We start from the raw sequence: 42323 nt of genomic DNA, 5'->3' as shown, positions 1-42323 counted from the left end.
GCGGGGGGGAGTGGACACCAGTCTTGCACCATCGGGTTGATCCCCGCCGGGCTGGTCCCGGTTGCCGATCGCCCCCACGGCATACCCACCACGAAAGCGACGCGCACTCGCGCGGCGCCGGTGGGTCCATACGACCTCGTGATCCGGGAGACCGGTCCACGAATGCTGCAGTACCACTGTCACCGTGCAGTCATCATCAAGGAGCAAGTAGTGCCAACCATTCAGCAGTTGGTTCGGAAGGGCCGCAGCCCCAAGGTCGTCAAGACCAAGGCGCCCGCCCTGAAGAGCAACCCCCAGCAGGCCGGCGTGTGCACCCGCGTGTACACCACCACCCCGAAGAAGCCGAACTCGGCGATGCGCAAGGTCGCCCGCGTGAAGCTGCGCAACGGCACCGAGGTCACCGCGTACATCCCCGGTGAGGGCCACAACCTCCAGGAGCACTCGCTGGTCCTGGTCCGTGGTGGTCGTGTGAAGGACCTCCCGGGTGTCCGTTACAAGATCGTCCGTGGCGCCCTCGACACGCAGGCCGTCAAGAACCGCAAGCAGGCTCGCAGCCGCTACGGCGCGAAGATGGAGAAGAAGTAATGCCTCGCAAGGGTCCAGCTCCGAAGCGTCCCGTCGTCGCCGATCCCGTCTACGGCGCCCCCATCGTCAGCCAGCTCGTCAACAAGATCCTGCTGGACGGCAAGAAGGGCCTCGCTGAGCGCATCGTCTACGACGCACTCGAAGGCGTCACCGCCAAGAACCAGGGCGACGCCGTCGTCACGCTCAAGAAGGCGCTCGACAACGTCCGCCCGACCCTCGAGGTGCGTTCGCGCCGCGTCGGTGGTTCCACCTACCAGGTGCCGGTCGAGGTCAAGCCTCACCGCGCCAACACCCTCGCCCTGCGCTGGCTCGTGAGCTACGCGAAGGGCCGCCGCGAGAAGACGATGACCGAGCGTCTCCAGAACGAGATCCTCGACGCATCGAACGGTCTCGGTGCAGCCGTCAAGCGTCGTGAAGACACGCACAAGATGGCCGAGTCGAACAAGGCGTTCGCGCACTACCGCTGGTAGTCGCCGCCCGATGCGAGGGCGGGCGATCCGCCCGCCCTCGCACACCTGAGTGAATCAGCTCACCCCTACCTATCCCCGGAGGACCCCGTGGCACAAGACGTGCTCACCGACCTGAACAAGGTCCGCAACATCGGCATCATGGCCCACATCGATGCCGGCAAGACCACCACCACCGAGCGCATCCTGTTCTACACGGGCGTCAACCACAAGATCGGCGAGACCCACGACGGTGCGTCGACGATGGACTGGATGGCGCAGGAGCAGGAGCGCGGCATCACCATCACGTCCGCCGCGACGACCTGCTTCTGGAACAAGAACCAGATCAACATCATCGACACCCCCGGCCACGTCGACTTCACGGTCGAGGTCGAGCGTTCGCTCCGCGTCCTCGACGGCGCGGTCGCGGTGTTCGACGGCAAGGAGGGCGTCGAGCCCCAGTCCGAGACCGTCTGGCGTCAGGCCGACAAGTACGACGTCCCGCGCATCTGCTTCGTCAACAAGATGGACAAGCTCGGCGCCGACTTCTACTTCACCGTCGACACGATCATCAGCCGCCTCGGCGCGAAGCCGCTGGTCATCCAGCTGCCGATCGGTGCCGAGTCCAACTTCGAGGGCGTCGTCGACCTCGTCGAGATGCGTGCGCTCACCTGGCGCGGAGACGCCAAGGGTGACGTCGAGATGGGCGCCAAGTACGCCATCGAGGAGATCCCGGAAGACCTCAAGGAGAAGGCGGCCGAGTACCGCACCGCGCTCCTCGAGGCCGTCGCCGAGACCGACGACGCGCTCATGGAGAAGTACTTCGGTGGCGAAGAGCTGACCGTCGCGGAGATCAAGGCCGCGATCCGTCACCTCACCATCACGAGCACCATGTACCCGGTCCTCTGTGGCTCCGCGTTCAAGAACCGCGGCGTCCAGCCGATGCTCGACGCCGTCATCGACTACCTCCCCTCCCCGCTCGACGTCCCGGCCATCGAGGCCCACGACGCGCGCGACGAGGAGAAGGTCGTGGAGCGTCACCCCGACTCGACCGAGCCCTTCACCGCGCTCGCGTTCAAGGTCGCGGTGCACCCGTTCTTCGGTCGCCTGACCTATGTCCGCGTCTACTCGGGTCGTCTCGACTCGGGTGCGCAGATCATCAACTCGACCAAGGGCAAGAAGGAGCGCATCGGGAAGATCTTCCAGATGCACGCCAACAAGGAGAACCCGGTCGACTTCGTCACCGCCGGTCACATCTACGCGGTCATCGGCCTGAAGGACACCACCACCGGTGACACCCTGTCCGACCCGCAGCACCAGGTCGTCCTCGAGTCGATGAGCTTCCCGGAGCCCGTCATCGAGGTCGCGATCGAGCCGAAGACCAAGGCCGACCAGGAGAAGCTGGGCACCGCGATCCAGAAGCTGGCCGAAGAGGACCCGACGTTCCGCACCGAGCAGAACACCGAGACCGGCCAGACGGTCATCAAGGGCATGGGCGAGCTCCACCTCGACATCCTCGTCGACCGCATGAAGCGCGAGTTCAACGTCGAGGCCAACGTCGGCAAGCCGCAGGTCGCGTACCGCGAGACCATCAAGCGCAAGGTCGAGAAGTACGGCTACACGCACAAGAAGCAGACCGGTGGTTCGGGTCAGTTCGCGAAGATCCAGTTCGATCTGGAGCCGATGGACGTCACTCCGGAGACGACCTACGAGTTCGTGAACGCCGTGACCGGTGGTCGCATCCCGCGCGAGTACATCCCGTCGATCGACGCCGGTTTCCAGGATGCCCTGCAGGTCGGTGGCCTCGCCGGCTACCCGGTCGTGGGTGTCAAGGCGATCATCACCGATGGTGCGGCGCACGACGTCGACTCCTCGGAGATGGCGTTCAAGATCGCCGGCTCGATGGGTCTCAAGGAGGCCTACTCGCGTGCCAACCCCGTCCTCCTCGAGCCGCTCATGGCGGTCGAGGTGCGTACTCCTGAGGAGTACATGGGCGACGTCATCGGAGACCTCAACTCGCGCCGTGGACAGATCCAGTCCATGGACGACGCCACCGGCGTCAAGGTCATCCGTGCCAACGTGCCGCTCTCCGAGATGTTCGGCTACATCGGCGACCTCCGGTCGAAGACCTCTGGTCGTGCCGTGTACTCGATGACGTTCGAGAGCTACGCGGAGGTCCCGAAGGCTGTCGCCGACGAGATCATCCAGAAGAACAAGGGCGAGTAGTCACTCACTCTCTCTTCACCGCGGTCCGGCCGGGTGTGCGAACACCCGGGCGGATCGCGTAACATGAATACACATCCCTGCAGTGCGTCGGGCATCGAATGGTGCCCGGCGTCCCGCACAACGTCCTGAGGAGGACTCACAGTGGCAAAGGCCAAGTTCGAGCGGACCAAGCCGCACGTCAACATCGGTACGATCGGTCACGTCGACCACGGCAAGACCACGCTCACCGCGGCGATCTCGAAGGTCCTGGCGGACAAGTTCCCGTCCGCGACCAACGTGCAGCGCGACTTCGCGTCGATCGACTCCGCGCCGGAAGAGCGTCAGCGTGGTATCACGATCAACATCTCGCACGTCGAGTACGAGACCCCGAAGCGCCACTACGCGCACGTCGACGCCCCCGGTCACGCTGACTACATCAAGAACATGATCACCGGTGCTGCGCAGATGGACGGCGCGATCCTGGTCGTCGCCGCCACTGACGGCCCGATGGCTCAGACGCGTGAGCACGTGCTGCTCGCCAAGCAGGTCGGCGTCCCCTACCTGCTCGTCGCGCTGAACAAGTCCGACATGGTCGACGACGAGGAGATCCTGGAGCTCGTCGAGCTCGAGGTCTCCGAGCTGCTCGCCTCGCAGGGCTTCGCTGAGGACGCACCGGTCGTCCGCGTCTCGGGCCTCAAGGCGCTCGAGGGCGACGAGAAGTGGGTGCAGAGCATCCTCGACCTCATGGACGCCGTGGACGCCAACGTCCCCGACCCCGTGCGCGACAAGGACAAGCCCTTCCTCATGCCGATCGAGGACGTCTTCACGATCACCGGTCGTGGAACCGTCGTCACGGGCCGCGCCGAGCGTGGCACGCTCGCGATCAACTCCGAGGTCGAGATCGTCGGCATCCGCCCGACGCAGAAGACGATCGTCACGGGTATCGAGATGTTCCACAAGCAGCTCGACGAGGCATGGGCCGGCGAGAACTGTGGTCTCCTGCTCCGTGGCACGAAGCGTGAAGACGTCGAGCGCGGCCAGGTCGTCGTGAAGCCGGGTTCGGTCACGCCGCACACGAACTTCGAGGGCACCGCGTACATCCTGTCCAAGGATGAGGGTGGGCGTCACAACCCGTTCTACGCGAACTACCGTCCGCAGTTCTACTTCCGCACCACCGACGTCACCGGCGTCATCACGCTGCCCGAGGGCACCGAGATGGTCATGCCCGGCGACACCACCGACATGACCGTTGAGCTGATCCAGCCCATCGCCATGGAGGTCGGCCTCGGCTACGCCATCCGTGAGGGTGGCCGCACCGTCGGCGCCGGCACCGTCACCAAGGTGCTCGCGTAAGCATCCGCTGACGCGAACCCCTGATCGACCGCAGGGTCGACACGGTTCCACACGAAGGGCCCGGAGCATTTCGCTCCGGGCCCTTCGTCGTGCGTGCCGTCGGACGGTCGGGACCCCGGTACCTCATATGTAAGATATCATGCGACCCATTCTGCATCGAGCCGCCGAGGTGACCGTGTCCCGTTCGTCCATCCGTCCGCGTCGCCTGTCGCGCCCACGTGTCCTGATCCCGAGCATCGTCGCCCTGTCCGTTCTGCTCGGCATCGCTGGAGCCACCGTGTCGGCGGCGGTGGAGGCCATGTCCGTCCGGGAGGAGCTCACGTCGGTCCTGCCTGAGCTCGAGGCGATCCGTGCGGGCGTCGTCGGTGACGGCGCCGACGCGATCGATCCTGCCGTCGTGCAGCGCGCCGGCGACGCGGTCGAGCGGGCCCTGACGTCGACTCGGCGGCCTGACTGGTGGCTCGCCGAACGCGTGCCCGTCTCCGGGGTGAACTTCGTCGCGGTGCGCACGGCCGTCGAGGCGGCCCACGTGGTCGTCGACGAGGTCGTCGAGCCGGTCCTCGACCTGTCCGTCGACGGACTCGCGGTCGACGGGCGACTGGACACGGAGCGGGTGGGGCGGTTGGCGCGCACCTCGGCGCGCGCGCTCGAGCGACTCGAGGAGCAGGTCGCGCGCCTCGACCGCCTCGACCGGTCGGTGCTCCTGCCTCAGGTGGCGTCGGCGTTGGTCGGACTCGACGGACCGCTGCGCGAGGCCTCATCGCTCGCCTCGCGGCTCGCACCGGTGCTGCGAGCGCTGCCCGGGTTCCTGGGGGAGGAGGGGCCGCGAGACGTGGTCGTCCTGTTCCAGAACTCGGCGGAGAGCCGAGCCCTCGGCGGCATCGCGGGAGCTTCGGCGCTCGTGCACGTCGAGGAGGGCGCGCTGAGCGTGACCAGGACCCTCGGCGGCGCGGACTTCGTGTCGCACGCCGATCCGGTGGTGCCCCTCCCGGCCGATGCCGACGCGCTCTACCGGACCGAGGGCTACGCTGCCGCAGGCACCTCCATCCATGAGGTGACGGCGCGGCCGGACTTCCCGTACGGTGCGCAGGTGGCTTCGCGGCTGTGGCAGGAGAGTCAGGGCGTCACGCCCGACCTGGTGCTCGCCGTGGACCCGGTCGCGCTTTCCCATCTGCTGCGAGCGACCGGCCCCGTCGTGCTGGACGACGGTACGGAGCTGTCGAGCGAGACGGTCGTCGACGAGCTCCTGAACGGCGTGTACCGAGACCACCCGGGTCTCAGCGACGAGGCGAACCGGGCGCAGGACGCGACCTTCACCGCCGTCGTGCAGGCGCTCACCTCGCAGCTGCAGGCGGGCTCCATGGTGGTGCCCCGTGCGATCGACGGCTGGGTGCAGGCGGTCGACGAGCGGCGTCTGCTCGCCTGGAGTCCCGACCGCGTCGAGGAGCGGGCGTTGGTGCTCGCCGGGGTCGGCGGCGCCCTGCCCGAGCGTTCGTCTCGTTCGGTGCCGTTCGGGCTGTACCTCTCGGACGCGGTCGGGTCCAAACTCGAGTACTACCTCCGACAGCGGGTCCGTGTCCGTGCGGCGTCGTGCGACGTCGACGGGACCCGCACGGTGATGGTCACGTCCGAGCTCTCCAACACGATCGACACGGAGCCGGAGCTCGACACGGAGGCGTTCGACTACATCGCGGGGTTCCACGAGCGTGAGGGGCTCCCGCGTGGGTGGATGCGCTTGCGGGTCATGGCCTACGCGCCCGACGGTGCCGACATCCGCTCGGTTCGCGTTGACGGCGCCGAGGCCCCGTACACGGCCGGATCGGACGACGGACGCCCCGTGGCCTACGTGGTGGTGACGATCGCGCCGGGCGCGACGGTGACACTCGACGTCGATGCGGACGTGTCCGGCGCGACGGTCGACGCGGTGCGGTTCCTGGGCACCCCGGGGGTGCGTCCGGTCGAGGTCGACAACGTCGTCGAGCCCTGCTGAGCAGCGGCGCCTCGGAGCTCACGACGCCCGAGACTGAGCGGATCCTGACCATCCGACGCCCGCGACACGCCCGGGTTGCACGCATGGTGGATCCGTGGCAAACTAGTCCAGTTCAGTACTTCGGACGAGCGTGCCTGTGCGCGCTCCGGCGGATCACTGCCAGGTAGTGCATAGGAGCTCCCAGACGCGGCAACGCGACAGGGATCGAGCCTAGGCCGCAGGTAGCAGAACACCAATCACTTCATCGCAATCCAGGTCGTAGCAGTGCTACGCCCAGCGCCGACCACGAGTCGGGGTGGAAGCCGGTGGATGACCACGAGGGTCGCAAGACACGAGTGGTCGTTGACAGCAGAACAGTGGTGCGACACCAGTAGTGCCAATGGCGCGGAGCAACCGAACGTTGCAAAGCGCACGATATGCGTCCAATACGGAGCGATCCGCACGACGCGAGACAGAGAGTGAGTCACACATGGCGGGACAGAAGATCCGCATCCGACTGAAGTCGTATGACCATGAGGTCATCGATACTTCGGCGCGCAAGATCGTCGACACGGTCACCCGTGCAGGCGCAACCGTCGTCGGCCCCGTGCCGCTTCCGACGGAGAAGAACGTGGTCTGCGTGATCCGTTCGCCGCACAAGTACAAGGACAGCCGGGAGCACTTCGAAATGCGCACCCACAAGCGTCTGATCGACATCATCGACCCGACCCCGAAGGCCGTCGACTCGCTCATGCGTCTCGACCTGCCGGCGGACGTCAACATCGAGATCAAGCTCTGAGCTCGGTAGAGACGGAAGGAAGACATGTCTAACACGAAGACCAGCAAGGGTCTGCTCGGCACCAAGCTCGGCATGACCCAGGTGTGGGACGAGAACAACAAGCTCGTTCCCGTCACCGTCATCGAGATCACGCCCAACGTGGTCACGCAGGTTCGCACCCCCGAGGTCGACGGCTACGACGCCGTGCAGATCGCGTACGGCCAGATCGATCCCCGCAAGGTCAGCAAGCCTGACGCGGGTCACTTCGACAAGGCCGGCGTGACGCCGCGTCGCCACCTCACCGAGGTCCGCACTGCCGACGCATCCGAGTACTCGCTCGGCCAGGAGCTCACCGTCGACGGTGTCTTCGAGGCCGGCCAGAAGGTCGACGTCGTCGGCACTTCGAAGGGTAAGGGTTTCGCCGGTGTCATGAAGCGTCACAACTTCAAGGGAACGGGCGCATCTCACGGTGCTCACCGCAACCACCGCAAGCCGGGCTCCATCGGCGCCTCCTCGACCCCGAGCCGTGTCTTCAAGGGCATGCGCATGGCCGGTCGTATGGGTGGCGAGCGCGTCACCGTGCTGAACCTCCGGGTTCACGCCATCGACGCCGAGAAGGGCCTGCTGCTCGTCAAGGGTGCCGTTCCCGGCGCTCGTGGCCGCATCGTATTCGTCCGCACCGCAGTGAAGGGAGCGTAGTTCCATGGCTATCGCTACTCTCGACGTGCTCGACACCAAGCTCAAGAAGGCCGGCACCGTCGACCTTCCTGCCGAGGTGTTCGACGTTCAGACCAACATCCCGCTCATCCACCAGGTGGTCGTCGCGCAGCTCGCTGCCGCCCGCCAGGGGACCCACAAGACCAAGCGCCGCGGCGAAGTGTCCGGTGCCGGCCGCAAGCCGTTCAAGCAGAAGGGTACGGGTAACGCTCGTCAGGGCTCCATCCGTGCACCTCAGATGACCGGCGGTGGCATCGTCCACGGTCCAGTGCCCCGCAACTACGCACAGCGCACCCCCAAGAAGATGATCGCCGCGGCTCTCCTCGGCGCCATCTCCGACCGCGCACGCGGCAGCCGCCTGCACGTCGTCGACTCCCTCTCGATCGGTGAGAAGCCGTCGACGAAGGCCGTGTCCGAGTACCTGACGAACGTCGCTTCCTCGAAGCACGTCCTGATCGTCCTCCAGCGCGACGACGAGCTCAGCCTCCGCAGCGTCCGCAACCTGCAGAACGTGCACGTGCTGTCGTACGACCAGCTGAACGCATACGACGTGCTCGTCTCCGACGACATCGTCTTCACCAAGGCCGCCTTCGAGGCATTCGTCGCCAGCAAGACCGGCAACACGGCCGCAACCGAGGAGGTCTCGGCATGACCGCGATCAACAAGGACCCCCGCGACGTCATCTTCGCGCCGGTCGTCTCCGAGAAGAGCTACAGCCTGATCGACGAGGGCAAGTACACCTTCCTCGTCGACCCGCGCTCGAACAAGACCGAGATCAAGCTCGCCATCGAGAAGATCTTCGGTGTCGAGGTCGCTTCGATCAACACCCTCACCCGTCAGGGCAAGACCCGTCGCACCAAGTTCGGCACCGGCAAGCGCAAGGACACCAAGCGCGCCATCGTGTCGCTCAAGTCGGGTTCCATCGACATCTTCACGGCTGTTGGCTAAGACGGCCGGGAACGAAGAGGAATAAGAAATGGCTATTCGTAAGTACAAGCCCACGACTCCTGGTCGTCGCGGTTCGTCTGTCGCGGACTTCGCGGAGATCACCCGCACCACGCCGGAGAAGTCGCTGCTTCGTCCGTTGTCGAAGACCGGTGGTCGCAACAACCAGGGCCGCATCACGACGCGTCACATCGGTGGTGGCCACAAGCGCCAGTACCGTCTGATCGACTTCCGTCGCAACGACAAGGACGGCGTCAACGCCAAGGTCGCTCACATCGAGTACGACCCCAACCGCACCGCGCGTATCGCGCTGCTCCACTTCGTGGACGGCACCAAGCGGTACATCCTCGCTCCGAACAAGCTCAGCCAGGGCGACGTGGTCGAGTCGGGTGCCGGCGCGGACATCAAGCCCGGAAACAACCTGCCGCTGAAGAACATCCCCACCGGTACGGTCATCCACGCGATCGAGCTCCGTCCCGGCGGCGGCGCGAAGATGGCCCGCTCCGCGGGTGCATCGGTGCGTCTCGTCGCGAAGGACGGCCCGTACGCGCAGCTCCGCCTGCCGTCCGGTGAGATCCGCAACGTCGACCTGCGCTGCCGCGCCACCATCGGTGAGGTCGGCAACGCCGAGCAGTCGAACATCAACTGGGGTAAGGCCGGCCGTAAGCGCTGGCTGGGCGTCCGCCCGACCGTCCGTGGTGTCGCGATGAACCCGATCGACCACCCGCACGGTGGTGGTGAGGGCAAGACCTCCGGTGGACGTCACCCGGTCAGCCCGTGGGGCCAGAAGGAAGGCCGCACGCGCCACCCCAACAAGGAAAGCGACAAGCTCATCGTTCGTCGTCGTACCGCCGGCAAGAAGCGTAAGTAGGAGTAAGAGAAGATGCCACGCAGTCTCAAGAAGGGCCCCTTCGTCGACGACCACCTGCTCCGCAAGGTCGTCACGGCGAACGAGGCCAACAACAAGAACGTGATCAAGACCTGGTCGCGTCGATCGATGATCATCCCGGCGATGCTGGGTCACACCATCGCCGTCCACGACGGTCGCAAGCACATCCCGGTGTTCGTCACCGAGACGATGGTCGGGCACAAGCTCGGCGAGTTCGCGCCCACCCGCACCTTCCGTGGACACGTGAAGGACGACAAGAAGGGCCGTCGCCGCTAACGCGGTGACGTGAAGGAGGAAGAGAAATGGTGGAGTCGATCGCCCGCGTGCGACACATCCGCGTCACCCCCCAGAAGGCCCGTCGTGTCGTCGCGCTCATCCGTGGCAAGCAGGCTCAGGAGGCCTTGGCCATCCTGAAGTTCGCACCACAGAGCGCCAGCGAGCCCATCTACAAGCTCGTTGCCTCGGCCATCGCGAACGCTCGCGTCACGGCCGACAAGGACAACGTGTTCCTTGACGAGCAGGACCTGTACATCGCGAAGGCGTACGTCGATGAGGGTGCAACCCTCAAGCGTTTCCGCCCCCGCGCACAGGGCCGCGCGTTCCGCATCCTCAAGCGCACCAGCCACATCACCGTCGAGCTCTCGACGCCTGATGAGACTGCCGGCGCTGCCAAGGCCAAGAAGGTGAGCAAGTAATGGGTCAGAAAGTCAATCCATACGGCTTCCGTCTGGGAATCACGACCGACCACGTGTCGCGTTGGTTCTCCGACAGCACGAAGAAGGGTCAGCGTTACAGCGACTTCGTCGCGGAAGACGTCAAGATCCGCCGTCTGCTGGCGACCTCGCTCGACCGCGCTGGTGTCAGCCGCATCGAGATCGAGCGCACCCGTGACCGGGTCCGCGTCGACATCCACACCGCCCGTCCGGGCATCGTGATCGGTCGCCGTGGCGCCGAGGCCGAGCGCATCCGCGCCGACCTCGAGAAGCTCACGAAGAAGCAGATCCAGCTGAACATCCTCGAGGTCAAGAACCCCGAGGCCGACGCTCAGCTCGTCGCGCAGGGCATCGCCGAGCAGCTCTCCGCACGTGTGGCCTTCCGCCGCGCGATGCGTAAGGGCCTGCAGGGCGCTCAGCGCACGTCCACCGTCAAGGGTGTCCGCATCCAGGTGTCCGGCCGCCTCGGCGGCGCCGAGATGAGCCGTTCCGAGTTCTACCGCGAAGGCCGTGTGCCGCTGCACACGCTCCGCGCGAACATCGACTACGGCTTCTACGAGGCGAAGACCACGTTCGGCCGCATCGGCGTGAAGGTCTGGATCTACAAGGGCGACATCACCAACAAGGAGCTTGCTCGCGAGCAGGCCAACCAGAAGTCGACGCGTCCGGAACGTCGCGACGGTGGCGACCGCCCCCGTCGGAACGCCGGTCCGAGCAGCGCCCCCAAGGCAGCTGCTGAGGCGCCCGCCGCCGCAGGAGTTGAGGCATAACCATGTTGATCCCACGCAAAGTCAAGCACCGGAAGCAGCACCACCCCGGCCGTTCCGGCCAGGCGACCGGTGGCACCAAGGTGTCGTTCGGTGAGTACGGTATCCAGGCCCTGACGCCCGCTTACGTGACCAACCGTCAGATCGAGTCCGCTCGTATCGCCATGACGCGTCACATCAAGCGTGGCGGAAAGGTGTGGATCAACATCTACCCCGACCGTCCGCTGACCAAGAAGCCCGCCGAAACCCGCATGGGTTCCGGTAAGGGTTCGCCCGAGTGGTGGGTCGCGAACGTCAAGCCGGGTCGTGTGCTGTTCGAGGTCGCCGGAGTCGATGAGACCCTGGCCCGCGAGGCGCTGACCCGTGCAATCCACAAGCTGCCCCTCAAGGCACGCATCATCAAGCGCGAGGAGGGCGACGCATAATGGCGATCGGATCCAAGGAGCTCACCCCCGTCGAGCTCGACACCTTTGAAGACCAGCGCCTCATCGAGGAGCTCCGCAAGGCCAAGGAAGAGCTGTTCAACCTGCGCTTCCAGTCGGCCACGGGGCAGCTCGAGAACCACGGCCGCCTGCGCGCCGTGAAGCGCGACATCGCTCGCATCTACACGGTCATCCGTGAGCGCGAGCTCGGCATCCGGGCCACGCCGACCGTCGAGGTCGTCGAGGCCAAGGCCGAGAAGAAGACCAAGAAGGCCAAGGCCGCACCGAAGTCCGAGGACACCGCTGCAGCCGACGCCGAGACCACGAAGGAGGCCTAGACATGGCTACCGCTACTGACAAGGCCCCCGAGGGTCACGAGTCGGCCGAGCACGACGTCAAGGACGCCGCTGCTCGTGGCTACCGCAAGACCCGCCGTGGTCTGGTGACCAGCGACAAGATGGAGAAGACCATCGTCGTCGAGGTCGAGGACCGCGTGAAGCACCCGCTCTACGGCAAGGTCATCCGCCGCACCTCCAAGGTCAAGGCTCACGACGAGGCGAACTCCGCCGGCATCGGCGACCTCGTCCTGATCAGCGAGACCCGCCCCACCAGCGCCACCAAGCGCTGGCGTCTGGTCGAGATTCTCGAGAAGGCCAAGTAGGCCTCGCGGCTTACTGAGAGGAAAGCGAACAATGCTTCAGCAAGAATCACGAGTCAAGGTCGCCGACAACACCGGCGCCAAGGAGCTCCTGACCATTCGCGTGCTCGGTGGCTCCGGCCGCCGCTACGCGGGCCTCGGTGACACCATCGTCGCGACCGTCAAGGACGCGATCCCCGGTGGCAACGTCAAGAAGGGCGACGTCGTCAAGGCGGTCATCGTCCGCACCCGCAAGCAGACCCGTCGTTCCGACGGTTCGTACATCAAGTTCGACGAGAACGCCGCTGTCATCCTGAAGGCTGACGGGGACCCCCGTGGTACCCGCATCTTCGGACCGGTCGGTCGCGAGCTTCGTGACAAGAAGTTCATGAAGATCGTCTCGTTGGCGCCGGAGGTTATCTAAGTCATGGCAAAGATCAAGAAGGGCGACCTGGTTCAGGTCGTCTCCGGCCCGAAGCAGGACCGCGGTGGTTACCGCGGTAAGCAGGGTCGCGTCATCGAGGTCCTGGCGGACAAGAACCGGGTGATCGTGGAGGGCGTCAACTACGTCACGAAGCACTCCCGTGTCGGCCAGACCCAGCGTGGAACGAAGACCGGCGGCATCGAGACCGTCGAGGCTTCGATCCACATCTCCAACGTCGCGCTCGTCGACCCGGAGACCAAAGGCCCGACCAAGGTCGGCCACCGCAACGAGGAAGTCACGAAGGACGGCGTCACCAAGACGGTCCGCGTTCGTTACGCCAAGAAGTCAGGTAAGGACCTGTAATGACCGACACAGAAGTGGCGACTGGCAAAATCCAGCCCCGTCTCAAGCAGAAGTACCGCGCTGAGATCCTTCCGCAGCTGCAGAAGGACTTCGGCTTCACGAACGTGCACCAGGTGCCCGGACTCGTGAAGGTCGTCGTCAACACCGGTGTGGGCGAGGCCGCTCGCGACAGCAAGGTCATCGACGGCGCTGTTTCGGACCTCACCAAGATCACCGGCCAGAAGCCGCAGGTCACCAAGGCACGCAAGTCCATCGCGCAGTTCAAGCTGCGCGAGGGTCAGCCCATCGGCGCTCACGTCACGCTTCGTGGCGACCGCGCTTGGGAGTTCCTCGACCGCCTGCTGAGCCTCGCTCTTCCGCGTATCCGCGACTTCCGCGGTCTCTCGGACAAGCAGTTCGACGGCAACGGCAACTACACCTTCGGTCTCCAGGAGCAGTCCATGTTCCACGAGATCGACCAGGACAAGATCGATCGTGTCCGCGGCTTCGACATCACTGTCGTGACCACGGCCAAGAACGACGACGAGGGTCGCGCGCTGCTCAAGGCGCTCGGCTTCCCGTTCAAGGCGGCTGAGTCCAAGTAGGCTGAGCTTCTGCCCGGTCCTCGGTGTATGTCGAGGACCGGGCTTCCGCCCGTTCGGGGCACTCCTGCCCAGAACGGTTCAACCACCACAGGTCGGCACCCTTGCACAGGATGTCGAAACCTGGTGAACAAAGGAAACACTCGATATGACCATGACAGATCCGGTCGCAGACATGCTGACCAGACTGCGCAATGCGAACTCGGCGCACCACGACACCGTGTCGATGCCGCACTCCAAGCTCAAGGTGAACATCGCCGAGATCCTCAAGTCCGAGGGCTACATCTCCGGCTGGGAGGTCGCTGACGCGGCCGTCGGACAGACGCTCTCGCTGAGCCTCAAGTTCGGCCCGAACCGCGAGCGTTCCATCGCCGGCATCAAGCGCGTCTCGAAGCCCGGCCTCCGCGTCTACGCGAAGTCGAACGAGATCCCCAAGGTCCTCGGCGGCCTCGGCGTCGTCATCCTGTCCACCTCCAGCGGCCTCCTCACGGACCGCCAGGCCGAGAAGAAGGGCGTGGGTGGGGAAGTCCTCGCCTACGTGTGGTAGCCAGTCATGTCTCGTATTGGAAGACTCCCCATCGACATCCCGGCAGGCGTCACCATCGACGTCGCCGGTCAGAACGTCACCGTCAAGGGCCCGAAGGGTGAGCTCCAGCTCACCGTCGCGAGCCCCATCGAGGTCAAGCTCGAAGACGCACAGCTGCTCGTCACGCGTCCCGACGACGAGCGCAACTCGCGCTCGCTCCACGGCCTGACCCGCACGCTCATCGCGAACCAGATCATCGGCGTCACCCAGGGCTACACCAAGGGCCTCGAGGTCGTCGGTACCGGTTACCGCGTCGCTCAGAAGGGCAGCGCCGTCGAGTTCGCGCTCGGCTTCTCGCACCCCGTCACCGTCGAGCCGCCGGTCGGCATCACGCTGACCGTCGAGGGCAACAACAAGCTCACGGTCGCCGGTATCGACAAGCAGGCCGTCGGCGAGGTCGCCGCCAACATCCGTAAGATCCGCAAGCCCGAGCCGTACAAGGGCAAGGGTGTGCGCTACGCCGGCGAGATCGTGCGTCGCAAGGCCGGAAAGGCTGGTAAGTAACCATGGCTCGTCCAACGAAGACTGCCGCACGTGGCCGTCGCCACACGCGTCTGCGCAAGAAGGTCGAGGGCACCGCGGTCCGTCCGCGCCTCGTCGTCAACCGTTCAGCCCGTCACGTGTTCGTGCAGGTTGTCGATGACACGAAGGGTCACACCCTCGTCTCCGCCTCGACCATGGAGGACACCCTCCGGACGTTCGACGGCGACAAGACCGCCAAGTCGCGCAAGGTCGGCGAACTCATCGCCGAGCGTGCCAAGGCAGCCGGCATCGACGATGTCGTATTTGACCGTGGAGGCAACCGCTACGCAGGTCGCGTGGCAGCAATTGCCGATGGTGCTCGAGAGGGCGGATTGAACCTGTGAGCGAAGACAACAAGCAGCAGCAAGAGCCTGTGGCGACCGTGGCCGAGGCCCCGGTCGAGACCGCGGCATCGACGGCGCCCACCGGCGACCGCGAGCCGCGCGAGGCGCGCCGCGGAGGCCGCGAGCGCAACCCCAACCGCGACCGCGGTAGCCGCGACAGCGACAAGAGCCAGTTCCTGGAGCGCGTCGTGACCATCAACCGTGTCTCGAAGGTCGTGAAGGGTGGTCGTCGCTTCAGCTTCACCGCCCTCGTGGTCGTCGGTGACGGCAACGGCATGGTCGGCGTCGGCTACGGCAAGGCTCGCGAAGTCCCGCTCGCGATCGCGAAGGGCGTCGAAGAGGCGAAGAAGAACTTCTTCCGCGTCCCGCGCGTCGGCTCGACCATCCCGCACCCCACCCAGGGTGAGGCAGCAGCCGGTGTGGTGCTCCTGCGCCCCGCCGCCGCTGGTACCGGTGTCATCGCCGGTGGTCCCGTCCGCGCCGTCCTCGAGTGCGCCGGCATCCACGACGTGCTGAGCAAGTCGCTCGGTTCGTCCAACACGATCAACATCGTCCACGCGACCGTCACGGCGCTGAAGCAGCTCGAGGAACCTCGTGCCGTTGCAGCCCGTCGTGGTCTCGAGTTCGACCAGGTCGCTCCGGCCCGCCTGCTCCGTGCAGAGGCAGAGGCCGTTCAGGCGGCCGCTGCTGCGAAGGTAGGTGCCTGATGGCCCAGCTGAGGATCACCCAGATCAAGGGCAGAATTAGTGAGAAGCAGAACCAGCGCGACACGCTTCGCAGCCTGGGTCTCCGTCGCATCGGTGCTGTCGTCGTCCGCCCGGACAACGCGCAGAACCGCGGCTACGTGAACACTGTTGCTCACCTCGTACAGGTTGAGGAGATCGACTAATGGCTGAGAAGAACGAAACCACTGAGGAGAAGGCCCCCAAGGCCGCTGCGAAGGCAGCTCCGAAGACGGCTGCCGCGAAGGCCGAGCCCAAGGCGAAGGCTGCCCCCAAGGCTGCTGCCGCCAAGAAGCCCGCGAAGGACGAGCCCGCTGAGAAGCGCGAGCAGGTCCTGAAGGTGCACCACCTGCGTCCGGCCGCCGGAGCCAAGAAGTCCCGGATGCGCGTCGGCCGTGGTGAGGCGTCCAAGGGTAAGACCGCTGGTCGCGGTACCAAGGGTACGAAGGCGCGTTACAACGTCAAGGTCGGCTTCGAGGGTGGGCAGATGCCGCTGCACATGCGCACCCCGAAGCTCCGTGGCTTCAAGAACCCCTTCCGCGTCGAGTACCAGGTCGTGAACCTGGAGAAGCTCGCCGAGCTGTACCCGAAGGGTGGCGACGTCACCACGGTGGACCTCGTCGCCAAGGGTGCCGTCCGGAAGAACGAGAAGGTCAAGGTTCTCGGAAACGGTGACATCTCGGTTAAGCTGAATGTCGCGGTTGACAAGGTCTCCGGCTCAGCTGAGCAGAAGATCGTGGCAGCCGGGGGCAGCGTCAAGTAGCCCTCGGCCGGCTCCGCACAGGAGCTCACTCGGGTGGCCGGCATCATGCCGGTCACCCGGGCCGACCCCGCAACATCTCACAGGAGGCCCCTTTTGTTCAGCGCCATCGGCCGGATCTTCCGGACCCCGGATCTTCGTCGCAAGATCGGGTTCACGCTCGGGATCATCGCCATCTACCGGCTGGGGTCCTTCATCCCCGCTCCGTTCGTGAACTTCCCGAACGTGCAGCAGTGCCTCGCGAACCAGCAGGCCGCCGGCGCATCAGGCCTCTACGAGCTCGTCAACCTCTTCAGTGGTGGCGCGCTCCTCCAACTCTCCATCTTCGCGCTGGGCATCATGCCCTACATCACCGCGTCGATCATCGTCCAGCTCCTCCGCGTGGTCATCCCGCACTTCGAGACGCTGCACAAAGAAGGCCAGGCCGGCCAGGGCAAGCTGACGCAGTACACGCGGTACCTCACGATCTTCCTCGGCATCCTCCAGTCGACGACGCTCATCACGGTCGCCAAGAGCGGTGCACTGTTCGGCAACCAGGGCGGCGTCTGCGCCGACCTCATCACCGCCCAGGGCGGCACCTGGTACGGCATGCTCCTCATGGTCGTCACCATGACCGCGGGCACCGGCCTCGTCATGTGGATGGCCGAGCTCGTCACCGAGCGCGGCGTCGGCAACGGCATGTCGCTCCTCATCTTCACCTCGATCGCAGCCACCTTCCCGGGCTCGCTGGCCGCCATCTGGACCGCGAAGGGCCCGGAGGTCTTCCTCCTCGTACTCGCCGTCGGCCTCGTGATCGTCGGACTAGTCGTCTTCGTCGAGCAGTCGCAACGTCGCATCCCGGTGCAGTACGCGAAGCGCATGGTCGGACGCCGGACGTACGGCGGCAACAACACCTACATCCCCATCAAGGTCAACATGGCCGGTGTGGTGCCCGTCATCTTCGCGTCGTCGATCCTGTACCTGCCGGCCCTCATCGCGCAGTTCAACCAGCCGACGACCGGTACCCCGGCACCCTGGGTCCTGTGGATCCAGCAGTACCTCACCAAGGGCGACCACCCGCTGTACATGCTCATGTACTTCCTGCTCATCGTCGGCTTCACCTACTTCTACGTCGCGATCACCTTCAACCCTGAAGAGGTCGCCGACAACATGAAGAAGTACGGCGGGTTCATCCCCGGCATCCGTGCCGGACGCCCGACGGCCGAATACCTCGACTACGTCCTGACCCGCGTGACCCTGCCCGGATCGATCTACCTGGGGTTGATCGCCCTCCTGCCGCTCATCGCCCTGGCGCTGGTGGGCGCGAACGCCAACTTCCCGTTCGGCGGCGCATCGATCCTCATCATCGTCGGTGTCGGGCTCGAGACGGTCAAGCAGATCGACTCGCAGCTCCAGCAGCGCCACTACGAAGGGCTCCTGCGTTGAGCGCGGCCGGCAAGCCCCGTCTGCTCATCGTCGGTCCTCCGGGATCCGGCAAGGGCACGCAGGCGGCCTTCCTCTCGGAGCGCTTCGGCATCCCCGCGATCTCGACGGGCGACATCTTCCGCGCTCACATCAAGGGCGGCACACCGCTCGGCAAGCAGGTCCAGGAGCTCGTGCGCGGGGGCGGGTACGTTCCCGACTCGGTCACCAACGAGATCGTCCGGGGCCGTCTGCACGAGCCTGATGCGATCGACGGATTCCTGCTCGACGGATACCCGCGGACGACCGACCAGGTCGTCGCGCTGGACGCGCTGCTCGCCGAGAGTGGAGCGAGTCTGGACGCCGTCGTGCTGTTGGAGGCCGACACCGAAGAGGTCGTCGTACGGCTGCTGAAGCGTGCAGAAGCCGAAGGTCGTCCCGACGACACGGAAGAGGTCATCCGTCACCGGCTGGAGCTCTACGCGCAGGAGACCGCCCCGCTGATCGAGGTCTTCACCGCTCGTGGACTCGTCGTGGCCGTCGACGGTCTCGGCGAGGTCGCCGAGGTGACCGCGCGGATCGACGCGGCCCTCGCAGCCCGCGGCATCATCGTTCCGGCCGTCTGACGCACCGACACGTCCACCACGGTGTTCCGGAAGTCGATCTACAAGACCCCTGACCAGATCCGCGCCATGATCGCGCCGGGGCTGGCCACCGCGGCATCGCTCGATGCGGTTCGCGCGCTCGTCGCCCCCGGGGTGACGACGCTGCAACTCGACGCGGCTGCCGAGGCGGCCATTGTCGCGGCAGGCGGGCACTCCAACTTCAAGCTCGTCCCCGGCTATCGCCACACGGTCTGCACCTCGGTCAACGAGGACGTGGTCCACGGCATCCCCGGGTCGCGCGTGCTGCAGGCGAGCGACATCGTGTCGATCGACAGCGGCGCCGAGATCGACGGCTGGAACGGCGACTCCGCGATGACCATCGTGCTGCCCGATCCCACGCGCCCGGAGCTCGTCACCGAGCGCGAGCGGCTCTCTGCGGTGACGGAGGGTTCGCTGTGGGCCGGGATCGCCGAGCTCGCGACCGCCCGACACCTCAACCAGGTCGGTGCCGCGATCGAGGAGTACGTCGAGGACCACTCACCCGAGGGGAAGCCCTACGGCATCCTCACCGACTACGTCGGGCACGGCATCGGACGCACGATGCACGAGGCGCCACCGGTGTTCAACTACCGGGTCCGCCAGCGTGGCCCCGAAGTGAAGCCCGGACTCGTGGTGGCCATCGAACCCATGGTGGTCGCCGGGAGCCCCGACACCTTCGTCCGCGACGACGAATGGACCGTCGCCACGCTCGACGGTGGTTCGGCTGCCCACTGGGAGCACAGCGTCGCCGTGCATCGCGACGGCATCTGGGTCCTGACCGCTCACGACGGCGGGGCCGCGGCCCTCGCCGCGTTCGGCGTCACCCCCGTCCGTCCCGCCTGACCGAGCGGCCGCCCGGTCGCCGTCCGGACCTCGCACGTCCCGGTAGAGTTGCTCGGCATGAGCGTGCCGATCGTGTTCCTTCTCGACGTCCTCCCTGCGGACACCGTCATCGACGACGCCGACCTCGCGGCCACGATCACGCCGGCCGGCGACGGGTCCGGCGTGTTGAGCGTCTTCGACATGGGCCCCGCGCGGGGGGATGGGATCTTCGAGACGATCGGTGTCGTCGGCCGGCACCCGCAGTCGGTCGAGGCGCACCTCGATCGGCTGACCGAGTCGGCGGCGATCCTCGATCTGCCCGCGCCGAACCACGCACAGTGGCGGCTCGCCATCGCCCGCGCGGTCGCGGAACTCCCCGCCGTCGATCAGAGCGCCGTCCGACTCGTCGTGACGCGGGGGAGTGGCGGACGCCCGACCGCGTGGATCTCGGCGACACCGGCTGACGGGTTCCCCGAGCGCGAGAACGGCATCGAGGTCGTCCTACTCGACCGAGGCCTCCCGAGCGACGTGCAGGAGCGTTCGCCGTGGCTGCTCGCCGGTGCCAAGACGCTGTCGTACGCGGTCAACATGGCCGCGCTCCGTGAGGCGCACCGACGTGGAGCGGACGACGTGCTCTTCGTCAGCAGCGACGGCTTCGTCCTCGAGGGCCCCACCTCCACCGTGGTCGTGCGGATCGGCGGCACCTTCGTGACACCGCCTCCGTCGAGTGGCATCCTGCCCGGCACCACGCAGCTCGCGCTCTGGGCCCATCTCGAGGAGCAGGGGCTCCCGCACGAGTACCGGATGCTGACACCGGAGGACATGCTCGACGCGGAGGCGGCTTGGCTGCTCTCCAGCGTCCGACTGGCCGCGCCGGTGCGTGGCGTGGACGGGCGTCCGCTGCCGATGGACGCCGGTCTCACGGCGCAGATCAACGACGCGCTGCGCTCCCGCACCGACTGACGGGCCCTGGCCGACGTTGAGTTGGCGAAACCCGGAAACATAGCATAGAATCGATCTTTGGTGCTTTCTGCATGCCTTCGGCGAGCCGACATCCGCACCGCAATCCATCCGCACGACCAGTGCGACTCAACCTGAGCGACAGTGAGGCTATGGCCAAAAAAGACGGCGTCATCGAGATCGAGGGCCAAGTGGTCGAGGCTCTGCCCAACGCGATGTTCCGCGTTGAGCTGACCAACGGACACAAGGTACTTGCCCACATTTCGGGCAAAATGCGTCAGCACTACATCCGCATCCTCCCAGAGGACCGCGTGATCGTGGAACTGACCCCCTACGACCTGACCCGTGGTCGGATCGTCTACCGCTACAAGTAGGTCGCGCTGTAAGTAACGGCCGGACGCGCCGCCACCATCCGGTGGTGGGCCCGGCACGATGACAGCGAAAAGAGAGAACTATGAAGGTCAAGCCCAGCGTCAAGAAGATCTGCGACAAGTGCAAGGTCATCCGTCGCAACGGCCGCGTCATGGTCATCTGCGAGAACCCGCGCCACAAGCAGCGCCAGGGTTGATCTCAGAGGATCTGCAGCACGCAGCCCTGAGCAACACAGCACCACCCCTCTAACGGCAGTTCCAGATCCCGCAGCACATCGTGCGCCGCGGGTGACACCTCGGGTCGGAGGCCCGAGCACCGGAACTGCTCCACACCTCCACAACTCCTAGGAGAAGCCACCATGGCACGTCTCGCCGGCGTAGACATCCCACGCGACAAGCGCGTGGAAGTTGCACTGACGTACATCTACGGTGTTGGCCGCACGCGGTCACTCAAGACCCTCGCCGACACCGGCATCAGCGGAGACATCCGCGTGAAGGATCTCACCGATGACCAGCTGATCGCCCTGCGCGATTACATCGAGGGCACCTTCAAGGTCGAGGGTGACCTCCGCCGTGAGGTCGCCGCCGACATCCGCCGCAAGGTGGAGATCGGGTCCTACCAGGGCATCCGTCACCGTCGTGGACTTCCGGTCCGCGGCCAGCGCACCAAGACCAACGCGCGCACCCGCAAGGGCCCGAAGCGCACCGTCGCCGGCAAGAAGAAGGCTCGCTAGGCCCCGCCTAGTCGCCTCGTCATAGGACTCAGGAGATATTCATGGCAGCACCAAAGTCGGCCGTTCGGAAGCCGCGTAAGAAGGAAAAGAAGAACATCGCCGTGGGCCAGGCCCACATCAAGTCGACGTTCAACAACACGATCGTCTCGATCACCGACCCCTCGGGCGCGGTCATCAGCTGGGCTTCGTCCGGTGGCGTCGGCTTCAAGGGTTCGCGCAAGTCGACCCCGTTCGCCGCACAGCTCGCCGCCGAGTCGGCTGCGCGTCAGGCGCAGGAGCACGGCATGAAGAAGGTCGACGTCTTCGTCAAGGGACCCGGCTCCGGCCGCGAGACCGCGANGCACACAACGGCTGCCGCCCCCCGAAGCGTCGCCGCGTCTAATTCCTTCGGTTCACCGGCCGTGATCCGTCCGTAGCGATCGTCTGATCGCCGCGGACGGATCACGGCATGGTCCTGGTGACCAGGGCCAGCGAACACCATTCACTACCTCGCCAACGCAAGTGTCATATAGCGGACACTTAGCCGAAAGGAATCCATAGTGCTCATCGCACAGCGCCCTACGCTCACCGAAGAATCCATCTCGGAGTTCCGCAGCCGGTTCATCATCGAGCCGCTCGAGCCAGGCTTCGGGTACACCCTCGGGAACTCGCTCCGTCGCACCCTGCTGTCGTCCATCCCGGGTGCAGCCGTCACCAGCATCCGCATCGACGGCGTGCTGCACGAGTTCAGCACGATCCCCGGTGTCAAGGAAGACGTCACCGAGATCATCCTGAACATCAAGGGCCTCGTCGTCTCCAGCGAGCACGACGAGCCGATCACGGCGTACCTCCGCAAGACCGGCGCAGGCCAGGTCACCGCAGCCGACATCTCGGCTCCGGCCGGCGTCGAGGTCCACAACCCGGACCTCGTCATCGCGACCCTCAACGACAAGGCGAAGTTCGAGCTCGAGCTCACGATCGAGCGTGGCCGCGGCTACGTGTCGGCCACGCAGAACCGCAACGAGTTCAGCGAAGCCGGTCAGATCCCCGTCGACTCGATCTACTCGCCCGTCCTCAAGGTGACCTACCGCGTCGAGGCGACTCGTGCCGGTGAGCGCACCGACTTCGACCGCCTGGTCGTCGACGTCGAGTCGAAGCCGGCCATCACGCCGCGCGACGCCATCGCGTCGGCCGGTCGCACGCTGACCGAGCTGTTCGGCCTGGCTCGCGAGCTCAACACCGCCGCAGAGGGCATCGAGATCGGCCCCGCGCCGGTCGACGCCGTGCTGCCGGGCGAGCTCTCGATCCCGATCGAGGACCTCGACCTCTCCGTGCGCTCGTACAACTGCCTCAAGCGCGAGGGCATCAACAACGTCAGCGAGCTCGTCGCGCTGTCGGAGACGCAGCTCATGAACATCCGCAACTTCGGACAGAAGTCGGTGGATGAAGTTCGCGACAAGCTCACCGAAATGGGCCTCTCCCTGAAGGACTCGGTTCCCGGGTTCGACGGCGCCCACTTCTACAGCGGCTACGACGACGAGACCGTCTCCTAGCACGCGATCCACCTGACGACTTTCCAACCTGAAGAGAGACAAGAATGCCTACTCCCACCAAGGGACCCCGCCTCGGAGGCGGACCTGCCCACGAGCGTCTGCTGCTCGCCAACCTCGCTGCTGCGCTGTTCACCCACAAGCGCATCCAGACCACCGAGACCAAGGCGAAGCGCCTGCGTCCGCTCGCTGAGCGCCTGATCACCTTCGCGAAGCGCGGCGACCTGCACGCCCGCCGTCGGGTGCTCGCGACCATCACCGACAAGAGCGTCGTCCACGAGCTCTTCACGGAGATCGCGCCCCTCGTCGCCGACCGTCAGGGTGGCTACACGCGCATCATCAAGACCGGTTACCGCAAGGGCGACAACGCTCCGATGGCCGTGATCGAGCTCGTCCTCGAGCCCGTCACGCCGAAGGCGAAGCCGGCCAAGCAGTCCGCGAAGCACGCCGCAGCGCCGGTCGACGAGGCTCCGGCCGAGGAGACCCCCGCCGAGACCTCGGCCGACGCCGAGGCGACGGAAGCCGTCGAGGCGACCGAGACCGACGGCGAGTCCATCGACGCCGGCGAGACCACCGACGAGGCACCCGCGAAGGACGCCAAGTAGGTTCAGCGACACACGATCGGAACCCCGCTCTCCACCTGGAGGGCGGGGTTCCGTCGTTCCTGGCGGCGCTGCGACGGTGTCCTAGGCTGGAGACATGAGTACCACTCCCGCCGTTCCGGCCGGCCAGCCGGCCCTGCCACAGCACCCCGACGTCGACCAATGGCGTCCGGCGGTCCGCGCGGACATCGACGACATCGTGGCGCTGTGCCGCGCCATGGATCCGTTCGACAACCCCCACCGGGTGACGAGCCGCGACGAGATCGCGGACCAGTTCGACCACGCGTGGATCGACATGGCTGCGGACAGCCTGCTGGCGATCGCCGCCGACGGCACGCTGGTCGCTTACGCGATGGTGATCCTGTCGCCCTCACGAGACGTGTCCGTTTATTCGTACGTCTTCGGCGGCGTGCATCCCGCATGGCGTGAGCGGGGGATCGGCCGAGCGCTGCTCGCGTGGTCGCTGGAACGGTCCGAGCAGCAGCTGGCCTCCGTCGAGACTGGTGCTCCAGCTTCGTCCCGCGCCTACGTCGACGAACGGAACCCGGGGGCGGCGCGCCTGTTGGAGCGGTTCGGCTTCGCCGTGGCGCGGTACTTCACGATCATGGAACGCGATCTCTCCGCGCCCGTCGACGAGATCGACGTGCCCGACGGTGTCCGGGTCGAGGCGTACCACCCGGACGTGGCCGAACGCACGAGGGAGGCTCGGAACGACTCGTTCCGGGACCACTGGGGCAGCCTGGAGACGGTCCCGGCCATGTGGGAGCAGTTCGTCGGCGGGTCCCATTTCCGAGCCGACCTCTCGGTGGTCGCGATCGACGACGACGGACGGGTCGTCGGCTTCACGCTGGCCGAGGTGGACGAGGACAGCTGGTCCGCGCAGGGGTTCACCAGCGCGTACATCGCCCTCGTCGGGACCGTGCGCGACTGGCGTGGCCGACGACTCGCACCGGCTCTGCTGGCCACGGCGCTTCGTCGGATCCAGGCAGCCGGCCTCGAGCGGGCGACGCTGGAGGTCGACACGGCCAGCCCCACGGGTGCACTCGGGCTGTACGAACGACAGGGCTTCGTCGCGACGACGCGTGATCTGGCGTACGTCCGTGAGCGCTGAGCAGGTCGCGGCAGCGGACGTCCTCCCGACCCAGCGGTTCCGGCTCGCCATCGCGTACGACGGCACGGACTTCGCCGGATGGGCGAAGCAGCCGGGGCTCCGGACGGTCGAGGGGGTCCTGGAAGAGGCGCTGTATCGCGTGCTCGGCAAGACCGTCCCGCCGATGCCGCGGTTCGTGGTGGCCGGACGGACGGATGCCGGGGTGCACGCGGCCGGTCAGGTGGCGCACCTCGACCTCACCGAGCCGCAGCTCGCGAAGATCACGCGATTGCAGGGGCGCCACGCCGAGTTCCACGACGGTACGCCGCGGAACGAGACCGCGAGCTCCCTCCTCGTGCGTCGACTGAACGGCGTGCTCGGGATGGACCGCGACGTCGTGATCCACACGGCGGAACCGGCGTCGGAGGGTTTCGACGCGCGCTTCTCGGCGGTCTGGCGTCACTACCGCTACCGCCTCGCGGACGCCGACGTCCGCAAGGACCCGATCCTCCGGCGGACGACGAGCTGGACGACGGCGTCGCTCGACGTCGAGCTGGTCCACCGGGCGGCCACCTCGCTCGTCGGGCTCCACGACTTCCAGGCGTACTGCAAACCGAGACCGCGCGCGACGACCATCCGGACCCTGCAGTCCTTCAGCTGGGAGCGGGACGAGGCGGGAGTGCTCGTGGCGAGCCTCACCGCCGACGCGTTCTGCCACAGCATGGTGCGGGCGCTCGTCGGCGCCTGCGTCGCCGTGGGGGAGGGGCGCATGTCGCTCGACGAGGTCGTCCGGCTCCGCGACGGCGGGCGGCGGGAGATCGACTTCCGGGTGATGCCGGCGCGCGGGCTCACCCTCGTCGAGGTCGGTTACCCCGAGCCGGGGCTGCTGCACGCGCGGGCCGCCGAGACCCGTCAGCGGCGGAGCCACGAGCACGTGGAAGCGAGCGCCGAGTGAGGTTCCCGGTGGGAATTGACCGCCGGGACGTCGTCGCGTAGACTCTCCCGTTGGTGCCTGCGCCTTCTGCGGCGCGGTACCCGAAGTTGAGCCCTCCACCTCGGGCGTTCCGTTCGGAACACCCAACAGGAGCGGGATTCACGAACGACCAACTCCGACCAGAAAGCAGCACTATTGTGACGCGCACGTATTCCCCGAAGGCCAGTGAGATCACGCACGACTGGGTCGTCATCGACGCCACCGACGTGGTCCTCGGCCGCCTGGCCAGCCACGCTGCAGCGCTCCTGCGCGGCAAGCACAAGGCGACCTTCTCCCCCCACATGGACGGTGGCGACTTCGTCATCATCATCAACGCCGACAAGGTGGCCCTCACCGGCGCCAAGCTCCTGCAGAAGAAGGCCTACCGCCACTCCGGTTACCCGGGTGGGCTCTCGGCCGTCACCTACGCCGAGCTCCTCGAGAAGAACCCGATCCGCGCCGTCGAGAAGGCGATCCGCGGCATGCTGCCGAAGAACACGCTCGGCCGCGACCAGCTGAAGAAGCTCAAGGTCTACACGGGCAGCGAGCACCCGCACGCCGCTCAGCAGCCCAAGCCGTTCACGCTCGACCAGGTCGCCCAGTAAGCACCGGACAAGAAAAAAGGATTACACAGTGGCGAACATCGCAGATTCCATCGAAGAGACCCCGCAGAGCTACTCCACCGAGTCGGCTCCTGAAGCAGCAGTCACCGCGCCTCGCGCCGTGCTGAGCGTCCCCGGCGCAGCCGTCGGCCGTCGCAAGCAGGCCATCGCCCGCGTGCGTCTCGTCCCCGGCAGCGGCACCATCACGGTCAACGGCCGCACGCTCGAGGACTACTTCCCGAACAAGCTGCACCAGCAGCTCATCAACGACCCGTTCACCGTCCTCGACCTGGCCGGGGGCTACGACGTCATCGCACGCATCTCCGGTGGTGGCCCCTCGGGCCAGGCCGGCGCGCTGCGCCTCGGCATCGCTCGCTCGCTGAACCAGATCGACGAGGAGAACAACCGCGCCACCCTGAAGAAGGCCGGCTTCCTCTCCCGTGACGCTCGCGTCAAGGAGCGCAAGAAGGCCGGACTCAAGAAGGCCCGTAAGGCTCCGCAGTTCTCGAAGCGCTAAGCGCTCTCAAGACAAGCGAAGCTCGATGCCTCAGCTGTTTGGTACCGACGGCGTACGCGGACTCGCGAACGCCGACCTGACGGCAGACCTCGCTCTCGGCCTTGCCCAAGCCACCGCAGTGGTGCTTGGGCAAGGCCGTAGTGCTGAGGCCCGCCGTGCCGCCGGGAAGCGCCCGGTCGCCGTGCTCGCACGCGACCCACGTATCTCCGGCGAGTTCCTGTCCGCCGCCGTCGCCGCGGGCCTGGCGTCCTCGGGCGTCGACGTGCTCGAGGCCGGCGTGCTGCCCACGCCCGCGACGGCGTTCCTCATCGCCGACATCGACGCCGACTTCGGCGTGATGATCTCCGCCTCGCACAACCCCGCGCCCGACAACGGCATCAAGATCTTCGCCCGCGGCGGTACGAAGCTGCCCGACGCCGTGGAACGCCGGATCGAGGAGTACCTCGACCGCCCCAAGCTCAGCCCGACCGGTGCAGACGTCGGCCGGATCATCCGCTTCGCCGACGCCGAGGACCGCTACGTCCTCCACCTGCTCGGCAGCCTCCCGAACCGCCTGGACGGCATCCATGTCGTCCTCGACTGCGCGCACGGCGCGGCCGCGGGAGTGTCGCCGGAGACCTTCCGCGACGCCGGGGCCAAGGTCACGATCATCGGCAACGACCCCGACGGCATGAACATCAACGACGGCGTCGGCTCCACGCACCTCGACCTCCTGTCCAAGGCGGTCCTCGAGCACGGTGCCGACCTCGGCATCGCACACGACGGCGACGCCGACCGCTGCCTCGCGGTCGACGCTGCGGGCAAGGTCGTCGACGGCGACCAGATCATGGCCATCCTCGCCGTCTCGATGCAGGAGCGCGGCAAGCTCAAGTACGACACGCTCGTCGCCACGGTGATGAGCAACCTCGGCCTGCACGTCGCGATGCGCGAGCACGGCATCAACGTCGTCCAGACCGGGGTCGGCGACCGCTACGTCCTCGAGGCGATGAACGCGAACGCCTATTCGCTCGGCGGTGAGCAGTCGGGCCACGTGATCATGGCCGACTACGCGACCACCGGCGACGGCATCCTCACCGGCCTGCACATCGTGGCCGAGATGGCGCGCACCGGGAAGACGCTCGCGGAGCTCGCTGCGGTGATGCAGGTGTACCCGCAGATCCTCGTCAACGTCACGGGTGTCGACCGCACGCGCCTCGTCGGCGACGAGGTCGTCGACGCTGCCGTACAGGCTGCCGAAGTCGAGCTCGGAGACGACGGACGCGTGCTGTTGCGGCCGTCCGGCACCGAGCAGCTCGTCCGCGTCATGGTCGAGGCGGCCGACCAGCCGACCGCCGATCGTCTGGCGCACCGCCTCGCCGACGTCGTCCGCGAGCGACTCGCCATCTGAGTCGTCCGGCGGCGGGTCGGCACCTCAGCTGTGGAAGAGTGATCGCATGACTTCGACGACGACGGGCGGTGCCTCCGGGCAGCCGACGCCCTACGTGGAGATCGACCGTGCCGAATGGGCGCGACTCGCTCCGGAGACGGCCACACCGCTCAGCGAGACCGAGGTCGTGCAGATCCGTGGCCTCGGCGACCGTCTCGACATGCGTGAGGTCGAGGAGGTCTACGTGCCGCTCAGCCGGCTGTTGAGCCTCTACGCGAAGGGCACTCAGGACCTCGGGCGCGCGACGAGCCGGTTCCTCGGCGACCAGGCCCTCCGGACGCCGTTCGTGATCGGCGTGGCGGGTTCCGTGGCCGTCGGCAAGTCGACGATCGCGCGGCTCCTGCGCGAGCTGCTGTCACGCTGGCCGGACACCCCGCACGTCGAACTCGTGACGACCGACGGCTTCCTCTATCCGAACGAGGAGCTCCAGCGGCGCGGCATCATGGATCGCAAGGGCTTCCCCGAGTCCTACGACCGGCGCGCGCTCCTGCGGTTCATCACCGCGGTGAAGAGCGGTGCCGCCGAGGTGCGGGCACCGTTCTACTCGCACCTGCGCTACGACATCATCCCGACGGCGCAGGTCGTCGTCCGGCGCCCCGACGTCCTGATCGTCGAGGGCTTGAACGTGCTGCAGCCGGCTGCGACGGCGAGCGGACTCGCGATCAGCGACCTGTTCGACTTCAGCATCTACGTCGACGCACGGACGCGCGACATCGAGTCCTGGTACGTGGACCGCTTCATGGCGCTCAAGCGGGGCGCGTTCTCGAACCCGAACTCCTTCTTCAACGTGTTCGCCGAGCTCTCCGATGAGGAGGCGGCTGATCAGGCGCGTGGGTTCTGGCGCTCGATCAACGAACCGAACCTCATCGACAACATCCGCCCGACCCGCTCGCGCGCCAAGCTCGTGCTGCGGAAGGACTCCGATCACACGGTGTCCTCGGTGCTGCTCCGCAAGCTCTGACCCGCGGCAGAGGAAGGGCCCGGGAACCGGTGGATCTCGGCGAGACCGTCCTGCTCTGAGGCTGAGCGCCGGCGCCTCGAGGTTGGTGCAGGATCCTCGCAAAATCGCACGATTATGCTGCTCTACATGTGTGGAATCGTAGGGTACGTCGGGAACGACAAGACGGTGGACGTCCTCATGGGCGGACTCAAGCGACTCGAGTACCGGGGGTACGACTCCGCCGGGATCGCCGTGCTCGACGCGACGGGTTCGCTGAACACCCGGAAGCGCGCCGGGAAGCTGGCCGTCCTCACCGAGGACCTCGCCGCGAACCCCATCGCGCCGGGCTCGACCGGTATCGGTCACACCCGTTGGGCGACCCACGGTGGACCGACGGACCGCAACGCGCACCCGCACCTCGGTGACGAAGGACGCCTCGCGCTCATCCACAACGGCATCATCGAGAACTTCGCCGAACTGCGCGCGGAGCTCCTCGCGGACGGCTTCACCTTCGAGAGCGACACCGACACCGAGATCGCCGCCGTGCTGATCGGCCGCGAGTACCGTTCCACCGGCGACCTCACCGAAGCCTTCCGTCGCGTCGTCGCTCGCCTGGACGGCGCCTTCACGCTGCTCGCCATGCACCAGGACCTGCCCGGCGTCGTCATCGGTGCGCGTCGGAACTCGCCGCTCGTCATCGGGCTCGGCGACGGCGAGAACTTCCTCGGGTCGGACGTCGCCGCGTTCGTGCAGTACACCCAGCGCGCGGTCGCGATCGGCCAGGACCAGATGGTCGTCATCACGCCCGACGACGTGACGGTCACCGACTTCTCCGGCAACCACGTCGTGACCGAGCCGTTCGAGATCCAGTGGGACGCTTCGGCGGCCGACAAGGGCGGCTGGTCGAGCTTCATGGCGAAGGAGATCAGCGAGGAGCCCGACGCGGTCGCGAACACGATCCGCGGGCGGGTCGAGGGCGGCCAGGTCGTCATCCCCGAACTCGCCGGTCTCGACGAGCTCTTCCTCGACATCAACCGCATCGTGATCATCGCGTGTGGCACCGCCGCCTACGCGGGCACGGTCGGCACCTACGCGATCGAGCGCTGGGCCGGGATCCCGGTCACCGTCGAGCTGAGCCACGAGTTCCGCTACCGCGACCCGGTCATCGACGCGCGCACGCTCGTCATCTCGGTGAGCCAGTCGGGCGAGACCATGGACACGCTCATGGCGGTGCGTTTCGCGAGCGAGTCCGGCGCGAAGACCCTGTCGATCTGCAACACCCAGGGCGCCACGATCGCGCGCGAGTCGGACGCCGTGGTGTACACCCACGCGGGGCCCGAGGTCGCGGTCGCGTCCACGAAGGCGTTCACCGCTCAGATCACGGCGCTGTACCTGTTCGGGCTGCACCTCGCGCGGGTCCGCGGCACGCAGACCCCGGCGTTCCTGGCGTCGCAGGTCGAGGAGCTGCAGGCCGTGCCCGACAAGATCGCCAGCATCCTCGGGGCCTCCGAGAAGATCGCGCAGCTCGCCCACTGGATGGCCGACTCCCGGGCCGTGCTCTTCCTCGGCCGCCACGTGGGGTACCCGATCGCGCTCGAGGGTGCGCTGAAGCTCAAGGAGCTCGCGTACATCCACGCTGAAGGCTTCGCCGGTGGCGAGCTCAAGCACGGCCCGATCGCCCTGATCGAGCCGGGCCAGCCCGTCTTCGTCGTCGTCCCGAGCCCGCGTGGCTCGGCGATCCTGCACCCGAAGGTCATCTCGACCATCGAGGAGATCCGCGCACGTGGTGCCCGGGTCATCGCGATCGCGGAGCAGGGCGACGCCGCCGTCCTGCCCTCGGCCGACGAGGTCATCCCGATCCCGCTCGCCGGTCCGCTGTTCGAGCCCCTGCTCGCCGTCATCCCGCTGCACATCTTCGCGATGGAGCTCGCGACGGCGAAGGGCCTCGACGTCGACCAGCCGCGCAACCTCGCGAAGTCCGTCACGGTCGAGTAGGGGCGGTCCGCGGGGTCCGAGGTGGCCCGTCGTGCGGGCCTCCGGGCCGCACACGACGGCCGTAGAGTAGAGGGATGATCATCGGCATCGGGGTGGACCTGGTCGACCTCGCACGGTTCGAACGGGCGATCACGCGCACCCCGAACCTGCTGGCCAGGCTCTTCGTCCCGTCGGAGCGCGACCTCCCGCTGCGGTCCCTCGCCGGGCGGTTCGCCGCCAAGGAGGCGCTCATCAAAGCACTGGGTTCCTCGGACGGCATCCGGTGGCAGGAGATGGCGATCGTGAACGGCCCCGAGGGGAAGCCTGACTTCGCCCTGTCCGGCGTCACGGCGGGTGTCGTGGCTGAACGGGGGATCACCAGCATGCACCTGACCATGACGCACGACGCCGGGGTCGCCGTCGCGTTCGTCGTCGCGGAGCGGGAGGGATGACGCCCGTGTCCGAGCACGACGAGCGACCGACCCGCGAGGCGATCATCGACCTCGACGCCCTGCGCCACAACGTCCGTCGTCTGCGCGAACTGACCGACGTCGGTGAACTCATCGTCGTCGTCAAGGCCGACGCCTACGGGCACGGTGCCGAGGCGATCGCCCGCGCGGCGGTCGAGGCCGGGGCCGATCGCCTGGGCGTCGCCGACATCACCGAGGGCGTCGCGCTGCGTGCCGCCGGGATCACGGCACCGATCCTCGCCTGGCTGCACGGTCCACAAGCGGGGTTCGGCGCCGCACTCGACGCCGGGCTCGACCTCGGTCTGTCGTCGGTGGCGCAGCTCGACCGCGTGATCGAGGCCGCTCGGGATCGGCCGTCCGTCGTGCCGGTCGTCCAGTTCAAACTCGAGACCGGGCTCAGCCGGAACGGCGCGGCCGAAGCCGACTGGCCGGCGCTCTTCGAGACCGCCGCAGCCGCCGAGGCCGCCGGGCTCGTCCGGGTCGACGGGCTGTTCTCGCACGTCTCCAACACCTCCACCGCCGACGACCGGGCCGCCGCCGTCCGCTTCGAACGCGGGGTCGCCCTCGCCAGGGAGGCCGGTCTCGCACCGCGGAGTCTGCACCTCGCCGCGTCGGCGGCAGCACTCGGCGAGCCGTCCCTCCGGTACGACGCCGTCCGCCTCGGACTCGCCGTGTACGGCCTGTCACCCTTCGAGCCCACCGAGGACGCCGACCGCTCGGCCGACGCCTTCGGCCTCCGGCCCGTCATGACCCTCCGGGCGACGGTCGCCGCCGTGCGTCAGGTCGAGCCGGGCGCCGGGGTGTCCTACGACTACAGCTACCGGACCAGCACGGCGACGACGCTCGCCCTCATCCCGCTCGGATACGCCGACGGTGTGCCGCGGAGCGCCTCGAACGCCGGTCCGGTCGTGATCAACGGACGCCGCTACCGGGTGTGCGGGCGGATCGCGATGGACCAGTTCGTCGTCGACGTCGGCGACGACGCGGTCGCGGTGGGTGACGACGCCGTGCTCTTCGGCGATCCGGCGTCCGGCGCGCCGCGTGTCGAGGAGTGGGCGGAGGCCGCCGGCACCATCAACTACGAACTCGTCACCCGCATCGGGCCGCGCGTGGTCCGGACGACCAGGGAGCGGTCATGACCGATCACGTCCTCACCCCGGGCACCGTCGAGGTGGCGACGCCCGAGGAGATGCACGCGTACGGCGTCCGACTCGGCACGGAACTGCGTGCAGGGCAGCTCCTGGTCCTGACCGGGCCGCTCGGAGCAGGCAAGACGACCCTCACGCGAGGGATCGGCGAGGGCCTCGGGGTCCGCGGCCCCGTCACCAGCCCCACCTTCGTGCTCGCCAGGACACACCCGAGCCTCGTCGGCGGTCCGCCGCTGGTCCACGTTGACGCCTACCGGCTCGGCTCGGCGCTCGAACTCGACGACCTCGACATCGACTTCGCCCGATCCGTCGTCGTCGTGGAATGGGGAGCGGGATTGCTCGACGGCGTGGTCCCCACCTGGTTCGAGCTCGTCATCGAACGTCCGACCGGAGCCGGCGACGAACCCGCGACGGACGATGCTGGCGAGGAGCCGATCGAGCGCCGGACCCTCACGCTCTCGCGGCACCCCGCCATCGACGCCGGGTAGGCTGGACGACGTGCTGTTGGCGATCGATACATCCGCGGGTTCGAGCGTCGCCGTCGTCACCCTGGGTGGCGAGGTGTTGGCCGAACGGTCCTCCGACGACCCGATGCGGCACGCCGAGGTCATCGGGACGCTCATCGCCGGATGCCTCGACGACGCCGGGATCGAGGTCGCCGCGCTGACCGGGCTGGTCGCGGGCATGGGCCCTGGGCCGTTCACCGGACTCCGGATCGGGATCGCCGCGGCTCGCAGCTTCGGGATCGGCGCAGGCCTCCCGGTGCACCCCGTGGTGAGCCACGATGCGATCGCGCTCGATGCCTACCGTTCCGGTTCCGCTGCACCCGACGCCACGCTCCTCGTCGTCACCGACGCCCGCCGTCGCGAACGCTACTGGACGAGCTACGCCGGACTCGACGCAGCCGGCCTCCCGGTCCGCGTGCAGGGGCCGGCCCTCGCGAAACCCGACGACCTCCCGACCTCCGAGTCCGTGCGCCTCGACGCGCTGGTCGTCCCCGCCGGGGCGTTGGGCCAGGTCGCCGCAGTGCTCCTCGCCACCGATGGCGGATTCGCGGGGGAGGAGCCCTTGTACCTCCGCTCGCCCGACGTCACGATGTCCGCAGGCGCCAAGCGGGTGACGGCGTGAGCTGGTCGCTACGCCGCGCCGGTGTCGCCGACCTCGACGCGATCATGGCGCTCGAGCACACCGTCTTCGTGAACGACGCCTGGTCGGCGGACATGATGCGCGCCGAACTGTCGTCGCCGCACGGGTACTATCTCGTCGCGACGGAGGTCGACGCCGACGACGCGACACTCGCGGGCTACGGCGGTCTCTTCGCACCGTCCCGGTCCGACGACGCCGACATCCAGACCATCGCCGTCGCCGGGCACGCTAGAGGACGAGGGCTCGGACGACTCCTCATGCAGGCGCTCATCGATCAGGCCCGGCAGCAGGACGTCACCCAGGTCTTCCTCGAAGTCAGGGCCGACAACCCCGTGGCGATCGCGCTGTACCGGAGTCTCGGCTTCGAGGAACTCGGCGTCCGCCCCGGCTACTACCAGCCGGACGACGTCGACGCCATCGTCATGCGACTCACGGTCCAGCCGAGGCCGCCCATGCCCGCCCACGGCCAGTCCCCGCTCGACCAGACCGACCAGCACCCCGGGAGCATCGCGTGAACCGTGCAGAACCGCTCGTCCTCGGCATCGAGACGAGCTGCGACGAGACCGGGATCGGCATCGTCCGCGGACACCACCTGCTGGCGAACACCATCGCCTCGAGCATGGACGAGCACGCACGGTACGGCGGCGTCGTCCCGGAGGTCGCCGCTCGCGCCCACCTCGAGGCCCTCGAGCCGACGCTCACGGCGGCGCTCGCCGAGGCCGGCATCGCCCTGGCCGACCTCGACGCCGTCGCGGTGACCAGTGGCCCCGGCCTGTCCGGCGCACTCATGGTCGGCGTCGGTGCAGCGAAGGCGCTCGCCGTGTCCCTCGGCAAACCGCTGTACGCCGTGAACCACCTCGTCGGTCACGTCGGCGCGGACGTCCTCGACTCCGAGGACGGGACGATCGAGTACCCGACGATCGCCCTGCTCGTGTCCGGCGGGCACACCTCGCTGCTCCTCGTGCGGGACCTTGTGTCGGACGTCGAACTGCTCGGCGAGACCATCGACGACGCGGCGGGCGAGGCCTTCGACAAGGTCGCGCGCATCCTGGGTCTGCCGTACCCGGGCGGTCCGCAGATCGACCGGGCGGCCGTCGGCGGCGACCCGAAGGCGATCCGCTTCCCCCGCGGACTCAGCCTGCCGAAGGACATGGAGCGGCATCGCTACGACTTCTCCTTCTCCGGCCTGAAGACGGCCGTGGCACGCTGGGTCGAGGCGAAGCAGGACGCGGGGGAGCCGGTCCCCGTCGCGGACGTCGCCGCCAGCTTCCGCGAGGCCGTCGTCGACGTGCTCGTCTCGAAGGCGGTCAAGGCGTGCACCGAGCTCGGCGTGCCCCGCCTGCTGCTGGGGGGCGGTGTCATCGCGAACGCACGGCTCCGCGAGGTGGCAGCCGAACGCACCGCCTCGGCCGGGATCGAACTCCGCATCCCGCCGTTGCAGCTGTGCACCGACAACGGCGCGATGATCGCCGCGCTCGCCGCCCAGCTCATCTCCGCCGGACACGAGCCGTCGTCGCTCGACTTCGGCGCCGACTCGACCCTGCCGGTCACCGAGATCCAGGTGCTCTGACCGCTCGACGAGCAGTCTCGCGGCCGTCGACCGGGTGCGCAGACGTCGGCGCATAGGATGGGCCGGTACCCGGTCACGGATCGAAGGAGCGGCGATGGATCAGCACGAGCACCCCGACGGACGACCTCAGCACCAGGACGGTGCGGTGGACGGGCAGTCGCGCCCGCCGCAAGCCGAGCAGCCGAACGGGCAGCCGCAGCAGCCGTGGGCGCAGCAGCCCCAGGCCCAGCAGCCCTGGTCGCCGTACCAGCCGCCACAGCCCTCCCAGCAGGCCGGCGTCGCGCCGCAGGGCCAGCAGCAGCCGTATCAGCCCCAGGGCCAGCAGCAGCCGTACCAGCCTCAGCCCCAGCAGCCGCACCAGCCTCAGGGTCAGGCCTCCCCGCCACCCACGGACTGGCAGCGCGGCGCCGGCGCGCCCGTCACGCCGCCGACGCACCCTGCCCAGCAGGGGGCGTCCCCCTCGGCGCCTCCGGCGGGTTGGCAGGGCGATCACGCGACCTATCTCCAGACGGTGCCGACGGCGGTCTACCAGGCGCCGAGCCAGGGTGGCTACGCCGCGTACCAGCAGTCGCAGACGCAGACCCCTGCCGCGTCGACCGGGACCTCGCGGAGCACCTGGTCGCTCATCACCGGTGTCGTCGGGCTCGTCGTGTCGGTCTTCGTCGGTTGGGGCTTCCCCCTGTCGATCGCCGCGATCGTGCTCGGGTTCGGAGCCAGGCGTCGCGAGCCGCAGGGCCGAGGTCGCGCCCTCACCGGCCTCGTGACCGGGTTCGTCGGCCTCGCCTGCTCGGTCGGCTGGCTCGTCTACAGCGTCGTCGTGATCATCGGCTACGTCTCGACCTGATCCTCCACAGGCGCTGCGGCCCGGCGGACGCCGTCGGGTCAGGCGTCGGCGGCCGGCGTCACCCGTTCGACGAGCAGCGCACTGTGTTTGCCGGCGATCCTCGTGAGGATGATCGTGGCCGAGCCGTCGCCCTTGAGTGCGAGACGCTTCCGGAACGCCGCGGGGTCGACGTCGACGCCGCGTTTCTTGATCTCGAGGACGCCGATCCCGCGATCACGCATGGTGCGCTTGAGGACCTTCTCGTCCATCGGCAGCCGTTCGAGGACTCGGAAGGTCGTGGCGAACGGCGAGCTCGTCGCGGTGTCGGAGGTCAGGTAGGCGATGCCCTGGCCGAGCATGCCGGCCTCCAACCGGATGGCGAGGTCGCCGATGAGTCGGGCCCGGATCACGGATCCGTCGGGTTCGTGCACGTAGTCGCCGAGCTCCCGCACTGGGGCGTCGTCGGCGTCGGCCTCGGCGTGCAACTCGTGGTGGACGCCGTCCGCGAGGAGGAGCGCGGACCGTCGGACATCCGGACGGGCCAGCGGGCCGAACCAGAGCGCCATCTCGACGAGCTGTCCGTCGACCGACACCCACTGCGCCTCGGCGTCGTCGGGGATGAGGGAGCGGTCGAATCCGGGCCCGAGCTTGACGCCTGTGGGAAGGCGGGTCGCCGCACCGAAGACCAGATCGAGGGACGGGGTGTAGTCGGCGGCACTCGACAGCCGCGCGGTGTCGACGTGTCCTGCGGTGCGCCGCGCGGGATCGAACCAGACCGCGTCGAAGTCGTCGAGGGAGACGTCCTCGGCGGCGGCATTCCGCACGGTCGCCGTGGGGAACGGAGCGAGGTTGTAGCTGGCGATGGCCGCGGTGACCTCGTCGATGTCGACCGCCGTGACCTCCAGGTCGAGCGAGGCCATGGCCATCGAGTCGGCGCCGATGCCGCTGCCGAGGTCGGCGATGCGCGTGAGGCCGGCCCGGGCGAACCGCCCGGCGTGCAGCGCGGCGACGGGAAGGCGCGTGGCCTGTTCGAGCCCGGCCTCGGTGAACAGCATGCGGCCGGCGAACGGACCGAACTTGCCGACGGCCTTCTGCCTGAGCCGCGACTGCGTGAGGACCGCCGCGACCAGCTCGGGGGAGTGGCCCTCCTTGCGCAGGCGCCCGACCAGGCGGACGGCCTCGTCCTTCGTCGGGTAGGGAGGGAGGGCGTCGAGGAGCCTGAGGCCGTCGGCCGTGAGGAGTTCGACGAGTTCCGAACGGTCCATGGTCAGCGGGCCTCGGGCGGAGCTGGATGCATCCGGCAACGGTAGCAGTCGCTGATTGGCACTCGCATTGCATGAGTGCCAGAAGATGCCTACACTGGAATCAGCACTCTCGCAGTGTGAGTGCTAACCACGTCTTCGTTTCAAGAAAGAGGTCAACCGTGTCGGTCTCCATCAAGCCGCTCGAGGATCGCATCGTCATCAAGCAGGTCGAGGCAGAGCAGACCACCGCTTCCGGTCTGGTCATCCCCGACACCGCCAAGGAGAAGCCCCAGGAGGGCGAGGTCGTGGCGGTCGGACCCGGTCGCATCGACGACAACGGCAACCGCGTCCCGCTCGACGTCGCCGTCGGCGACAAGGTGATCTACTCCAAGTACGGTGGCACCGAGGTCAAGTACGCCGGTGAGGACTACCTCGTCCTGTCCGCGCGCGACGTCCTCGCAGTCGTCGTCCGCTAGTCACCAGCGCACGGATCCGGCGGCCCAGGCCGCTCAACAGCCCGAATGGCATTCGCCGTTCGGGCTGTGTCCGTTTCCGGAGGGTGTCGCGGGGAGTCGCGGGTCTAGCCTGGACCAGTGCAGAACCCCAGCGATCCAGCCGACGTCGACATCCACCCCGTCACCGTCGACGGGGGAGACGACCGACGTGCGAGTGTGGCCGTACCCCAGCAGGGGAGCCGGTCCGGACTGCTCTCGGCGGTCGCCGCCTACTGCCTCTGGGGAGCGCTCCCGCTCTACTTCATCGCCCTCGCACCGGCCGGAGCCTTCGAGGTCGTGGCGTGGCGGATCCTCTTCTCCCTCGTCTTCTGCGCCGTCCTCATCCTGGCGACCCGTTCCTGGCGTCGACTGTTCGGCATCCTCCGCCAGCGCCGCATCGTCCTGACGATGGGTCTCGCCGGAGCGCTCATCTACGTCAACTGGCAGACCTACGTGTACGGTGCGCTCAACGGCCAAGTGGTCGAGGCGTCGCTCGGGTACTTCATCAACCCGATCGTGACCGTCTTCCTCGGCGTCTTCTTCCTCCGTGAGCGGCTGCGTCCGGCCCAGTGGGCCGCGGTGGTCGTGAGCGTGATCGCGGTCCTCGTCCTCGCGATCGGGCACGGCAGCGTCCCCTGGATCGCCCTCATCTTGGCCTTCTCATTCGGCCTCTACGGCTACATCAAGAAACTGGTGGGCGGCTCGGTCGACGCCGTGTCCGGGTTGACGCTCGAGACCGTGTGGCTGATGCCGGTCGCGATCGCCCAGCTCATCGCTGTCGGCGTGACCGGTGGGCTGACCATCGGCACCGCGGGCGTCGGGCACGCCCTGCTGCTCGTCGGCGCCGGCGTCATCACCGCCGTCCCGCTCCTGCTGTTCGCGGCGGCGGCCCGCCGCCTCCCGCTCACCTGGATGGGTTTCATCCAGTACTTCGCACCGATCATCCAGTTCGTCGTCGGTGTCGCCGTCCTGCACGAGGCGATGCCGCCGGAGCGCTGGTTGGGCTTCGGTCTCGTGTGGCTGGCGCTCGCGATCCTCACCGTCGACATGCTCGTCGCCTCAACGCGGGGTCGTCGGGCCGCCGGGGCCGAACGGCGCCGCTCGACGCGGGTCTGAACAGCGGATTCCAGCGCTGATCGCGCGACCACTGCAGGAAAAGCGCGAAACAGGCCGTCCTGAGGTAACGATTTGGTCGTGTTACACGCTTGTAACGTCAACGACATTGTCCAGCGCACGTGCAGCGGATAACTTGACTCAACGGCAGCCCCTGGAGCTGCCACTCTTCTGACAAGCAAGGAGTACCATGAGCGTCTTTTCGAAGGCCACGGCCGCTCGCTCCCGCCCACGTTCCATCGTTCTCGGTGGTATCGCACTGATCGGAGCCAGCGCGCTGGTCCTGAGCGGTTGCGCCTCGAGTGGTAGCGGCGACAGCGGCAGCAGCAGCAAGCCTGCTGGCGACCTGACCCTGAAGCTCGGCACGGCGTTGCCGCAGACCGGTAACCTCGCGTTCCTCGGCCCGCCCGAGGAGGCCGGTGTCGGTCTCGCGGTCAAGGAGGTCAACGACGCCGACCTCGGCATCAAGATCGACCTGACGCTCGGCGACTCGGGTGACTCCGACAACAAGGCGTACGCGACCGAGGTCCCCCGTCTGCTCTCCGAGGGCGTCACGGCCATCATCGGTGCAGCGTCCTCGGGTGTGTCGAAGCTCTTCATCGACGAAGTCACCGGCGCAGGCGTCATCCAGTTCTCCCCGGCGAACACCTCCGCGGACTTCACGACGTGGGACGACAACGGTCTCTACTGGCGGACGGCGCCGTCCGACGTGCTGCAGGGCGAGGTCCTCGGGAACCTGATCGCGGAGGACGGCAACGCCACCCTCGGCATCATCTACCTGAACGACTCGTACGGCACCGGCCTCGCGAAGTTCACCAAGGAGGCCTTCGAGAGCGCCGGCGGTGAAGTGGTCGCCGAGCAGTCGTACAACACCGGTGACACCTCGTTCGACGCGCAGATCAGCGCGGTCAAGGCGGAGAACCCCGACGCGATCGCGATCATCGCGTTCGAGGAGACCAAGACGATCGTCCCCGGTCTCGCCGGCTTCCCGTCGGACAAGCTCTACTTCGTCGACGGCAACCTCGCCGACTACAGCGCGGACTTCGCTCCGGGCACCTTGACGGGCGCCAAGGGCACGCTGCCCGGTCTCGACACCGCGAAGCTCGGTGACTTCACCGACCGCCTCCAGGCGTTCGTGAAGGACGAGGGTGGCGAGCCGCTCAAGGACTACAGCTACGCGGCTGAATCCTACGACGCCGTCATCCTGCTCGCCCTCGCGGCGCTGCAGGCCGGTTCGACCGAGGGTGCCGACATGGCGGCAGAGCTCCAGTCCGTGTCCGGTGGTAAGGACAAGGGCGAAAAGGTGACCACCTTCGAAGAGGGTGCGAAGGCCATCGCCGACGGCAAGAAGATCGACTACGACGGCAACTCCGGTCCGATCACGTTCGACGAGAACGGTGACCCGACCGAGGCGACCATCGGTATCTACCAGTACGGTGACGACAACAAGTACACCCGCACCAACTAGTCGCCCTCGCGACTGACGAGGCCCCGGAGTGATCCGGGGCCTTCGTCGTGCCCGGCCCTATCTCTGCCCGCTGCCCCGCGTGTGGTGTGCCGTGTGTGGCGCCAGCGCGGTGCGCTGACGCGAGCGCGGGTCCAGCGCGTGAGCGCGGGTCTCCAGAGACCCGCGCTCACGCGCCTGCGGCGCGCTCACGCCGATTCCGAGCCCATGCGGCACAGCGGGGCGCGCTCACGCCGGCGCACCGCGCTGGCGACGGGAGGGGCGCCTGCCAGCGCACCGCGCTGACGGAGGGTGCGGTGCGGTCACGCCGGCGCACCGCGCTAACAGCGACCAGTTGGGCGCCCGGGTCAGTCAACGGAACGCGCGTTGCAGTCCCGCGCGCTCGAGTTTCGCGGCGAGCCGGCTCGGATGGACGAGGTCCTCCCAGGTGGCGCGGACGACGGTGTAGCCGAGCGCGCGCAGCCGGTCCTCCCGATGCTTCTCCGCCAGGACGATGTCGGCCACGTCCCGTCCTTGCGTGAACTCCTCCCGCACATACTTCTGCCGGCCGTCGAGTTCGAGGATGATGCGCTCGTCCGGCCAGACCGCATCGACCACGCCGACTGGTCCGTCCGCGTCGGAGAAGGCCTGCTGCAGCACCGGCAGGGCGAAACCGAGCTGCGCGATCACGACCCGCATCTTCGATTCGCCACCGTTCGCGGCGAGGGGGTCCGCGAATTCGATCGCAAAGCGCACCTGCCGTCCTCCCCGACGGCCCGGCAGGTCTCGTGCGAGCGAGCGGAGCGCCGTCTCGTCGGTGAGCTTGAGCCGGAGGGCAGCGTCGGCGACGGCGACGGCGTCCTCGAGGCGGGCGATCCGAGCGAGATCGACGACGGTCCGAGCCGGGTCCGTGACCGCGAGCCCGTACCGCATCCGTCGGGCGACGGAGCCCTGCGTCGTGTGACGGATGATGCCGGGTGCCGAACGCCCTCCGCGATCACCGGTCGTCAGCGTGTGCACCTCGGGAGGCCACGGACCCACGATCGGGAGTCCCCACAACCGCGCTGCCGAGTAGTGGCTGAACAGAGCGTCCTTGCGGAGCGCGACGGCCGCCGCATCGATCCGGACACGGTAGCGGTCATCGGGGGACAGGGAACTCCATATCGGTTCAGGGACGTAGATGCCCTTCCGAAGACGCACCAGGTCGCCGTCGCGGTGGGCGGCGCTCACCAGGCGCTCGGCACCGACCCGACGTGCGTCGCGGACGAGGAGGAGTCCGTTCGGGCGGAGGAGCAGGTTGAGATCGAAGGATTCCATCGCCTCACCGTGCCCGTTCGCGTCCGCCGGCACCTCGTGTCGTGGAAGCGATGTGGAGAACTGCTCCCATCCAGCCTGCGGTGGAGCGAGGGTGGAGTGGTGCCCAGCGCGGTGCGCTGACGCCGGCGCTGGTCGTCTGCCTCAGCGCGGGTCGCTGTGCCGCAGTGGTGATGACTCGGCGTGAGCGCGGGTCCAGCGCGTGAGCGCGCACCTCCGGAGACCCGCGCTCAGGCGCCAGGAC

The 42323-nt window shown here is 67.6% G+C and carries 53 protein-coding genes and 1 pseudogene; 52 read left to right on the top strand and 2 right to left on the bottom strand.

The window, feature by feature from the left end; genetic code table 11:
* The first annotated feature begins 210 nt into the window (after positions 1-210).
* The 49 genes and pseudogenes from rpsL (at position 211) to IFU11_RS17850 (ending at position 36491) form a co-directional block, all read left to right on the top strand.
* Positions 211-585, top strand: coding sequence for a 30S ribosomal protein S12 (rpsL, locus tag IFU11_RS18090; protein ID WP_056008169.1), 375 nt, complete (start codon positions 211-213; stop codon positions 583-585).
* Complete coding sequence (rpsG, locus tag IFU11_RS18085; protein ID WP_064296707.1) at positions 585-1055, top strand: 30S ribosomal protein S7; 471 nt, start codon at positions 585-587, stop codon at positions 1053-1055. Before rpsL ends, rpsG begins: the two co-directional genes overlap by 1 nt.
* An 87-nt stretch (positions 1056-1142) precedes the next feature.
* A complete protein-coding gene (fusA, locus tag IFU11_RS18080; RefSeq protein ID WP_064296706.1) occupies positions 1143-3257 on the top strand; it encodes an elongation factor G in 2115 nt (704 codons plus the stop codon).
* A gap of 141 nt (positions 3258-3398) precedes the next feature.
* The gene (gene tuf / locus IFU11_RS18075; RefSeq protein WP_064296705.1) at positions 3399-4589 is read left to right on the top strand and encodes an elongation factor Tu; all 1191 of its coding nucleotides are present in this window, start codon (positions 3399-3401) and stop codon (positions 4587-4589) included.
* A 139-nt stretch (positions 4590-4728) separates the two neighbouring features.
* Positions 4729-6579, top strand: a complete 1851-nt coding sequence (locus tag IFU11_RS18070; protein ID WP_192019831.1) for a DUF4012 domain-containing protein — start codon at positions 4729-4731, stop codon at positions 6577-6579.
* Between the two features lie 469 nt (positions 6580-7048).
* Complete coding sequence (gene rpsJ, locus IFU11_RS18065) at positions 7049-7357, top strand: 30S ribosomal protein S10 (protein ID WP_005050520.1); 309 nt, start codon at positions 7049-7051, stop codon at positions 7355-7357.
* 24 nt (positions 7358-7381) lie between these two features.
* Complete coding sequence (gene rplC / locus IFU11_RS18060) at positions 7382-8035, top strand: 50S ribosomal protein L3 (protein WP_056008154.1); 654 nt, start codon at positions 7382-7384, stop codon at positions 8033-8035.
* A 4-nt stretch (positions 8036-8039) separates the two neighbouring features.
* On the top strand, positions 8040-8705 hold the full coding sequence (rplD, locus tag IFU11_RS18055) for a 50S ribosomal protein L4 (protein WP_124768819.1): 666 nt from the start codon (positions 8040-8042) through the stop codon (positions 8703-8705).
* A complete protein-coding gene (rplW, locus tag IFU11_RS18050) occupies positions 8702-9001 on the top strand; it encodes a 50S ribosomal protein L23 (protein ID WP_056008147.1) in 300 nt (99 codons plus the stop codon). The genes rplD and rplW overlap by 4 nt, the downstream gene beginning before the upstream one ends.
* Positions 9002-9029: 28 nt before the next feature.
* Entirely contained in the window at positions 9030-9869 is an 840-nt protein-coding gene (gene rplB / locus IFU11_RS18045) for a 50S ribosomal protein L2 (protein ID WP_064296701.1), read from the top strand.
* Between the two features lie 12 nt (positions 9870-9881).
* Positions 9882-10163 (top strand): 30S ribosomal protein S19, encoded by a 282-nt coding sequence (gene rpsS / locus IFU11_RS18040; RefSeq protein WP_064296700.1) that lies wholly within the window; start codon positions 9882-9884, stop codon positions 10161-10163.
* A 26-nt stretch (positions 10164-10189) separates the two neighbouring features.
* Positions 10190-10582: a 50S ribosomal protein L22 gene (gene rplV, locus IFU11_RS18035; protein ID WP_056008137.1), complete on the top strand. Its 393-nt coding sequence runs from the start codon at positions 10190-10192 to the stop codon at positions 10580-10582.
* Positions 10582-11370, top strand: coding sequence for a 30S ribosomal protein S3 (rpsC, locus tag IFU11_RS18030; RefSeq protein WP_064296699.1), 789 nt, complete (start codon positions 10582-10584; stop codon positions 11368-11370). The genes rplV and rpsC overlap by 1 nt, the downstream gene beginning before the upstream one ends.
* Before the next feature lie 2 nt (positions 11371-11372).
* A complete protein-coding gene (rplP, locus tag IFU11_RS18025; protein WP_056008131.1) occupies positions 11373-11792 on the top strand; it encodes a 50S ribosomal protein L16 in 420 nt (139 codons plus the stop codon).
* The gene (gene rpmC, locus IFU11_RS18020) at positions 11792-12127 is read left to right on the top strand and encodes a 50S ribosomal protein L29 (RefSeq protein WP_064296697.1); all 336 of its coding nucleotides are present in this window, start codon (positions 11792-11794) and stop codon (positions 12125-12127) included. Before rplP ends, rpmC begins: the two co-directional genes overlap by 1 nt.
* Positions 12128-12129: 2 nt before the next feature.
* Entirely contained in the window at positions 12130-12450 is a 321-nt protein-coding gene (gene rpsQ, locus IFU11_RS18015; RefSeq protein ID WP_056008125.1) for a 30S ribosomal protein S17, read from the top strand.
* Between the two features lie 31 nt (positions 12451-12481).
* Complete coding sequence (rplN, locus tag IFU11_RS18010) at positions 12482-12850, top strand: 50S ribosomal protein L14 (protein WP_064296696.1); 369 nt, start codon at positions 12482-12484, stop codon at positions 12848-12850.
* A gap of 3 nt (positions 12851-12853) precedes the next feature.
* The gene (gene rplX, locus IFU11_RS18005; RefSeq protein ID WP_056008121.1) at positions 12854-13213 is read left to right on the top strand and encodes a 50S ribosomal protein L24; all 360 of its coding nucleotides are present in this window, start codon (positions 12854-12856) and stop codon (positions 13211-13213) included.
* On the top strand, positions 13213-13797 hold the full coding sequence (rplE, locus tag IFU11_RS18000; RefSeq protein WP_056008119.1) for a 50S ribosomal protein L5: 585 nt from the start codon (positions 13213-13215) through the stop codon (positions 13795-13797). Before rplX ends, rplE begins: the two co-directional genes overlap by 1 nt.
* A 145-nt stretch (positions 13798-13942) precedes the next feature.
* The gene (gene rpsH, locus IFU11_RS17995; RefSeq protein WP_064296695.1) at positions 13943-14341 is read left to right on the top strand and encodes a 30S ribosomal protein S8; all 399 of its coding nucleotides are present in this window, start codon (positions 13943-13945) and stop codon (positions 14339-14341) included.
* A gap of 6 nt (positions 14342-14347) precedes the next feature.
* On the top strand, positions 14348-14884 hold the full coding sequence (rplF, locus tag IFU11_RS17990) for a 50S ribosomal protein L6 (protein WP_064296694.1): 537 nt from the start codon (positions 14348-14350) through the stop codon (positions 14882-14884).
* Between the two features lie 2 nt (positions 14885-14886).
* A complete protein-coding gene (gene rplR / locus IFU11_RS17985) occupies positions 14887-15246 on the top strand; it encodes a 50S ribosomal protein L18 (RefSeq protein WP_064296693.1) in 360 nt (119 codons plus the stop codon).
* Between the two features lie 38 nt (positions 15247-15284).
* Complete coding sequence (gene rpsE / locus IFU11_RS20435; RefSeq protein WP_229939737.1) at positions 15285-15953, top strand: 30S ribosomal protein S5; 669 nt, start codon at positions 15285-15287, stop codon at positions 15951-15953.
* Positions 15953-16135 (top strand): 50S ribosomal protein L30, encoded by a 183-nt coding sequence (rpmD, locus tag IFU11_RS17975; RefSeq protein WP_079001710.1) that lies wholly within the window; start codon positions 15953-15955, stop codon positions 16133-16135. The genes rpsE and rpmD overlap by 1 nt, the downstream gene beginning before the upstream one ends.
* A complete protein-coding gene (gene rplO, locus IFU11_RS17970) occupies positions 16135-16731 on the top strand; it encodes a 50S ribosomal protein L15 (RefSeq protein ID WP_079705265.1) in 597 nt (198 codons plus the stop codon). Before rpmD ends, rplO begins: the two co-directional genes overlap by 1 nt.
* A 93-nt stretch (positions 16732-16824) precedes the next feature.
* On the top strand, positions 16825-18153 hold the full coding sequence (gene secY / locus IFU11_RS17965; RefSeq protein ID WP_064296691.1) for a preprotein translocase subunit SecY: 1329 nt from the start codon (positions 16825-16827) through the stop codon (positions 18151-18153).
* On the top strand, positions 18150-18755 hold the full coding sequence (locus tag IFU11_RS17960; RefSeq protein WP_124768820.1) for an adenylate kinase: 606 nt from the start codon (positions 18150-18152) through the stop codon (positions 18753-18755). Before secY ends, IFU11_RS17960 begins: the two co-directional genes overlap by 4 nt.
* Positions 18756-18776: 21 nt before the next feature.
* On the top strand, positions 18777-19616 hold the full coding sequence (gene map, locus IFU11_RS17955; protein ID WP_124768821.1) for a type I methionyl aminopeptidase: 840 nt from the start codon (positions 18777-18779) through the stop codon (positions 19614-19616).
* 57 nt (positions 19617-19673) lie between these two features.
* On the top strand, positions 19674-20558 hold the full coding sequence (locus tag IFU11_RS17950) for an aminodeoxychorismate lyase (RefSeq protein ID WP_199862371.1): 885 nt from the start codon (positions 19674-19676) through the stop codon (positions 20556-20558).
* Positions 20559-20707: 149 nt separating this feature from the next.
* Positions 20708-20929 carry a translation initiation factor IF-1 gene (gene infA, locus IFU11_RS17945; RefSeq protein WP_017885304.1) on the top strand — a complete coding sequence of 74 codons (222 nt, stop codon included), beginning with the start codon at positions 20708-20710 and terminating at the stop codon, positions 20927-20929.
* 80 nt (positions 20930-21009) lie between these two features.
* A complete protein-coding gene (rpmJ, locus tag IFU11_RS17940) occupies positions 21010-21123 on the top strand; it encodes a 50S ribosomal protein L36 (protein ID WP_021759549.1) in 114 nt (37 codons plus the stop codon).
* A gap of 162 nt (positions 21124-21285) precedes the next feature.
* Positions 21286-21660, top strand: a complete 375-nt coding sequence (gene rpsM, locus IFU11_RS17935) for a 30S ribosomal protein S13 (protein WP_064296688.1) — start codon at positions 21286-21288, stop codon at positions 21658-21660.
* 41 nt (positions 21661-21701) lie between these two features.
* Positions 21702-21999 (top strand): annotated as a pseudogene (rpsK, locus tag IFU11_RS17930) (30S ribosomal protein S11); the annotation flags it as partial.
* 200 nt (positions 22000-22199) lie between these two features.
* Positions 22200-23192 carry a DNA-directed RNA polymerase subunit alpha gene (locus IFU11_RS17925; protein ID WP_056008091.1) on the top strand — a complete coding sequence of 331 codons (993 nt, stop codon included), beginning with the start codon at positions 22200-22202 and terminating at the stop codon, positions 23190-23192.
* A gap of 44 nt (positions 23193-23236) precedes the next feature.
* The gene (rplQ, locus tag IFU11_RS17920; protein WP_192019830.1) at positions 23237-23794 is read left to right on the top strand and encodes a 50S ribosomal protein L17; all 558 of its coding nucleotides are present in this window, start codon (positions 23237-23239) and stop codon (positions 23792-23794) included.
* A 94-nt stretch (positions 23795-23888) separates the two neighbouring features.
* Positions 23889-24902, top strand: a complete 1014-nt coding sequence (locus IFU11_RS17915; protein WP_192019829.1) for a GNAT family N-acetyltransferase — start codon at positions 23889-23891, stop codon at positions 24900-24902.
* On the top strand, positions 24892-25836 hold the full coding sequence (gene truA, locus IFU11_RS17910; RefSeq protein ID WP_124768824.1) for a tRNA pseudouridine(38-40) synthase TruA: 945 nt from the start codon (positions 24892-24894) through the stop codon (positions 25834-25836). The genes IFU11_RS17915 and truA overlap by 11 nt, the downstream gene beginning before the upstream one ends.
* 176 nt (positions 25837-26012) lie before the next feature.
* Complete coding sequence (rplM, locus tag IFU11_RS17905; protein ID WP_071259493.1) at positions 26013-26459, top strand: 50S ribosomal protein L13; 447 nt, start codon at positions 26013-26015, stop codon at positions 26457-26459.
* A gap of 28 nt (positions 26460-26487) precedes the next feature.
* Positions 26488-26973: a 30S ribosomal protein S9 gene (gene rpsI, locus IFU11_RS17900; RefSeq protein ID WP_064296683.1), complete on the top strand. Its 486-nt coding sequence runs from the start codon at positions 26488-26490 to the stop codon at positions 26971-26973.
* A gap of 25 nt (positions 26974-26998) precedes the next feature.
* On the top strand, positions 26999-28360 hold the full coding sequence (gene glmM, locus IFU11_RS17895) for a phosphoglucosamine mutase (protein ID WP_192019828.1): 1362 nt from the start codon (positions 26999-27001) through the stop codon (positions 28358-28360).
* A 46-nt stretch (positions 28361-28406) separates the two neighbouring features.
* Entirely contained in the window at positions 28407-29360 is a 954-nt protein-coding gene (gene coaA / locus IFU11_RS17890) for a type I pantothenate kinase (protein WP_064296681.1), read from the top strand.
* 126 nt (positions 29361-29486) lie between these two features.
* Complete coding sequence (gene glmS / locus IFU11_RS17885; RefSeq protein WP_124768826.1) at positions 29487-31334, top strand: glutamine--fructose-6-phosphate transaminase (isomerizing); 1848 nt, start codon at positions 29487-29489, stop codon at positions 31332-31334.
* A 74-nt stretch (positions 31335-31408) separates the two neighbouring features.
* The gene (locus IFU11_RS17880) at positions 31409-31765 is read left to right on the top strand and encodes a holo-ACP synthase (RefSeq protein ID WP_064296680.1); all 357 of its coding nucleotides are present in this window, start codon (positions 31409-31411) and stop codon (positions 31763-31765) included.
* A complete protein-coding gene (gene alr / locus IFU11_RS17875) occupies positions 31762-32922 on the top strand; it encodes an alanine racemase (RefSeq protein WP_192019827.1) in 1161 nt (386 codons plus the stop codon). The genes IFU11_RS17880 and alr overlap by 4 nt, the downstream gene beginning before the upstream one ends.
* Positions 32919-33419 (top strand): tRNA (adenosine(37)-N6)-threonylcarbamoyltransferase complex ATPase subunit type 1 TsaE, encoded by a 501-nt coding sequence (gene tsaE, locus IFU11_RS17870; RefSeq protein WP_124768828.1) that lies wholly within the window; start codon positions 32919-32921, stop codon positions 33417-33419. Before alr ends, tsaE begins: the two co-directional genes overlap by 4 nt.
* 10 nt (positions 33420-33429) lie before the next feature.
* On the top strand, positions 33430-34059 hold the full coding sequence (gene tsaB, locus IFU11_RS17865) for a tRNA (adenosine(37)-N6)-threonylcarbamoyltransferase complex dimerization subunit type 1 TsaB (protein ID WP_192019826.1): 630 nt from the start codon (positions 33430-33432) through the stop codon (positions 34057-34059).
* A complete protein-coding gene (gene rimI, locus IFU11_RS20430; RefSeq protein WP_371742831.1) occupies positions 34056-34592 on the top strand; it encodes a ribosomal protein S18-alanine N-acetyltransferase in 537 nt (178 codons plus the stop codon). Before tsaB ends, rimI begins: the two co-directional genes overlap by 4 nt.
* A complete protein-coding gene (gene tsaD, locus IFU11_RS17855; RefSeq protein ID WP_124768829.1) occupies positions 34589-35647 on the top strand; it encodes a tRNA (adenosine(37)-N6)-threonylcarbamoyltransferase complex transferase subunit TsaD in 1059 nt (352 codons plus the stop codon). Before rimI ends, tsaD begins: the two co-directional genes overlap by 4 nt.
* A 94-nt stretch (positions 35648-35741) precedes the next feature.
* Positions 35742-36491, top strand: coding sequence for a DUF4190 domain-containing protein (locus IFU11_RS17850; RefSeq protein ID WP_191940636.1), 750 nt, complete (start codon positions 35742-35744; stop codon positions 36489-36491).
* 38 nt (positions 36492-36529) lie between these two features.
* Here the strand turns inward: IFU11_RS17850 and IFU11_RS17845 are convergent, their stop codons facing one another.
* Complete coding sequence (locus IFU11_RS17845) at positions 36530-37735, bottom strand: class I SAM-dependent methyltransferase (protein WP_192019825.1); 1206 nt, start codon at positions 37733-37735, stop codon at positions 36530-36532.
* 158 nt (positions 37736-37893) lie between these two features.
* On the opposite strand from IFU11_RS17845, the gene groES reads away from it, so the two are divergent.
* The 3 genes from groES (at position 37894) to IFU11_RS17830 (ending at position 40789) form a co-directional block, all read left to right on the top strand.
* On the top strand, positions 37894-38190 hold the full coding sequence (gene groES, locus IFU11_RS17840; RefSeq protein WP_056008047.1) for a co-chaperone GroES: 297 nt from the start codon (positions 37894-37896) through the stop codon (positions 38188-38190).
* Between the two features lie 195 nt (positions 38191-38385).
* Positions 38386-39324, top strand: a complete 939-nt coding sequence (gene rarD, locus IFU11_RS17835) for an EamA family transporter RarD (RefSeq protein ID WP_137243117.1) — start codon at positions 38386-38388, stop codon at positions 39322-39324.
* 187 nt (positions 39325-39511) lie between these two features.
* Complete coding sequence (locus IFU11_RS17830; protein ID WP_079001731.1) at positions 39512-40789, top strand: ABC transporter substrate-binding protein; 1278 nt, start codon at positions 39512-39514, stop codon at positions 40787-40789.
* Between the two features lie 348 nt (positions 40790-41137).
* Here IFU11_RS17830 and IFU11_RS17825 read toward each other — a convergent pair whose 3' ends face one another.
* Entirely contained in the window at positions 41138-42082 is a 945-nt protein-coding gene (locus tag IFU11_RS17825; RefSeq protein ID WP_191940638.1) for a hypothetical protein, read from the bottom strand.
* Between the last annotated feature and the right edge of the window lie 241 nt (positions 42083-42323).

Origin of the sequence: Plantibacter sp. CFBP 8804 (genome assembly GCF_014841225.1) — a bacterium.
GTDB lineage: Bacteria > Actinomycetota > Actinomycetes > Actinomycetales > Microbacteriaceae > Plantibacter > Plantibacter auratus.
Note: the sequence above shows the minus strand (reverse complement) of the source record. Positions and strands in the feature narration are given on the sequence as shown.

Coding starts and splice junctions, on each gene's coding strand:
- rpsC (WP_064296699.1), top strand. CDS start 10,582: ATGGGTCAGAAAGTCAATCCATACGGCTTCCGTCTGGGAATCACGACC.
- rpsG (WP_064296707.1), top strand. CDS start 585: ATGCCTCGCAAGGGTCCAGCTCCGAAGCGTCCCGTCGTCGCCGATCCC.
- IFU11_RS18070 (WP_192019831.1), top strand. CDS start 4,729: ATGCGACCCATTCTGCATCGAGCCGCCGAGGTGACCGTGTCCCGTTCG.
- glmM (WP_192019828.1), top strand. CDS start 26,999: ATGCCTCAGCTGTTTGGTACCGACGGCGTACGCGGACTCGCGAACGCC.
- infA (WP_017885304.1), top strand. CDS start 20,708: ATGGCCAAAAAAGACGGCGTCATCGAGATCGAGGGCCAAGTGGTCGAG.
- glmS (WP_124768826.1), top strand. CDS start 29,487: ATGTGTGGAATCGTAGGGTACGTCGGGAACGACAAGACGGTGGACGTC.
- rplD (WP_124768819.1), top strand. CDS start 8,040: ATGGCTATCGCTACTCTCGACGTGCTCGACACCAAGCTCAAGAAGGCC.
- IFU11_RS17830 (WP_079001731.1), top strand. CDS start 39,512: ATGAGCGTCTTTTCGAAGGCCACGGCCGCTCGCTCCCGCCCACGTTCC.
- IFU11_RS17915 (WP_192019829.1), top strand. CDS start 23,889: ATGAGTACCACTCCCGCCGTTCCGGCCGGCCAGCCGGCCCTGCCACAG.
- rpmC (WP_064296697.1), top strand. CDS start 11,792: ATGGCGATCGGATCCAAGGAGCTCACCCCCGTCGAGCTCGACACCTTT.
- rplO (WP_079705265.1), top strand. CDS start 16,135: ATGGCTGAGAAGAACGAAACCACTGAGGAGAAGGCCCCCAAGGCCGCT.
- coaA (WP_064296681.1), top strand. CDS start 28,407: ATGACTTCGACGACGACGGGCGGTGCCTCCGGGCAGCCGACGCCCTAC.
- rplN (WP_064296696.1), top strand. CDS start 12,482: ATGCTTCAGCAAGAATCACGAGTCAAGGTCGCCGACAACACCGGCGCC.
- IFU11_RS17825 (WP_191940638.1), bottom strand. CDS start 42,082: ATGGAATCCTTCGATCTCAACCTGCTCCTCCGCCCGAACGGACTCCTC.
- IFU11_RS17850 (WP_191940636.1), top strand. CDS start 35,742: ATGGATCAGCACGAGCACCCCGACGGACGACCTCAGCACCAGGACGGT.
- rplF (WP_064296694.1), top strand. CDS start 14,348: ATGTCTCGTATTGGAAGACTCCCCATCGACATCCCGGCAGGCGTCACC.
- IFU11_RS17950 (WP_199862371.1), top strand. CDS start 19,674: ATGAGCGTGCCGATCGTGTTCCTTCTCGACGTCCTCCCTGCGGACACC.
- rpsJ (WP_005050520.1), top strand. CDS start 7,049: ATGGCGGGACAGAAGATCCGCATCCGACTGAAGTCGTATGACCATGAG.
- rplW (WP_056008147.1), top strand. CDS start 8,702: ATGACCGCGATCAACAAGGACCCCCGCGACGTCATCTTCGCGCCGGTC.
- rplQ (WP_192019830.1), top strand. CDS start 23,237: ATGCCTACTCCCACCAAGGGACCCCGCCTCGGAGGCGGACCTGCCCAC.
- rpmJ (WP_021759549.1), top strand. CDS start 21,010: ATGAAGGTCAAGCCCAGCGTCAAGAAGATCTGCGACAAGTGCAAGGTC.
- rplV (WP_056008137.1), top strand. CDS start 10,190: ATGGTGGAGTCGATCGCCCGCGTGCGACACATCCGCGTCACCCCCCAG.
- rpsS (WP_064296700.1), top strand. CDS start 9,882: ATGCCACGCAGTCTCAAGAAGGGCCCCTTCGTCGACGACCACCTGCTC.
- rplP (WP_056008131.1), top strand. CDS start 11,373: ATGTTGATCCCACGCAAAGTCAAGCACCGGAAGCAGCACCACCCCGGC.
- rpsQ (WP_056008125.1), top strand. CDS start 12,130: ATGGCTACCGCTACTGACAAGGCCCCCGAGGGTCACGAGTCGGCCGAG.
- rplX (WP_056008121.1), top strand. CDS start 12,854: ATGGCAAAGATCAAGAAGGGCGACCTGGTTCAGGTCGTCTCCGGCCCG.
- rplE (WP_056008119.1), top strand. CDS start 13,213: ATGACCGACACAGAAGTGGCGACTGGCAAAATCCAGCCCCGTCTCAAG.
- tsaE (WP_124768828.1), top strand. CDS start 32,919: ATGACCGATCACGTCCTCACCCCGGGCACCGTCGAGGTGGCGACGCCC.
- IFU11_RS17880 (WP_064296680.1), top strand. CDS start 31,409: ATGATCATCGGCATCGGGGTGGACCTGGTCGACCTCGCACGGTTCGAA.
- rplC (WP_056008154.1), top strand. CDS start 7,382: ATGTCTAACACGAAGACCAGCAAGGGTCTGCTCGGCACCAAGCTCGGC.
- rpmD (WP_079001710.1), top strand. CDS start 15,953: ATGGCCCAGCTGAGGATCACCCAGATCAAGGGCAGAATTAGTGAGAAG.
- rplB (WP_064296701.1), top strand. CDS start 9,030: ATGGCTATTCGTAAGTACAAGCCCACGACTCCTGGTCGTCGCGGTTCG.
- rpsM (WP_064296688.1), top strand. CDS start 21,286: ATGGCACGTCTCGCCGGCGTAGACATCCCACGCGACAAGCGCGTGGAA.
- IFU11_RS17845 (WP_192019825.1), bottom strand. CDS start 37,735: ATGGACCGTTCGGAACTCGTCGAACTCCTCACGGCCGACGGCCTCAGG.
- alr (WP_192019827.1), top strand. CDS start 31,762: ATGACGCCCGTGTCCGAGCACGACGAGCGACCGACCCGCGAGGCGATC.
- rpsH (WP_064296695.1), top strand. CDS start 13,943: ATGACCATGACAGATCCGGTCGCAGACATGCTGACCAGACTGCGCAAT.
- rplR (WP_064296693.1), top strand. CDS start 14,887: ATGGCTCGTCCAACGAAGACTGCCGCACGTGGCCGTCGCCACACGCGT.